The following is a 57,671-nucleotide window of genomic DNA, read 5'->3' as shown; positions in this document are numbered from 1 at the left end:
GCCGGCGGAATACGTGATCGACTGCGCCTGCCTGCAGCACGCGCCCGCGTTCGATGACGAGCACTTCATCCGCCAGCAGCGCGGCTTCGTCGGGATCGTGTGTGACGAGCACGGTGACGGCCGAAATTTCGCGCTGCAACGCACGCAGTGCCTGTTGCAGCCGGCGACGGCGTGGCGTGTCGAGCGCGGAGAACGGCTCATCGAACAACAGAAGCTGGCTGTGCCGCGAAAGCGCGCGCGCCAGCGCGACGCGCTGCCGCTGACCGAACGACAACTGGCGCGGCAAGCGCTCCATCAGCGCCGACAGCCCAAGGTGCCCGGCCCAGTAACGCGCACTCGCGGCGTCCGAATCGACGGGAAACGACAGTTGCCGCGCCAGCGTCATGTGCGGAAACAGCCCATAGTCCTGCGGCACGTAACCGACGTGGCGCTGCTCGGGCGGCAGCGCATCCAGTTGCGTTTCGCCAAGGCGCACGAATCCCGCTTGATTGCCTTCGAGCCCCGCGATCAGCTTCAACGCGAGCGATTTACCCGAACCCGAGGGGCCGATGATCGCAAGCCGCCGCGTCGAAGGCGTCCATTCGATGTCGAGATCGAACGCGCCGAGATGGCGCTTGAGCGCGAACGCAAGACGCGGATTCGGCAGAGCAGGGCGCGCGTCGTCCTGCGCGGCCTGGTCCGGCGCATCGCCGTTTTCGGCAATCTCGAACAGGCTCGAACGACCGTCGCGCCACGCCACGGAAAGCGCCGCGCACAACACGGCGATGACGAGCGTCGGCAGCAACAACGGCATCATCGCGGGCAAGCCCTGGCCGCCGAACACGACGTATGTGTACACAGGCAGCGAATACGGATGATAGGCAACCATCACCGTCGCGCCGAATTCGCCGAACGCGCGCAGCCACGCGAGCACCAGACCGGCGCGGATCGACGGCCAGGCGAGGGGCAGCATGACGCGGAAGAATCGGCTCCCCGCGCGGTGTCCGAGCGTCGCCGCGACGTCTTCGTAGACGGGATCGATCGCGGCGAACGCCGAGCGCGCCGCGACGATCAGAAAGGGCGCGGCCACGAACGTCTCGGCGAGCACGATGCCGGCGAACGAATCGGTGAGGGCGCCGTTCGTCAGCCGGCCGAGCCAGCTATACGGCCCGAGCAGAAACAGCAGCAAAATGCCGCTCGTGAGCGGCGGCAGCGCGAGCGGCAACTGCACGACAAAGCCGAGCAACGCCATACCGCGCGACGTCGAGCGCGACAGCCAGTAGCCGAGCGGCACCCCGCCGATCAGGATCACGAGCGCCGCGATGCTCGCGCTGCCCGCCGAGACGGCGACAGCCAACCATGTGCCGCGCCAGTCGACGCCTGTCCAGTCCGCGTGGCCCACCTGCGGAATGCTCGCGATGAACGGCGCGCACAGATAGACGGCGAGCAGGCAGGCGAGCCACAGCAGCGGCCGCGCGGTCTTGCGTGTCATTGCGCGGCGTCGAGCACGGCTTGCACGGACGACGGCACGGCCCGCGCGTTGCCCGTTACGACCGGCTTGACGATATCGACGCCATGCTGCTTCAGCAACGCACGTCCCGACGCGCTCAGCAGAAAGTCGACGAAGCGCGCGGCGCCCGCCTGATTCGGCGCGTCATTGAGGATAGTCAGCGTGTAGCTGGCCTTCGCCTGCAACTCGGGCGCGGGGCGCAGCGCGGGAATCTTCAGATCGGAGGTTTCCGTCGAATAGAAGAACCCTGCGTCGAGCTGACCCGATTGCAGCCGCCCAACCAGCGTCTCTTCGGGCAACACCTGCGCCGGGTTCTCCGGATCGCCGAGCGTCTTCTGGACGAGGTCCGGCTGTTGATAGAGCACAGCCGCCTTCGTCATCATCTGAACCGTGAAGGCGCCCTTCGGATCGAGCTTGGGATCGGTGCGCCCGATGCGGATACCCGGCTCCTGCAACACTGCATCCCAGCGCTTTTTCTTGAAGTCGGCGGCGAAGCGGCTTTGCGGGTTGTAGCCGATCATCAGCGGCGACTCGGCAAAATTCACGTACCACGACAGATGATCGCCGTTCTCCGCCCCCATCAGGCCGTTGTTGACCGTCGGGCTCGCGCTGATGAACACGTCGCCGCGTCGCAGCTTGCCCTTGATCTGATTGGCGATCAGGTTCGAGCCTGCCGCATAGCCCTGAAAATGCAGACCGGTTTCATTTTCGAAAGCGGGACCGACGCTGCGTTCCATCAGATTCACCAGCGAACCCGCGTACAGCACCTCGACCTTGCCTTCATCGGCGCAAGCGCCGCCCGCGAAAAGAAGACCCGTCAAAACGATTCCCGGCAACAACAGCTTGCGCATCACGATTTCCCCACTGCGTTATGAACGGTCATATATTACGACGACCGTCATCCACGCTGCAGTTGGGGACAACACGCGACAGCGCATTTGCACGGCACGTGTGCGCAAGCGGCTGTCAATCCGTTGCGCGCGCATCCGTCAACGAGGCACGGTCCCAGCCGCCGCCAAGCGCTTTCAGCAACTGCACGCTCGCGTCGATACGCCGCGCGTCGATCTGCTCGGCCGTGCGCTCGTTGGACAACGCGATGGTCTGCGCCGTGACGACATCGAGGTAATTGACCGCGCCTGCCTGAAAGCGGTTGGTCGTCAGCTTCAGCGAGAGGTCCGCCGCTGTCGTGGCGCGCTGCTGGCTGTCGGCTTCGTTCGCGAGCGTATCGAGCGACGACAGGTTGTCTTCGACCTGCTGGAATGCGACCAGCACCGTTTGGCGGTAATCGGCGACAGCGCCGTCATACTGCGCGTTCGCGCCTTTCAGCGCGGCCGTGCGCCGTCCGCCGTCGAACAGCGTGCCCGCGATCTGCGAGCCGAGCGACCAGAACAGACTCGGCGCGGTGAGCCACGGCGCGAAGAACGTGCTTTCGAGTCCCGCCGTCGCCGACAAGGTCAGATTCGGATAGAACGCCGCATGCGCTTCGCCGATCTGCGCATTCGCCGCGGCCACGCGGCGCTCGGCGGCGGCGATGTCGGGGCGGCGTTCCAGCAACTGCGAAGGCACGCCTGCCGGAATCTGCGGCAGCGCGATGGTCTCGACCCTCGGCGGCAGCGAGAACGACGAAGCGGGCTGGCCGATCAGCGTCGCGATGGCATGCTGAAGCTGCGTGCGCTGCACGTCGATATCGCTGTCCTGGGTGCGCGTGCTTTCAAGCTGCGTTTGCGCCTGCGCGACGGCCGATGCATCGATTGCGCCGTCGTTCAACTGCTGTTGCAGGATGCGCAGCGCGGCCGCGTAGGCGGTGACGGTATCGTCGAGCAGCTTCTTTTGCCGGTCGAGCGAGCGCAGATCTAAATAGTCGGTGGCGAGATCGGCGGCGACGGCAAGGCGCACCGATTGCAGATCCGCTTCGCTGGCCTGCGCGTTGTCGCGCGCATTGACGGTGGCGTCCTTCACGCGGCCGAACAGATCCGGTTCCCAGCTCGCCGCGAGTCCGACGGAAAAGTCGGGCTGCGTCTTGCCCGCCAGCGATTTGTGCTGCACGTTCTGTGACGTGCGATAGCGCTGCGCCGATGCGCCCGCCGTCACGACGGGCGCATAACCGGCGCGCTGATAGTCGACCATCGCGCGCGCCGCTTCCAGTTGCGCGACGGCTTTGCGCACGGTCTGGTTCGACACGTCGACCTGCGCTTCGAGATGGTTTAGCTCGTCGTCGCCATAGAGTGTCCACCATGGGCCGCGCGACTGCGCGTCGGCGGGTGCGGCGAGCGTCCATCCCGCCGACGCCTGCGGCACGCTCGCGAAATGATCCGGCACAGCCGTTTGCGGCGGCGAATAGTGCGGCAGCGTCGAACACGCCGTCAACGCGCTTGCGACGGCGATGACGACCGACTTGCGAACCAGCGACGCACGGAATTTGAACATGATGAGCCTCTTATCGTGCTTAACCGTGCTTCGCCGACGCCGCCGACGTCGCCGACGTCGCCGACGCCGCTGGCGCGATGCGCACCGTTTCGCCGTTGCTGATCGCGTCGCCGGGATTGTTGATCACGCGGTCGGTCGAATCGAGCCCCGTTGCAACCTCGACATACGTGCCGAAATCGCGACCGATGGTCACCGTCCTCAGTTGCACCTTGTCGTCCTTGCCGATCACGGCCACGGTCACGCCGTCGGGCCGGAACAGCAGGGCGCTGACGGGCACTTCGAGTGCGGGATGCGCCGCGACCAGCGCGAGATGAACCTGCGCATACGCGCCCGGCAGCAACGCGCCGTCGCGGTTATCGACATCGACTTCGACGCGCAGCGTGCGGCTCACGGGGTCGATCGAATCGGCGCTGCGTGCGACGCTCGCGTCGAACTGACGCCCGGGATATTGCTGCGTCGTCAGATAGACCTTCGTGCCGGGCGCGATGCTCTGCGCGTCGTTCTGCGGCACGTCGACATACACGCGCAAGCGGTCGGTCTGTTCGATATGAAACAGCTCGCCGCCGTTGGCCGCGATGCCGGGGGAGCCGCCCGCCGTCACCAGCGCGCCGACGTCGACCTTGCGCGCGGTGATCACGCCGTTGAACGGTGCCGTCACTTTTTCATACGACACCAGTTCGGAGAGCCGCGCCACGTTCGCTTGCGCCGCTTGCCATGCGGCGAGCTTCGCCGCGCTGTCGCTCGTCTTCGCGTTGGCGTCCTGTTGCGACACCGACTGCGTTTGCAGCATCGTTTGCCAGCGCTGCGCGGTGCTGTCCGCGAAGCTGTAGTTGGCCTTCGCGTTTGCCTCGTCGGCGCGCGCCTGACGCAACTGCGCGTCGAGTTCCGGCGTCTGGATATCGGCGAGTGTCTGGCCCGCCTGGACCTTCGTGCCGATATCCGCATACCAGTGCTGGATGTAGCCGCTCGTGCGCGCGTAGATCGATGCGTCGGCGTACGGCATCACATTGCCCGGCAACAGCAGTTCCTGCGATGAAGGCGCGCGCGTCGGCGTCAACGCGTCGACGCTCAGATAGCGCTGCGCATCGACCTGCTTTGTCAGCTCGCTGCTGGCATGAAGCCGCGGCACGATGCCGATTGCGAGCAGCGCGGCAGCGATGGCTGCGAGCGCGACAGGCAGCACGAAGCGGCGCTTGTGGGGCAAAGGCGCGCCGTTGGACAGCGCGAGGTCGGTGCGGGCCGATGGCTCGTGACCGGTCGGCAGATTGGGCGTGGTCATGAAAAGTCCTTACTGGGCGTGTGTGGTCACTTCGGCGGAACCGGCTGAATCGGCGGCACGCTGGGCGCGGCGCTTCGCGAGCCACGCATGCACCATGCCGAACACGACGGGCACGAACAACAGCGTCGACACCGTGCCGATCGCGAGACCGCCGATCACCGCGCGGCCGAGCGGGGCGTTCTGCTCGCCGCCGTCACCGAGTCCGAGTGCCATCGGCAGCATGCCGATCAGCATCGCGAGGGCCGTCATCAGCACGGGGCGGAAGCGGTTGAAGCCTGCATCGAGCGCGGCGGTCAGCGGCGCCATGCCGTTGGCGAGCGATTCGCGCGCGGTGTTGATGACGAGAATGCTGTTGGCCGTGGCAATGCCGATGCACAGAATCGTGCCCGTCAACGCGGGGACGCTGAGCGTGGTATGTGTGGCGAACAGCATCCACGCGATGCCCGCCAGCGACCCCGGCAAGCCGCTGATGATGATCAGCGGATCGAGCCACGACTGGAAGTTCACGACCATCAGCAGATAGACGAGCGCGATCGCGAACACGAGACCGGCGCCGAGACCCGCGAACGACTCGTTCATCGACTGCACCTGTCCGCGAATCACGATCGACGAGCCGGGCGGCAATTGCGCACGCGCGGCATCGACGAGTTTCGTCACGTCGGTTGCGACGCCGCCCAGATCGCGCCCCTGCGTCGACGCGAAAATGTCGAGCACGGGCTGCACGTTGTAGTGCGACACGACGGCCTGCTGCATGGTGCGCGACATCGTGCCGAGCGTGCCGAGCTGATTCTGCGGGTTGACGCTCACCTGGTTCGTCGTCAACGGAATGTTGGCCAGCGTTTGCAGCGAGTGAATGTCGTACTGCGGCACTTCCGCCAGCAACGGATAGCTGACGCCGTTCTTCGGATCGAGCCAGAAATTCGGCGTGGTCTGCGAACTGCCCGACAGCGCGATCAGCATGTTCTGCGCGACATCTTTCTGCGTGAGGCCCGCCTGCATCGCCTTGGTGCGATCGACATTGACGTCGATGGTCGGCTCGTCGCCGGGTTGCTGGATGCGTGCATCGACGAGACCGCGCACGCCGCGCATCTGCGCGAGCAGCTTGTCGGCGACGACGCGGTTCTGATCGAGCTTGTTGCCGACGATCTGCACGTCGATAGGCGCGGGCAGGCCGAAGTTGAGAATCTGGCTGACGATATCGGCGGGCAGGAATGCGAACGTCACGCCCGGAAACGATTGTGCGAGCACGTTGCGCAACTGCGCGACGTATTGTGCAGTCGGCTTGTGATCGGGCTTCAGCGTGATCATGATGTCGGCGTCTTCGGGACCGACCGGGTCCGACGAGTCGTACGTCAGGTTGATGCCGCTCACGGGCACGCCGATGTTGTCGAGCACGGCTGCCTGTTCGGTCTTCGGAATCACGCTGCGAATTTTTGCTTCGACTTCATCGGTGATACGTGCGGTCTGCTCGATGCGCGTTCCCGTTGGCGCGCGCAGATGCAGGCGGATTTCGCCCGTATCGACGGCGGGGAAGAAGTCGCGTCCCGCGAATGGAATCAGCGCGAGCGACCCGAAGCACAGCGCGAGATACACCGGTATGAAACGGCGGCGATTCGCGATCGCGCCTTGCAGCACGTTGTGATAGCCGTGGCGCAGTGCTTCGAAGCGCTGCTCGAAACGGGCCTGAAAGCGCGCAAAGATCGCGAACGGGCCTTTCGCTGCGTGACCGTCCTTCGAAGGCGCGCGCATCAGATACATCGCGAGCGTCGGAATCAGCGTGCGCGAGAAGAAGTACGACGCGCACATCGCGAACACGACGGCTTCCGCCAGCGGCACGAACAGATAGCGCGCGACGCCCGAAAGCAGAAACATCGGCACGAACACGATGCAGATCGACAGCGTCGAGACGAAAGTCGGCACGGCAATCTCGCCCGAGCCGTTCAGGATAGCGTCGTGCAGCGGCTCGCCGTTTTCGAGGTGATGCGTGATGTTTTCGATTGCCACGGTCGCGTCGTCGACGAGTATGCCGACGGCGAGCGCAAGGCCGCCCAGCGTCATGATGTTGATGGTCTGCCCGAGGGCGGCCAGCGCAACGAGCGAGGTGAGCACGGCGAGCGGAATCGACACTGCGATGATCAGCGTCGCGCGCCAGCTGCCGAGAAACAGCAGGATCATCGCGGCCGTCAGACATGCGGCGATCAGCGCTTCGCGCACCACGCCCGAAATCGCGGACTTCACGAACACCGACTGATCGGAAAGCGGCGTGATCTTCAGCGCGCTCGGCAAGCCGGCGGCGATCTTCGGCAACATCGCCTTCACCTGCTGGATGATCGTGAGCGTCGATGCGCTGCCCGTCTTTTCGATTTGCAGGAGCGCCGCGCGCTTGCCGTCGCTGCGCACGATGTTGGTCTGCGGCGCATAGCCGTCGATCACATGCGCGACGTCGCGCACATAGACCACGCTGCCGTTGACCGTCTTGATGGGCAGATCGTTGAGCGCGGCGACCGAGTTCGTGCTGCCGTTCATCTCGACGTTGTATTCGCGCGCGCCGATCTTCGCGGTGCCGCCGGGCAGAATCAGGTTTTGCGCGTTGACGGCGTTGACCACGTCGATGGGCGCGAGGCCCTTGGCCTGCAGCGCTTTCGGATCGAGCTGGACCATGATCTGGCGGATCTTGCCGCCGTATGGCAGCGGCACGGCCGCGCCTTGAATGGTCGCGAGCTGTGTGCGGATGAAGCTGTTGCCGAGATCGTAGAGCGTCTGTTCGGGCAGCGTGTTGCTCGACAGGCCCAGTTGCAGCACCGGCACCGTCGATGCGTTGTACGAGATGATGTTCGGCGGCAGCGTGCCTGGCGGCAGCACGCGCAGAATCGACGCGGAGTTCGACGCAGCCTCGGCGATCGCGCGGTTGATGTCGGCGCCCGGATGAAAGAACACCTTCACCACCGACACGCCGTTCAAAGATTGCGATTCGATATGTTCGATATCGTCGACATCGGTCGTGAGGGCACGCTCGTAGTTCGAGGTGATCCGGTGCGCCATGTCTTCGGCGGAAAAGCCGTTATACGACCAGACGATGCTGACGACAGGAATATTGATGTTCGGAAAGATATCCGTCGGCGTGCGCAGGATCGCGAGCGGCCCGATGATGAAGAGCAGTACGGCCAGCACGATAAATGTGTAAGGCCGCCGCAGGGCCAGTTTGACGATCCACATGACGTTTCCTTGGACGATGATCTGTCGGTACGCCCGCACGCGGATCACGCGCGGGCAATGCACAAGGTCGCAGTGTGGCGGCGGGGCACTTACTGATCAGTGACTGTGACATTACGAATCCGACATCTAACGCAGAGGATAAATGGCCGCGAAGCATCGCGATTTCGTAAATGACCGATTTGTCATCTGAGAGACAGGGTTAGGTCAGCGGCGCGTGCACACAATGGCATTAACCCTTTGCAACCCGCCTTTGCGCATTCCGCAACGGGCAAAGGGATTGGGGCCATACCCGCGAGGATGTGGCGCTGGTCGAGGACTCTCTTGCAGGTGAACCATCATGAAAGCACTGATTCAGGCCGTAGTCGTTGCGTGTGCGCTAGCTGCGCCGGCACTTTCCTTCGCTCAGGCCGACCAGGGCCAGGTCACGCGCGCCCAGGTGCGTGAAGACCTGCAACGCGTCGAACAGGCGGGCTACCGCCCGGTGGCGGACGACGCCACTTATCCCGCCGACATCCAGGCAGCCGAAGCGAAAGCCTCGGCAGGCGATCAGCCGATGGAACACACGGCCGTGGGCGGCGTCGCGCCGAGCGGCACGATGCAAATGGGCTCACCTAGAGCGGCGACAACGGACGGGAATCCGCAGCCGGTATTTTTCGGAAATTGAAGTTGAGGCAGCGGGCGCATTGCCCGCTGCCTGCCGCGACGGTCAGCGCATCGCGTAGCCGCCTGCCGGAGGCGGCTCGCGATCGTTTGCTTCAAGCAAGGTTTTCCGTCGAGAACGGCATCGCATAGACCCGTTTGCCCGTCGCCGCGAAAATGGCGTTCGCGACAGCGGGGCCGACGGGCGCGACACCCGGTTCGCCGATACCCGTCGGCGCCTGCGTCGATGCGACGATGTGAACTTCGACCTTCGGCATCGCGTCGATGCGCAGCACGCGGTAGCCGTCGAAATTATTCTGCTCGACGCGGCCGTCCTTCAACGTGATCGCGCCATACAGCGCTGCGCCCAGCCCGAAGCCGATACCGCCTTCGATCTGCGCCGCGATCACATCCGGGTTGATCGCCGTGCCGCAGTCGACCGCACACACCACACGGTCGACCTTGACCTTGCCGTCTTTATCCACGGACACCTCGGCGACCTGCGCGACCAAGGTCTTGAACGCTTCCGCGACGGCAATGCCGCGTCCCTTGCCGGGCGGCAGAGGCGCGCTGCTCCAGCCCGCTTTCTGCGCCGCGAGGTCGAGCACGGCCCGCATGCGCGGCTCGTGTTCGAGCAGATCGCGCCGGAACGTGTAAGGGTCTTTGCCCGCCGCGTGCGCCGCTTCGTCGATGAACGCTTCGACCGCGAACGCCGTGTGCGAGCTGCCGACCACCCGCCACCACAGCACGGGCACGCCCGTCTGCATCGTCGACAGTTGGACCGAGATGTTCGGAATGGCGTACGCGATGTTCGCGGCGCCTTCCACCGAGGTCCCGTCGATCCCGTTCTTGATCAGCCCGGCGAACGGCGTGCCCGCGACGATCGACTGCCCGACGATCCGATGCTGCCAGCCGACCAGCTTGCCGTCGCGCGTCAGTCCCGCTTCGAGCTTGTGGAAATACATCGGGCGGTAGAGGCCGCCGTGGATGTCGTCTTCGCGCGTCCATTGCAGCTTGACGGGCGTGCCGTTCGCGCCGAGCGCCTTCGCGATCGACACGGCTTCGACGATATAGTCCGAGCCGGGATTCGCGCGCCGGCCGAAGCTGCCGCCCGCATACAGCGTGTGGATGCTGACCTGCTGCGGCTGCAGGCCCGCGACACGCGCGGCGTTGGCCTGATCGATGGTCTGGAACTGATCGCCCGCCCAGATTTCGCAACTGTTGGCCGTCAGCTTGATGACGGCGTCGAGCGGTTCCATCGGCGCATGTGCGAGGTACGGAAACTCGTAGCTCGCGGACAGCTTGCGCGCCGCGCCCTGGATCGCCTTCGACGCATCGCCTTCGGTGCGCGCGGGCAGGCCGGGCTGTTCGGCGGCCTTTCGGTACTCGGCCATGATGTCCGCCGAACTGCGCTTTTCCGCGTGCGTCTCGTCCCATTCCACTTTCAGCGCGTCGCGGCCCTGCTTCGCGGCCCAGAAGCTCTTTGCCACGACAGCGACGCCGCGCGGCACCTGCACCACGTTCACGACGCCCGGCACGGCCTTCGCCGCCGATGCGTCGAACGAGCGCACCGTCGCGCCGAACAGCGGCGGACGCTGCATCACGGCGACGAGCATGCCGGGCAGCGTCACGTCGAGCGTGAACTGAGCGGTGCCGTCGGTTTTGGGCGGGACGTCGACACGCGGTGCCTGGCTGCCGATCAGCCTGAAGTTCTTCGGGTCCTTCAGCGCCACGTTTTCCGGCACGGGCAATGCGGCAGCCGCCGATGACAGCGAACCGTACGTCGCATGCTTGCCGCTCGCGTCGTGATAAACGACCCCGCGCTCCGTGCGCAGTTCCGATGCGGGCACTTTCCACTGCTGCGCGGCCGCCGTGACCAGCATCACGCGCGCGGTCGCGCCCGCTTCGCGCAACTGCGTCCACGAGTTGGCCATCGCCGAGCTGCCGCCCGTGCCCTGGATCGTGCCGAACGCGAGATTCGCGTAGCGCTTCGCATCGGCGGGCGCGCTTTCGACGCGCACGCGCGACCAGTCCGCGTCGAGCTCTTCCGCGACGATCGTCGCGATGCCCGTGTACGCGCCCTGGCCCATTTCGACGTGCTTCGCGATCACGGTCACGCTGTCGTCGGCGCCGACGCGCAGGAACGCGTTCGGCGCGAACGTGGCGCCAGGCGGCTGGGCGGCGATGGCGCGCCGCGACGTGCCGGCCCATTCGAAGCCGATGGTGAGCGCGAGGGCCGCCGCCGTCCCCGCGCCTTTCAGGAAGGTGCGCCGCGACGGGCGCTGAACGTCAACGATATCGGTCGTCATCGATTACGCTCCCATCGAATCGGCGGCGTCGTGAATCGCCGCGCGAATGCGCGTGTAGGTCGCACAGCGGCAGATGTTGCCGCTCATCGCCGCGTCGATATCGGCGTCGGACGGCTTGGCGTTTTGCGCGAGCAGCGCGGCGGCCGACATGATCTGCCCGGACTGACAGTAGCCGCACTGCGGCACTTGCAGCTTTACCCAGGCGGCCTGCACGGCCTTGGCCGGCTTGCCCTGCAAGCCTTCGATCGTCGTGATGTGACGGCCTTCGACAGCCGCGAGCGGCGTGATGCAGGAGCGGATCGGCTGGCCTTCGAGATGAACGGTGCACGCGCCGCATTGCGCCATGCCGCAGCCGAACTTCGTTCCATGCAGACCGGCGACCTCGCGGATGGCCCAGAGCAGCGGCATGTTGGGATCGGCGTCCAGCGTCGTGGACTTGCCGTTGAGAATCAAAGTGGTGGACATCGATGACTCCGAGTAGGTTCGGGTTCTGGTTTTACACGGTTGCCCGCGTTCGCGCTTGCGGCATGCGCAGCGATGACGAAGTAATGCGAACGTGTCGGAGTGTGGCTCAAAGCGGCCGTTTCTGCTGTTCGAAAACTCTGGAAGTCTTGCCTAATCCTGTGGGCATCGCCGGGTCGTCGAAGCGCCCGCGTCGGCCGCCCGGAGGCGGGCGGCGTATATTCGTCTCTGGCGCAAACAGTTTCCGCACGACGGCCGCGATCAGGAGACAGCGATGAACAATCGATGGTGGAAATGCCCGGCTGCAGCGCTCTGGCCTGGCGTGTTCGCGTCTGCGTTTGCGCTCGCGTTCGCGTCAGTCGCGCTCGCGCAGCAAGGCGGCGCGCCGGGCGCCCCGGCGCCCGTCGTCTACGTGTCGGACTTCGAACTCGATGCCGCCGACATCACACCCGACCAGAGCCGCCTGAGCCGCGCGCGACGCCTCGCGGGCAGCCTGTCGCCGCTGCATCTGTCGGAGCAGGACCCGCAGAAGAAAGCGCAGGAACTGGTCGCGAAGATGTCGGAATCGCTCGTCGCCGATTTGCAGCGCGACGGCATCGACGCACGCCGTCTTCCCGGCGACGCGCCGCTTCCCGCGCAGGGTTGGCTGGTGCGCGGCGTATTCGTGAGCGTGGACGAAGGCAATCGCGTGCGGCGCGCCGTCGTGGGCTTCGGCGCGGGACAGGGCAAGATCGAACTGGCGGTCGCCATCGATCCCTTGCCCAATGAATCGCCGGCGCCGCTCTATCAAACAGTCGAAGGGCAGGCGGACGGGCACGTTCCCGGCGCGATCGTCAAGCTCAATCCGTATGCAGCGGCCGCACGCTACGTGATGGCGGGCCACGACCAGCAGGCCGATATCAAACAGGTTGCCGGGCAGGTAGCGGATGCCGTGCAGGCGCGCATGAAGCCGCGCGCCGCACCCGCGCCGCAGCAATGAGGCGCGTCCCGGCGGCGCGCCTCAGCTGCTTGCCGGGCTGACTTCGACGCGCGGCCAGACGAGCGCTTCGAACTGATCGGGCGGAACCGGCGGCGAGTACAGGAAGCCTTGCGCGAAATCGCAGCCGACGGTCATCAGGAAATCGCGCTGCTCGACGGTTTCCACGCCTTCGGCAATGACCTTCAGCCCGAGCTTGTGCGCCAGCACGACCATCGCCTCGCAGAGCGCCTGATTGTCCGCGTCGAAGCCGAGGTTCTGCACGAAGGACCGGTCGATCTTCAGAAAGTCGATCTCGAAGCGCTTCAGATACGCCAGCGATGAATAACCCGTGCCGAAGTCGTCGATCGAAATGCGGATGCCTGCATTGCGGAACGTCATCAGCCTTTCGTCGATTTTCAGGTCGGCGTGCATTAGCAGCCCTTCGGTGATCTCGACGGCAACGCTCTGTCCCGGCATGCCTTCGCGATGCAGATACTCGGACCATTGCGAGCACACCAGGTTGTCCTGGCGAATCTGCACCGGCGACACGTTGACGCTGATCTGAAACGGCGAATGGAAGCGGTTGCGCCAATGCTTGGCCTGCTGCACGGCCTGCCTGAACACCCAATCGCCGATCGGCACGATGAGGCCCGTGTCTTCGGCCAATGGAATGAAGTCCAGCGGGCTGATCATGCCGCGCTCGGGATGCAGCCAGCGGACCAGCGCTTCGGCCTTGTAGATGTCGCCTGTGGTCAGATCGACGATTGGCTGGTAGTAGAGCCGGAACTGATCGCCCGGCAGTGCGGCGCGCAGATCGCTGGTCAGCCGCAGGCGTCTCTCCGCTGCGATCTGCAAATCCTGCGTGAAATAGCTGAGGCAGTTGCGGCCCGCGTTCTTGGCCGCGTACATCGCCTGATCGGCGTTCTTGAAGAGGACGTCGAGTTCGCTCGCGTCGTCCGGATACAGCGTGACGCCGATGCTCGCCGAAATGAACGCCTCGTCCGGGCCGAGCGTGAACGGTTCGGACAGTGTGTCGATGATGGTCCGCGCGATCCGCTCGATGCTGCCGACGTGATCGAGATTCGGCAGGATCACGGTGAACTCGTCGCCGCCCAGACGCGCGACGGTATCCGCTTCGCGCACGCACGACCTGATTCGACGCGCGGCTTCGATCAGCAGCGTGTCGCCCGTATCGTGTCCCAGAGAATCGTTGACTTCCTTGAACCGGTCCAGATCGATCAGCATCAAGGCCATCCGGTGCCCCGAGCGCTGCGCGATCTTCGCTTCCTGCTCCAGACGGTTCTGGAACATCTGGCGGTTCGGCAGTTGCGTCAGCGTGTCGAAGTTGGCCTGCTTCCAGATGGCGGCTTCGAACGCCATCCGGTCCGACAGGTCGCGGCCCACGGCGAGCACCGAATTGACCTTGCCCGACGGATCGATCTCCGGCGTGAGGCGAATGTGCGAGCACTGTTGCTGTCCGTCCTTGCTGACCCAGCGCAGCTCGAATTGCCCGCTTTTTCCCGTCGAAATCGCTTCGCTGATCTTTCGCTCGTAGATCAGCGCGTTCGATCCGCCGGGTATTTCCGAAGGCCGCTTGCCGAGCGCTTCGTCAAGCGTGCGTCCCGCCGACGTGCAAAAAGCGGGGTTCGCATAGGTGCGGCGCAGATCGCGGTCGTAGCGCGTGATCGTGTCTGGCGAATTCTCGATCAGCGTGCGCGACTCCAGCTCCCGGCTGACCAGCTCCGCCGTGCGTGCGACCACGGTCTGCTCCAGCGACGCGTTGATCTCGTTGATCTTCTGGATCTTCTGCCGGATCGCCCCGCGCATTCGTTCGAAGCGCTGCGCGAGCCGGCCCAGTTCGTCCTGTCCGCCGGCATCGACGTGATCTTCGGCAAGCGCCTGCTCTTCGGCGCCCGCATCGCTGCCCGTGTCGTGCATTTTCCGCACGAGATCCTTCAGCGGCGACGATATGCTGTGCGAGATGAACCAGGCGAAGAAGATCGACAGCAGAAAGCCCGAAATGCCGACCAGCACGATCTGGTTGCGCACGGATTGCGCCTCGGCCGTCAGCTTCTTCTCCGGAATCGTGCTGACGACGAACCATGTCGTGCCGGGAATGCGCGTGTAGGCCGCGAAATAGCCCGCGTGATTCTTGCCTTCGAAACTGACGAAGCCGTTCGGCTGGCCGAGCATCTCGGTGTTGTGCGCGATTCCGTCGATCAGGCCGGGTTCGGCCGTCGCGTCCGCGCTGGCGGGCATGTCGTCGGCGCGCACGATCAGCTTGTTGTTGCTGCTGTCGAGCACGTAGATTTGCGTTCCCGTGCCTAACGCGACATCGTTGAAGATCGTCGAGAAATGCTCGGGGCGAATCACCAGCACCAGATAGCCGAGACGCCGGTTGTTGCTCTTGCCGATAACGGCGCGCACCATTCCGAGGTTCAGCTGTCCGACGCCGTTGTCGTAACTGCCCCAATACGGGCGTCCGTTGCGATCGGGTGCCTGCTTGACGAAACGCATCACGCCGCGCGTCAGCTGGGCGAATGCCTGCGTGTCCATCACCCGGTGGTGCGTGTCGAGCAGATACTTCTCGTTGATGAAATCGACGGAGCCGTAGTGATCGAGCAATAGACGCGTCATGTCGAGGCGCGCCTCGTTCTGTTCCTTCGCGTTGCCGTTCGCGACCTTCATCAGCGCGGACTGAACCTGATCGGAAAGCACGAGCAGGCTGCTTTCCGTTTCGATCTGCTCCATGCGCAGCACGACGTTCCGCGAGACCTGCTTGACGACCTCTTTCGAGAATATCTCGGCCTTCTCCTTGATGGCCGCCGTCGACTCCGCATACGATATGTAGCCCGAAATGAGCACGGGCAACAGCGATAGCAGGATAAACGCGGTGATCAGCCGGTAACGTATTTCGACACGGCGCAGCAGATCCTGCGACAGGTATTCAAGCACGCGCTGCAGTGACCCGATGATCGAGCTCATTTGTAATGCATCTTCGCTTCATTCTTGACGGACGCGTCCAGCAGCTGGGCCGCCTGCCTGGGCGTGATTCTGTTCAGCAGGACATCCTGCATCAAGCGATGCAAGCGCTCGATGGAGTTGGACGGAAGCACCGAGTAGTACGGGCTTGCGGTGACGGGATAGCGGCTGACTTCGTTCGTGTACTCGACTATCGTCGGATCTCCCGCCATCGCGCCCGCGCTCTGTTTGAACGGCGAGATGTTCTGGCGCTTCGCCTGGACAATGGCGAAACCCTTTGCGGCGATGAACTCGAGAAAGCGCATGGCGGCAACCTTGTTCGGCGTTTCGCACACGGCAAAGCCTGTTTCGCTGCCGACAATCGGCACGACCCGCTTGCCGGGCGCATTCCATGGCGGAATGAAGACGCCTGTCGGGAAGGGATTGCCGTGCAGCAACAGGCCGGCTGCCCAGCTGCCGTGAATCGCCATCGCGACCTTGCCTTCCTTGAACAGGCGGATGCCGCCGTCGTAGTCCGTCGCCATGAATCCGTCCTGCACGTAGCCGCGTTCCGGCAGCAGCGCCATTTTGGCAAAGATATCGGCGACGGCAGGCGTGTTCAGATTCAGCGTGCCATCGTCGATTTTCTTCTTCCACGCGGGGTCGCGCGCCACCACGTTGTTCGCGAAGCCGGAGCTGAAGGGTCCATTGCCCAGCATGTTGGGAAAGCCGCCGTTCCACATGACAGGCGTGAAACCCGCGCGCTTGAGTTGCTCGCAAACCGCGAGGAACTCGCGAAAGTTGGTCGGCAGTGTCCTGATTCCCGCCTTCGCGAACATCTCTTCGTTGTAGTACATCAGCACCGTTGCGACACCGCCGGAAATGCCGAATGCTTTCGACTGGCGGCTCGTCCAGTCACCCTTCAACGGGGCCATCATGTTGCTCCACGCTGCCGTCTGGCTGACGTCGGCGAGGATGTGCTGGTCTGCCAGTTCAGCCGAGTACGCATTCGGGTTCACACTGACGAGATCCGGCAGATTGCCCGACGCGATTCGCGGCTTGATGTTCGCCTCGACCGAATTGCCGACCATGAACTGCACGTTCACGCCGATGTCCGGATTTTCCTTGCTGAACTCGGCGGCGATCTGGAGCATCTGTTCCGGCCAGTCAGGCGCCCAGATCAGCGCGGTAATGATCGTCTTCGCCGGCGCGGACGCGCCCGGCGAAGCAGAATCCTTCTGGTGACAACCGTACAACGACAAAAAAATCAAAGTCACCAGGCCAGATAGCAGGGAGGCAAGCGCAAGTCGTCGCACGTGAGAATCGCTTTCAGTTTCGGAGTGGATCGGCGGCACCTAGTCGCGAGCGGTCGCTTGTCGGAGGCAACGCCGTCGCAACCTGCTTCGCGAGAAAACCGGCCGCGTCGCCATGAACGCTTGCGCGTGCGCTTCGCAGCGAACGCCAGCGCGAGCGCGAGCGGCCCTTCGGATCGAAGAGCATGGCTGTTTGAGCGACGGAATGAACGAGGCGGCGAACGGCAAACGATTGCCGTGAATCAAGGGCCCGTTTTCATGACGTGACGTTGCGGTCGAAACCTGTAAAGAGACGCTTGCGGCGAGTGCGACACGCATATCGGGCCCTGACGGCGGCTAGGAAATCGGGCGAGGCGGTACCTCAATTGCATATCGGCAAGTCAGGTCATTACTTGAGCCGACCGCGCGCCGGTGCCGCATGCGCGTGCCGCGTCTAGCCTCGGGCGTGGCGGGATGAGATTTCCTGCAGGTCGAGATCGTGTTCGATCGCGTGCAGCAGATCATCGTGAATCAGACCGCTCCGATGCAGGCGCAACAGTTCAGCGCGGCCTGCGGCGATCGCGGCGAGGATGACGTCGTAGTGCGCTCTGCGCGCCTCCAGCGGAAAGCTCGGCGCGTGCTGGAACTCCTCGGTCAAACGCGCGCGATAGCTGTACTGTTCGAGCAGTCGCGGATGCAGCACGCTGCCGTCCGGCGCGTAGACGAGCGGCTTGATCGCATCCAGTTGCGCCGCCTCCAGCCGCGCCCAGGCCTGCATCTCGTTCAGATGGGCCGATGTGTGTGCATCGCTGGCGGGATTGACGAGCCGGATCAGGAGTCCGATCGTCGTGCCTTGCAGCAGCACCGTAAACAGGATGACGACGAACGCGGAGAACAGAATCAGATCGCGGCCCGGCATTGTTTCAGGCAGCGAAAGAGCGATCGCCAGCGTTACGACGCCGCGCATGCCCGCCCAGCTCACCACGGCAGCGGAGCGCCAGTCGGCAGGCGGTGCCGCGCGGCGCGACAGGCGGTGCAGTACTGCGTTGACCAATTCGAGCGCGAAGGTCCACACGCAGCGCGAAACGACGACCGTGATCACGGCTGCCATCGCGGCGGGGCCGAGCGCCGCGAGCGCATTGTCGATGCCGCCGAGCCGCTGCATCACCCCGCGCAGCGACAGTCCGATCAGCACGAACACGAGCGCCTCGAACACGAACACGACGACTTGCCAGAACGCCGTGCCGCGCGTTCGCACGGTGGCGGAAAAGACTTCGTGCTGATGCCAGCCGAGCAGCATGCCGCAGGTCACAGTCGAAATGACGCTCGATACACCGAGCAATTCGCCCGCGATGTAGCTGATCCACGCGGAGATCACCGAGGTCGTGATGACCAGATAGTCGTCGTCGAGCAGACGCAGCAGACACACGACGCCATAGCCGACCACGCAACCGACCACCACGCCGCCCACCGCCAGCCCCGCGAAGCTCAGCACGGCATGCGACGCGCTGAACGCGCCCGTCAGCGCGGCGGCGACGGCGAAGCGGAACAGCACGAGGCCGGCGGCGTCGTTGAGCAGGCTCTCGCCTTCGAGCAGCACCATCAGGCGGCGCGGCAGCGAGAGCCGTTCGAGCACCGCTTTCGCCGCGACGGCGTCGGGCGGCGAGACGACGGCGCCGAGCGCGAAGCAGGCCGCCCACGGTAGCGTTGGCACGACGATGTGCACGACGACGCCGACTATCCACGTCGTGAACGCGACCGCGCCGATTGCGAACAGCAGAATCGGCTTCAGATGCCGCTTGAAGTCGGTCCAGACGAAGAAGTACGCGCCATTCATCAGCAAGGGCGGGAGGAACACGATCAGTACGAGGTCGGGGTCGAGCACGACGGGCGGCAGGCCGGGCATGAACGCCATCGCGGCGCCGCCGACCAGCAACGCGGCTGCGGGCGGCAGCCGCAGACGCTTCGCGAGCAGTTCGAGCGCGATGATCGCAATCAGCGAGAGCAGAACCAGCTTGAATGCCGACACAGCCGACATGACTTCTCCTGTTGAGCGTTTGTGGCGGGACGTTAGAGTGGTTAAAGCGCGAACATCCGGTAGTCGAGCGGCGACATATCGAATGCGCGGCGGAACGCGCGATTGAAATCGGACGCGCTGTTGAAGCCGAGTCCATACGCGATTTCGACGACCGCCTTGTTCGGGTAACGACGCAGTTCGTCCGCTGCCTGGCTCAGCCGCCGGTTGCGAATATACGTTGCGAGCCCGCCCTCGCTCTCGAACAGACGGTAGAGCGTCGGGCGCGATAGCTGCGACGCGAGCAGCACGCTGTCGGGCGAAAGATCGGGTTCGTGCAGATTCGCTTCGATGTAGCGCCGGAGGGTGCCGAACACGGCGGCACGCGCGGCCGCGCGTGCACCGCCCGTGCGGCCCGACCGCTTGCCGAAGGCGGCCGCGATCAACATCGTGCAGGTTTTCAGTGCATCGTGGAAACCGGCAGGATCCGCCGATTGGGCGGTTTGGGACAGCGCGGCGAGATAGCCCGGAATCAGGCGCGCGAGCGGCGAGTCGTACTCGACCACATTGCCGTGAATCGACTCAGGCTCGGGTAGCACCGATTCGAGCATGCCGCGCGGCAGGAAGATCGCCAGCAAGCGGCAGTCGGTGCGTTCCATGCGCATGGGTTGGCCCATGTCCAGCGCGAGAATGCCGGGCCTGAGCTGCGTGGCAACGTGCTTCGGATACAAGCCCGTCTTCGTCTCGATCTGGCCGTCGACGAGCACATGGAATACGAACTGGCGCACGTTGTCCGTGGAGATTCGCGCGGCCGTGCGGGTTTGCAGGACCGCGTCGATGCGGCAGTCCATGAAGGCGAGATCCGCGACGCGATAACTGTCGATGCTCCCCTGAAAGCCGCTTTCCCGCTGACTCCTTGCAACGGGCACATCCAGGATATGACCGATGCGATGCCGCCACGCGAGCAATTGCTGCTGCGGCGACTCGCTGGCGGTGCTGAAGTAGTCGTGAGCCCACGGGAGCCGGGGCGGGCCGTCGGTCGGATGCTCGATCTTCAAGGCTGTGGATGAACCTGAATGAGGTGATTCCGATTGCAGGAAGACTGCCTGGACCGCACTCGATCATAGTGTCGATGCCGGACGAAATTCTACCTGAGGCCGAAGCTACATTACGATCTTGTAATGAGACAAGAGTCTCACTAAAATGAATTGACAACCAGTGCGAACGTAATCGCGAGGAGCCAATCATGACGCTGACGCCTGTGCAGATGGACGGGAAGATCGAAGAGCATTTCGGTTTCGAGAGACGCGACGACGTCGAAGGCGTGCTCGCCACGCTCGCGCCGGACGTCGAGCATGACGTGGTCGGATGGCCTGCGGGGCCGGTGCGTGGGCGCGACGAAGTGCGGCCTTTCTACGAGGCGCTATTCGCGGATCTGTCGGAGAGCCGGGTGGAGTGTTTGCGGCGTCTGCACGGAGACGGTTTCGTCGTCGATGAATCGCTGTGGCGCGGCAAGGCGCCGGGGCGGCCATTCGGACTCGAAGGGCGCGGGCGTCCGCTGGAATTCCGCATGCTGCATGTGCTCGAGTTCGCGGAAAGCGGGCAGATCGCGCGCGAGAACGTATGGGTCGATCTCGCGGCGATCATCCGGCAGTTGCCGCAATCCTGATATGGCCGACATCACGGTCAGCGGGCGCGAGAACCAGAAGCGGCGCACGCGCAAGGACTTGTTGCAGGCGGCTTCTCGGTTGATGAAGCAGGGGCGCAAGCCGGGTCTCGAAGAGATCGCCGAAGAAGCGATGGTGTCGCGCGCCACCGCATATCGCCATTTTCCGAGCATGGATGCGCTGCTGCTGGAAGCGTCGCTCGACGTCGCGACGCCGGATGCGTCGGCGCTGTTCGGCCCGCGCGCGTCGGATGATCCCGTGGCGCGGCTCACGCGCGTCGATACGGCGCTTCACGACATGATCCTCGCCAACGAAGCGCCGCTGCGCATGATGCTCGCGCATTCGCTGGAGCGCGTGGCGAAGGGCGATACCGACGGTGAAATTCCGCTGCGGCAGAATCGGCGGACTGCATTGATCGAGGCGGCGCTGGAGCCGGTCCAGGATCAGTTCAAGCCCGCCGCGTTCGAAACCTTGACGCAAGCGCTCGCACTGGTGATCGGCACCGAGGCGATGGTGGTGTTCAAAGACGTGCTGCAACTCGACGACGCGCGGGCCCGCAAAGTGAAGCGCTGGGCGATCCGCGCGCTGGTCGATGGGGCGAGGCGGAGTCGCGCAGAGGGGGAGTGACGGCTCCCCCGCCCAGCACGCTATCCGCGCAACGGCCTCAAGCCCGCCCGCACTTCCTCGGCAAACAATTGCGGCTGTTCCCATGCCGCGAAATGCCCGCCCTTGTCGAGCCGGTTGTAGTAAATGAGGTTGTGATACGCGCGCTCGGTCCAGCTACGCGGCGCCTGATAGTTCTCGCGAGGAAAGACGCTGACGGCGGCGGGAACGGACACATCGGCGGCGGCGAGGAAGTTGAAATGCGACTCCCAATAAAAGCGCGCCGCTGAGATACCCGTGTTCGTGAGCCAGTAAAGCGTGATGTCGTCGAGCACGTCGTCGAGCGTGAGCGCGCCTGACGACTCGCCATTGACGGCCCGCCCGAATACGGCAGAAGTGAGCGCCGCTGCCGGCTGCTCGTAGCCGTCGCCGTGATCGAGCAGCCAACTGGCCAAGCCGATCGGCGAGTCCGAGATGCCATAAAGCGTTTGCGGGCGCGTTCCCATCTCCAGCGCGTAGGCGCGCCGCTTTTTGGCCGCGCTGCTCAACTGGTCGTATGCATGCTTTTCATCTTCCGACAGGCCGGACGGGGGCGGGTCGCCCGCCTGAAGCGCCTTGGCGATCTCGGGCGGAATGGTCGCCGGAAAGTTGACGTGGATGCCCAGCAACCCGGGCGGCGCCTGCTTGCCCATCACGTTCGCGACGACACCGCCGAGGTCGCCGCCTTGCGCCGCGAATTTGTCGTATCCGAGACGCTTCATCAGCACGACCCACGCACGCGCCGTGCGCTCCGGCCCCCAGCCCGTCGTGGTGGGCTTGCCGGACAAGCCATAGCCCGGCAACGACGGAATGACCAGATGAAACGCATCCGACGCGCTCGCGCCATAGGCGGTCGGGTTGGTCAGCGGATCGATGATCTTGAACTGCTCGATTACCGAGCCGGGCCAGCCGTGCGTGACGATCAGCGGCATCGCGTTGTCGTGCTTCGAGCGCACGTGGATGAAATGAATATCCAGTCCGTCGATCTCGGTCATGAAGTTCGGCAGCGCATTCAGCTTGGCTTCGCACTTGCGCCAGTCGTAGCCGCTGGCCCAATGGCGCGCGAGTTCCTGCATCATCGCGAGCTGCACACCTTGCGTGTTGTCGGCAACCGTTTCGCGCTCGGGCCATCGCGTCGCCTTGATACGTCGACGCAAATCGATCAGTTGCGCGTCGGGCACGTGCACACGAAGCGGACGAATCGCCGTCTTGTCGCCGCCATTCGGCTGCGCGACTGAAGTGATGGCCTGATTCGTTTGTGCGAATGCAAGCTGGCTCAACGAACCTGCTGCAAGCGTGGCCGCGGCGGCACCGACGAAGCGTCGGCGCGACGGCGATTGAGGAGGAAAGTGGTCTGACATAAGAACTCCGACTGGCTTTGCGCCAATGATTCCAGGTAATGGCCGCGCGATTGCACGAGCCATTGGCCGCACGATGCGGACGCAGCGCGCGTGTGCTCCCAAACGATGCCTTTGCCAGCGCAAATACCTGCTGGCACATAGCGGATACTGTGCGCTACGCGGACCGAACGTGCTGCGTGTTGCACATACAACATCAACGAGCAAAAAATCAGCTGATTCGATCCGGCAATTCGCCTGCGATGTCTATCAGCGCGTTTGCGCCCGCCTCGCCGAGCAGCGACTGAGCCTTCGCTTGCGCGGCCGACCACGCGGACGCGGCGTCGTGCAACAAGGCCTTGCCTCGCTTCGTCAGCGAAAGAGGGCGGCTGCGGCCGTCGTCGCCAGGCATGCCTTCGACGACCCATCCCTGCGCGACCAACGGCTGAAGATTGCGCGTGAGTGTCGAGCGGTCGTGATGGTTCTTGCGCCCGAGGGCGGCGCGGCTCAGCGGCCCGAATTCCATGATCTGCACCAGCAGCGAGAATTGCGACGCGTTGACGCCAAACGGCCTCAATGCTTCATCGTAGATCGCGGTCAGCACTCTTGAAATCTGCCGCGTGCGGGTGAGCAGGCAGCTTTGCGCGATCTTCCGGGTGACTCTGGCCCAGGCATCGTGTCGACGCTCTTGTTGCATATGCAATACCGCGACAAGGGCAGTGTTCGCACTGCCCTTCTTCATACGGCTTAAACGAGCGTGATCGTGACGCCGATATTGCCGCGCGTCGCCTTCGAGTACGGGCAGGTCTGATGCGCACGGTCGACCACTTCCTGGGCCACATCGCGCGGCAGGCCAGGCAGGCTCACGTTCAGACGTGCCTGAATGAAATAAGCGTTGTCGGTGGTGCCGAGATCGATCTCGGCATCGACGCTGGTGTCGGCCGGCAGCGAGATCTTCAGCGCGCGCGCAGCGCCGCCCATCGCGCCAATGAAACATGCCGACCAGCCTGCGCCGAGCAGTTGCTCGGGGTTGGTGCCCGCGCCATTGCCGCCCGGCGTCGACAGTTTGATGTCGAGACGGCCATCCGAACTGCGCGCGGCACCTTCGCGGCCGCCCGTCGTGTGAACCTTGCCTGTGTACAGTACGTTGTCGATACGCGTCATGGTGCGTGCTCCGTTGAGTAGGTGAGGGGGCAAACAATCGATGACCGTATTGAAGCGTGCGGATGTATCTCGCTTGTGTCGTGGAAACGGGCGTGTGTATGCGTATGTATCCGCTGCCGCCGCGGATACATTGCGCTACAAAGGGGCGTGCCGGGCCGGCGTCGCGCCGCGTCCGGCCTTGCGCGCTTCGTCGAGCATGAATTCGATGAACTGCGACGTCGCGCGCGTATGGTGAAGATTCGGCATATACAGCATGTACATGTTCGTGCCGAAGATGCTGAGCCGCCACGGGTCGAGCGCCGTGACGACGTCGCCGCGCCCGATGTCGTCGTGTACGACGTAGTCGGGCACGAGTCCGACGCCGAGGCCGGCGAGAATCGCGTCGCGCAAAAACAGAAAGTTCTCGGAGATGAGACCGGGCTCCAGCAACACCTCATGCCGTTCGTCGCGCAGATACGCCGCGACGCGCAGTTGCCGGCCCACCACGGCGGACGTAATGATCGGCGCGGTGCGAAGCTCGTCGAGCTGCACGGGCATGCCATGCTGCGCGGCATACGCGGACGACGCGCACGCGACCCATCTCACCGGCCCCATGTCGCGCGCGACGAGATTTTGCGGCGGCTCCGACATCACGCGCACGGCAATGTCCACTTCGTCGCGTAACAGGTCTTCGACGCGGTTCTCGAACATCACGTCGAGCACGATGCCGGGATATTCGCGCCTGAAGGCGATCAGCCATGCCGACATCACCAGCTGCCCGTAGCCGCTCGGCACCGACAGGCGCACGCGGCCTTGCAGGCTCTCGCCGAGCGTCGATATCGATTCCTTCGCGGCCAGCAGCGAATTGCGGATCGCGCGGCCATGTTCGTAGAGCTTCAGCCCGATCTCGGTCGGCTCGACGCGGCGGGTCGTGCGCCGGACCAGTTGCAGACCGATCGATTTTTCGAACTGGTTGAGGTGGTAGCTGACATTGGCGCGGGTCATCTTGAGCCGCCGCGCAGCCTCGCTGAGATTGCCGGCATCGATGATCTCGACCAGCAGCGTTAGCGCATTGACGTCCACGGTGGTCCTACTGTCAAAAATTCTTTGACACTCTGTCAATTGAGCATGCGATTGTCAATTCCGGTTGTCCCCAAGACAATCGATGGCCATGTCGTTTGAACGCTGCACGAGGAGACAAACCGTATGACGCTGAGCGCCGCTGTGCCCGAATCGCCCGTTAGCCATGAGTTACGCGGCAACGTCCTGCTCGTCACCGTCGATAACCCGCCCGTCAACGCACTCGGCGTAGATGTCCGGCGCGGCCTCGTCGCGGCGATCGAAGCCGCCGAGGCGAATCCGGCCGTGCGCGCGGTGCTGATCGTCGGCGCGGGCCGCAATTTCATCGCGGGCGCCGACATCCGCGAATTCGGCAAGCCGCCGCAAATGCCGACGCTTCCCGACGTGTGCAACCGCATCGAGACATGCGGCAAGCCCGTTGCGGTCGCGATTCATGGCGCAGCGCTCGGCGGCGGGCTCGAGATCGCGCTGGCATCGCACTATCGGATCGCGGTCGCGGGCGCGAAGCTGGGCTTGCCCGAGGTGTTGCTCGGGCTGCTGCCTGGCGCGGGCGGCACGCAGCGCGTGCCGCGGCTGATCGGCGCCGAGGCGGCTTTGTCGTTGATGCTGAGCGGCAAGCATATCGGCGAGCAGGAGGCGCTGAAGATCGGGCTTGTCGATCGCGTTGGCCAGAGCGACGACGTGCTCGCCGAAGGGCTCGCGTATGTGCAGCAACTGCTCATCGAACAGGCACCCGTGCGGCGCACGCGCGATGCGCAAGCGCTATCCGACAAGGAGGCGGCTACGGCCGCCGTCGCCGCCGCGCGTGCCGAGACTGCGAAGAAATCACGCGGGCTTTTGTCGCCGCTGAAGATCGTCGATTGCGTCGAGGCCGCGTTGAATTTGCCCTTCGACGAAGGCTTGCGCTTCGAGCGCAAGCAATTCCTCGAATGCCTCGATAGCCCGCAACGCGGGGCGCTCGTGCACGCGTTCCATGCCGAACGCGAAGTGCAGAAGGCGCCCGAAACGCGCAGCGCGCAGCCGAGGCCGATCGGGTCGGCAGGTGTGGTCGGCGGCGGCACGATGGGCGCGGGCATCGCCGTCGCGCTGCTCGACGCGGGCTTGCCCGTGACGATGATCGAGCGCGATGACGAATCGCTGGCTCGCGGCCGCGCGCACGTCGACAAGGTCTACGACGGCCTGATCGCGAAAGGACGCCTCACCAGCGATGCGAAAGCGAAGAAGCTGGCGCGCTTTGTCGGCAGCACGTCATACGACGCGCTTGCCGATGTCGATATCGTGATCGAAGCCGTGTTCGAAGACATGGCCGTGAAGCAGGCGGTGTTCGCGGAACTCGACCGCGTGTGCAAGCAAGGCGCGGTGCTCGCGACCAACACCTCGTATCTCGACATCGACGCGATTGCCGCCAGCATGTCGCGGCCGCAGGATGTGATCGGGCTGCATTTCTTTTCGCCCGCGCACATCATGAAGCTGCTGGAAGTCGTCGTGCCCGCGCGCGTGAGCGCCGACGTCGTCGCAACCGCATTCGATCTGGCGAAGAAGCTGCGCAAGGTGCCCGTGCGCGCGGGCGTGTGCGATGGCTTCATCGGCAACCGGATGCTCGCGGTGTATCGCGCGGCGGCGGACCATCTGATGGAGGACGGCGCGTCGCCGTATCAGATCGACAAGGCCGTGCGCGAGTTTGGCTTTCCGATGGGACCGTATCAGGTGATCGATCTTGCTGGCGGCGACATCGGCTGGGCGACGCGCAAGCGCCGCGCGTCGACGCGCCATCCCGACGCGCGCTATGTGCAGATTCCCGATCGCCTTTGCGAGCGCGGCTGGTTCGGCCAGAAGACGGGGCGCGGCTTCTACCGCTATGACGAAGGCAAGCGTGCCGGCACGCCCGATCCGGAAGTGGAAGCGATCATCGTCGCGGAGCGCGAGCGCGCGGGTGTCGCCCCGCGCGCGTTCAGCGACGAGCAGATCGTGCGTCGCTACATGGCCGCGATGATCAACGAGGGCGCGAACGTGATTCACGAGCGCATCGCGTTGCGGCCGCTGGATGTCGATGTGACGTTGATCAACGGCTTCGGCTTTCCGGCGTATCGCGGCGGTCCGATGCACTACGCGGATACGATCGGTTTGCCCGCATTGCTCGCCGATATCCGTGAGTTCGAGAAGCAGGACCCGCTGTTCTGGAAACCTTCGCCGTTGCTGGTGGAACGGGTCGAGCGCGGGGAGGCGTTGGCGAGCCTGAATCGGTCTGCGTAAGTCGAAAGCCGAATCGGGCGACCCTTGTTAAAGATAGTCAAATCCACCCATTCAATGTTGATGCGTTCAGCGTAAAGTCAGAGAATGAAATTGCGGTGACCGTACCGCGAGTAGCGTGTTAAAGCCGCAGCAATAGCGCTGCGGCTTTTTTTTTCGTGCGCCGCGATCACATGCGTCTCGCTGCTACTGCGCGGCAGTGAGTCTCGGGCCTGGCCGCGATGGCTGCGTCAATTCCTGCTGCCCTTTACGCTGATCAGAAACCGCTTCAATGCCCTGTCGTGTGACATCTTCGAGAAAGAGCAGCCGCGCGCGGAAATATTCAGCGCGCAACTGTGCGTCCATGACCTGTTGTTCCGCGCGGAACAATTCCATGCGCAATTCATGAAGCGCGCGTTCGGCCTGTTTTTCGGGAGTCGGAGCGTGGCGTGCTGCCCAGTTTGCAATCCACATCAGCATGATGAACCCCTCGCAATTCAGCTGGCATTGCTCAAGCTGCGATTAGTTGCAGCACCTTTTCACATACCACCTTGCACGGCTGGCACATCGGCAAATCGGCGCGAGCCAGTTTGCCAAATAATGTTAGTGAAGTTTTGACCGCAAGAAGCGCATTTTTAAAGTCTTTGCTGTCAAGCGCTTTCATGACTTGACAATTGCTAAAAGTCTTCAAGCAATGAATCTCATATAGTACGGACACGGTTTTGAATCGACGCCGGTCAGAATTCAAAAGGCAGAAATCAGGGAGAATCGGCGCTTCACATTCCTTTCCGGAATAGTGAATGAGAGGCTTACAAAGCCTTGCATGCCAATTTACAAATCGAACGGGGTGAAGTACGGCAGCAGCAGGACAGCGGGAGGAGACCAACCAACACCTCCTGAGTGGGCGCGCACCACGATCTGACAATCTTTAAATGATTTTATTGCGCCCTCTTTTTATACTGTCGCTCTCAATTGTTGAAAAACGTTGATGCCGGGATGGCGATTCGCGGGCAAACGGGGTAAGTCGGCGCAGTGGATCTGAATCGTCGTTGCATATCGAGGGACCGGATGTTTTTCAGGCCAGGCACCACACGGATTCCTTTCAAGACGGGCAAGCACAGGCGCAGACGCAGCGGCTATCCGCAGCGAGTCGAACTCGATCCCGCGACCGATTCGCACGCTCGCGCGGCGACCGAGGCGTATGCGGATTCGTGTGCGTCCGAAATGCCGTGGCTGGCCGAGTGGCTGCGCGATTCCGCCGCTGGCGGCAATGCGGGGCTGACGCATTGTGCGTCGACGGTTCGCCGCGTGTTCGGCCTCGCTCAGGAATGGGCGGCGCGCGAGCCGGATTACGCGCATGCCGCGTGGGAACATGTGCGGCTTCATCTGGAGGCAGCGCTGACTGCGCATCTGCGGTCGAAAAAAAGCAGTGACGATGACGTGGTGAGCTTGAACGGCGCGCAAGCCTAGGCGCCACAGACGGGTCGCCCGTCGCATCCACGCCTGTCGCGGCGCGAGCCCTGCGCTCACGCCGTTGGCCCGATGAACGATTTCGCGTGCGGGGATCTATGAGAATTGCAGTCCTGGACGATGACGTGGCGCAAGCCGATCTGGTCTGCCAGTCGCTGGCGGTCGATGGGCACGATTGCCATGCGTTCGCCGAAGGCCGCGCGCTCGTCAAGCACCTGCGCCGTCAGACGTTCGACCTGCTGGTGCTCGACTGGAACGTGCCCGACATGTCGGGCGAAGAGGTGCTGCACTGGGTGCGTCAGAGCCTGTCCGACCGTCTGCCCGTGCTGTTCATGACGAGCCGCAGCCGCGAAACGGACATCGCGTCGATGCTGAACAAAGGCGCCGACGACTACGTCGTCAAGCCCGTCGCATCGGGCGTGCTGCTCGCGCGCGTGCGATCGCTGCTGCGCCGCGCGTATCAACTCAACCAGATGGCGACCAAAGAAAGCTTCGGGGAATTCGAGTTCGAGCTGGGATCGAAACAGGTCATCGCGCGCGGCACGCCCGTCACGCTGACGCAAAAGGAGTTCGAGCTCGCTTTGCTGCTGTTCCGGCATCTGAGCCAGCCGCTGTCGCGCGCGCATATTCTCGAAGCGATCTGGCGGCAGGACGTCGACATCCCATCGCGCACCATGGACACCCACGTTTCGATGCTGCGCGCCAAGCTCGGCCTGCGCCCCGAACACGGCTACCGGTTGACTCCCATTTACGGCTACGGCTACCGGCTGGAACGGATCGAAAAGGGGGATGCGTGACGGTGGCTGTATCGGGCAAACCGCCGCGGGCGGTGCGGCGCGTTCCTGGCATCATCGCGGTTCTGGTCGCGGCGGCGGGCTTGCTGCCCGCCAGTTCGAACGCGCAGACATCCGCTGCGCATGAAACCGCGGCGACGGCGATCTACGTGACGGGGCCCGGCGACACGCTGTACGACGTGGCCGGTCGCTATCTGCGCGAACCACGCGACTGGACCGTGCTGCGCAAGCTGAATCACGTCGCCGATCCGCTGCATCTTCAGCCCGGCGTGCAGTTGCGTTTGCCTGTTGCATTGCTGAAGCAGGAGTCGCGCCCCGCGCGGGTCGTCGCCGTCAGCGGCCCCGCCGGACATGCGTTCAGACAGAATCCGTTTACGCCCATCACGGTCGGCATGGTGCTGGTCGAAGGCGACCGCGTGCAGACGGGGCACAACGGCTTCGTCACGCTGGAACTCGACGACGGCTCGCATGTGTCCGTGCCTCAGGACAGCACGATCGAAATCGGCGCGCTGCGGCAGACCGTGCTGACGGGCGCGAAAGATCGCGTGATCGACCTGAAGCGGGGCGAGGTCGACAGCGAGGTCAACCACGCGACCAAAAAAGACGACCGCTTCCAGATCCGCTCGCCGTCGGTGGTGGCGGGCGTGCGCGGCACGCGCTTTCGCGTGAGCTACGACGGCGACGAACAGTCGACAGCCGTCGCCGTGCTCGACGGCGCGGTCGGTGTCGATGCGGCGCGCATGGCGCCGCGTGCGCCGGGCGTGCCGTTACGGGCATCGACGCAACTCATCGGCGCGCAATTCGGCAGCGTCACGCGCTCGACGGGCGGCGTCGGCGGGCCGGTGGCCTTGCTGCCCGCGCCCGCACTGTTGAACCCGGGCAAGGTGCAAGACGAACAGGACGTCGCGTTCGACCTCGCGCCCGACGCGAAGGCACGCGCGTACCGCGTGCAGATCGCGCGCGACGCGGACCTGTTCGACCTGATCCGCGACCAGCGCGTGAACATGCCGCACGCAACGTTCGGCGATTTGCCCGACGGCAACTACTTCGTGCGAATTTCGTCGATCGACGGCATGGGCCTCGAAGGTCTGCCGCATATCTATGCGTTCGAGCGTCGCCAGTTTGGACTCGATGTTTCAGCCGGGCCGCGTGGCGGCAGCCGCGACTTCGAGTTCCGCTGGCTCGCCAGCCGCACGGGTGTCGAAACGCGCTTCCGCTTCGTTCTGGCAACGACAGCCGATCTGCGCGAGCCGCTCGTCGATCGCACGGATCTCGCGACGGGGCAGATCGCCGTCTCCGATCTGCCGCCCGGCATCTACTACTGGACCGTGATCGCGGAGCAGTTCGACAACGGCCGGCTATATCAGAAGGGCAGCGCGATCCGCTCATTTACACTGGCACGGTGATGACCACCAGCGGCCCGCGCATGAGTTTCGATCCGCGCATACGTCTTGGGCGGCCAGTCGGGCGCCGCTTTCTTTTCGAATGGCTGTGCATTGGCTGCCTCGGCGTCCTGGTGATTCTGGCCGGCTCGCCCGGCAGGCTGACGGCGAGCGTCGACCATCTCGTCTACGACGGCTTCCTGCGGTTGCACGCGCAACCGGTGCTGCCCGATATCGCCGTCGTCGAAATCGACAATGCGAGCATTGCACGGCTCGGCCGCTGGCCCTGGCCGCGCGCCGTGCATGCGCAACTGCTCGACGAAATCGCGAAGGCCGGGCCGGCTGCCGTGGTCTACGACGTGCTCTTCACCGAGCCCGCGCCGGACGACGCGCAACTGGCGCGCGCGCTCGCCGCGACGCCGACGTATCTGCCGATTCTCCTGTCTCCTGAAGATACCAACGGCGAGCGCGTTGCCGTCAAGCCGGTCGAGCCGCTCGCGAGCGCGGCTGCGGGACTTGGCCATATCAATCTGGAAGTGGATGCCGACGGCATCGTGCGCAGTGTCGCGCTGTTCGAAGGCGACGCGCATCTGCGCTGGCCGCAGTTGATGGTGCCCGTCTGGCGCGCGATCAAGGGCGGCACGGTGAAGCTGGCGCACGGCGCCGCCGCCGATGTGCCCGAGCGTACCCCGATCGCCGGTAATGACGAGGCACGCGTCCTGATCCCGTTCGGCCCGCTCGCGCAGACCTATCCCAAGGTGTCGTTCGCCAGCGTGCTCGCGGGCGACGTGCCGCGCGACATGCTGCGCGGCAAGATCGTGCTGATCGGCGTGACGGCATCGGGCCTCTACGACCGGTTCTCGACGCCGGTGTCGGGCCGGCTCGGGCCGCTGCCCGGCGTCTACATTCACGCGAACGTGCTCGATACGCTCGTGACGGGCCGTGCGATCGATCCCGTCAACGGCCTGTGGGTGTTCGTCGTGTCGCTGGTGCCGCTCGGTGTGCTGCTGGCGGGCCTGCTCGTGTTGTCGCCGCTGCGTTCGCTGCTGATGACGATCGTGCTCAGCGCGACGATGCTGGGTCTCAGCGCGGCGCTGTTGTACGGCATGCGGCTATGGATGTCGCCCGTGCCCGCGATCGTCGGACTCGCTGCCGTCTATCCGATCTGGAACTGGCGGCGGCTCGAAATGACGATGTCGTATCTGCGCAAGGAACTGCAGCGTCTCGCCGACGAGCCGCATCTGTTGCCCGAAGCGCCGCAACGCAGCCGCGAGTTTCGCGGCGACGCGCTCGCGCAGCAGATGGCGCTGATGGCGCAGGCGGCGCGCCGCGTGCAGGATATGAAGCGCTTCGTGTGGAGCAGCCTCGATAGCGTGCCGGAGCCGATTCTCGTCAGTGACGTGCAGGGTGTCGTGCTGATTGCGAACCACGCGGCGAAGGCGTATTGCGAGCGGCTCGGCGCGGCAGCGCCCGAAGGCGAGCAACTGCGCCACGTGCTCGGCGAACTCGCGTTCGTGAAGGCGATCGGTTCGCGCGCGGAGGACGATGCGCTCGGACGCGCGCATTGGCCCGCGCTGCTCGATCCCGGCCGCATCGCCTTCGTGGAGATGATGGAGCGGGGCATCGAGGTCCGCGATCGCAGCCAGCGCGATCATCTGTTGCGCTACGCGAAGTGCACCGATGCGCAAGGCGCGGTGATCGGATGGATCGCGGGTCTGGTGGACGTGACGGCTGTGCACGCGGCCGAACGGCTGCGTGAAGACGCGCTGCGTCTGCTGTCGCACGACATGCGTTCGCCGCAGGCGTCGATTCTTGCGCTCGTCGAACTCGAACGCGCGCGCACGCCCGACTCCGAACGCTTGCGCGAATTGTTGAACCGTGTCGAGCGATACGCGCAGCGGGCCTTGATGCTCGCCGACGATTTCGTGCAACTCGCGCGCGCCGAATCCCAGGCTTACGCGCTCGAACCCGTGAGTCTCGTCGAACTCGTGATCGACGCGAGCGATGAAGTGTGGCCGCAGGCGCAAGCCAGGCACATTCGCCTCGAGGCCGCTTACGACGAACAGGGCGACGGCCACTGGATCAACGCGGACCGCTCGCTGATGACGCGCGCGCTCGTCAACATCCTGAACAACGCGGTGAAATATAGTCCGCCCGACACGCGAATTACCTGCACGGTCGCGCCGGAGAAGCCCGCGTCGGGCGAATGGCCGGCACGCGTGCGCTGCACGGTTCGCGACGAAGGCTACGGGATGTCGGCCGAAAACCAGGCGCATCTGTTCGAGCGGTTTCAACGCTTTCACGAAGTCGAACGGCCGGAAGCGACGGGTACGGGGCTTGGCATGGCGTTCGTGAAAGCCGTCGTGATGCGGCATGGCGGCGATGTGCATGTGGAAAGCGCGCCCGGTCGGGGCACGGCATTCACGATCACGCTGCCCGCGCTCGACGAGACGAATGCGTGAACAACTCGAACGCTCAGGGCGCACATGAATCTGTATTCGATCGAAGCGAGAAGAACGTGAAGAAGACGCTATGTTGTGCTGCCATCGTTGTTGCGGGCGTGGCGGGTCTGGCGGGATGCGCGGGCGTGACGACGGACGTTCAGGTGTCGGGAACGCCCGTCGTGCTGCAGGGCGAGCGCACCTATGCGATCGTGCAGACGCCGTCGCAGGAAACGGGCGCCGCCCGCGAGCAGTACGAAGCGCTGATTCACAGCGAGCTCGGCAATTACGGGCTCGTCGATCGATCGGCGGAGCGCGCGAGTTACATGCTCTCGCTCGCCTACGATACGCGGCCGGCCGCTGTCGGCGTGATCGAGGGCGACTGCGCGGACTCCGCCTGCAATGGCGTGGCGAAGCCAGGCTTTCCGCTTTTCGGGCGCGAGTATCAGCATTCGATGACCTTGCGCCTCTTCGACGCCGCGACGGGCAAGGAAGTCTACAAGGTCACGGCGACGAGCCGCGACCGCAATGCCGACGCGCTGCATCCCATTCCGTGGCTCGTCAAAAGCGCGTTCGCGCAGTTTCCGTTTGCCGGATACGGAAGCTGGCGCGTGAAACTGCGCAATGGCGAAGCGGCGGGTCGGCCCGAAGTGGTCACGGTGAAGCAGATCGACAAATGACGTGCCGGGGCGTTTACGGCTCGGGCTTGTTCCTGAACGCCGCCTCGCCCGCATCCGATACCTCGACCCACTTCCTGTCCGGCGGCGCGTCGTCGACATAGCTGTCGTGCCAGTTCCACCATTTGTAGGTCGGCGTCTGCGGGTAGCCTTCGGGCGAATCTTCCCAGACCTCTTGCCGGCCGAGCGGCGTGATGTCGAGATAGTTCCATGTGCCGCCCATCTGCTCGTCGCCGCGATTGTTGATGAAGTAGGTGCGGAATATCCCATTGCCGTCGCGATAGAACACGTTCGTGCCGTGCCATTCGCCAACGCCGAAGTCGGTGTCGAAACTATCCGTGATCGTGAACCACGGTATCTGCCAGCCCATGCGCGCCTTCAATCGGGCGATGTCCGCCTGAGGCGCGCGCGAGACGAAAACGAGCGTCGTGTCGCGGGCGTTCAGGTGGGCGAGATGAGCGACCTGGTCCGCGACCATCGAGCAGCCGCGGCACGCATGCTCGGGCCAGCCGAATACGCCCGGTTCGTAAAACGCGCGATACACGATCAGTTGACGCCTGCCGTCGAACAGATCGCGCAGACTGAGCGTGCCCGCTGGCCCTTCGAATGCGTAGGTTTTGTCGACGGCCATCCACGGCATGCGGCGGCGCTCGGCGGCGAGCGCGTCGCGGGCGCGGGTGTGGGCCTTTTCCTTCACGAGCAGTCGCTCGCGTGCTGTTTCCCATTGCTGGGGCGATACGACGGGTGGTGTGCGCATCGCACGTTGTCCACCGTTGCTTCCGTTTTCGTCCGATGTACCCATGGCGCTTGCGACCTCCTGATTTGAACAAGTTGCCGCGCCTCGGGGATGAGACGCGGCTTCGTTGCTTGTTCATCGTGCGTTGCTTGCAGTGAGACAGTCTGGACCTCGAAAGCGAATGCCGGGAGTAACAAGTTTGGCGATATTTCTTTTGAGTCGCGGGTGCTACGGAGGTGCGCGGGTCCCTCTCACGCGCCCTGCGAAAAGGCCTGAACGATGCGGCGTGCGCTCATGGCTCGCCAGTACGTCAGGAAGCGGCCCGCGAACATGCCTGCGACGGCGCCCGATACGGCTGCGCTGATCAACATATACGTGCCGAGCGACGCGAGACTGGTTGCCGTCGCCAGTTCGACGCCGAGCCAGAACTTGGCGGCGAAGGTGATGACGATCAGCGCCAGCGGCAGCATGGAACCGGGCAGCATCACCGTGTTCGCGACGGGATCGACGATGAAGCGCGTGCGGCTCGCGATGAACACGCCCGCCGCGACACCCGCCAGCGCGGCAACCACCCAGACGATCGCGTCGGCCCAACCCGTCAGCGGGTCTGTCACGAGATGCGCAATGCCCCAGACCGCGAACACGAGCGGCACGATGGCAAGTCTGGGAAGCGGCGCGGTGCCGCTGTTCATGGCCTTGAACCCGCGCGAGAGCAGGAATGCGAGCAGCACCCAAACCCAGATGGGCGTGCCGTGAAGAATGGCTGCGAGCGACATGATGATCTCCTTCAGACGAATGCGTCAGACGAAAAAAGAAATGTTTTCGGATCGGTGATGACGGACTGCACTAGCGAACGATCTGCATCGTAGCGGCGGGGAATTAGCGAAGAATGAGGGTGTTTGCGTTGGCCGGAATCAGGCTGAATTCGAGCTGGTTCCGGCGGCAATGCGAGTTCGGGCACGTCGATTCCGGCATCGAAAATCTCTTCGGCTGCGGGCGTGCCGATGATCGGCTTATCCCGACAGTTGTTCGAGCGACCAGAGGCGCGTGATGCGTGATTGCGTTAACGACAACCGCCGGATCCGGAGAACCGGCACCGTGAATGTCCGCTTCCTGGTGCGCTTTCGGTTCGCTAACATGCCAATTTCCTCCTACGATACGCACTGTTAGCGATCAAAGAGACATATTGGGGCCGTAGCACCGGTCGATCAAGGAAGGGACAAGGACGTGGAAAGTTTTCAAATACTCGATCACATCACGGACGGCGTCATGACGATCGACCGGGAGTGGAAGTTTCGGAACATCAACCGGACCGCTGGGCGGCTGCTGAAGCGTCGGTCCGAGGACCTGCTGGGTCGCGAGATCTGGGCCGAATACCCAGATCTGATCGGGTCGAGCTACGAAGCAGCCTATCGGCAGACGGCCGAGACGCGTAAGCCCAGCACCGCGACTGACTTCTACGCGCCGCTCGGTGCCTGGTTTGAAGTGCGGGCGTTCCCAAGCGACGACGGTATCGTCGTGCTGGTCCGCGATGTCACCGAAGCGCGCGCGATCTCCGAACGCTTGTCGCGCCAGGCGACGTATGACGAGCTGACCGGCCTCATGAACCGGCGGGAACTGCTACTGCGCCTGAACATTCTCGTCGACAAAGGCGCGGCCGCTTCCGTCGATCTGCTCTTCGTCGACCTTGACCGCTTCAAGGATATCAACGACTCGTTTGGCCACGCGGCGGGCGATGAAGTGCTGCGTGCCATCGGCGAGCGTCTTTCCGCCATGTGTGCCGAAGGCGCCAGTGTTTCGCGCATCGGTGGTGACGAATTCGTCATTTTCCTCGTCGACGCCCCCGAGGGCGAGGCCGCGCGAGTCGCGCGCGACGTCACAATACGCATGCGCGAGCCAATTCAGACGCCGTGCGTGCGGGCCTCGGTGGGCGCGAGCATCGGCGTGGCGCGCTACCCCATCTCGGCATCGAATGCAGCCGAGCTGCTGCGCAACGCGGACATCGCGATGTATCACGCGAAGCGTGCGGGCGGTTCGCATGTGTGGTCGTTTGGCAAGGAGGATGCGCAGCGCCTCTCGCATCGCCGGCGGCTCCGCGCGGATCTGGAGAGTGCGAGCGCCGGGCGCCAGTTCGAACTGCACTACCAGCCACAACTGGACCTGCATACTGGCCGCGTCTATGGAGCCGAGGCGCTTCTGCGATGGAACCATCCGCAACTGGGGCTGCTCACGCCGGCCGACTTTCTCGACGTGCTGCATGAATCGCCGGCCTACGAGGCGACGGGCGACTGGCTCATTCGCCTTGCGTTCCGCCAGGCGGCGAAATGGCAGGCGGCGAACTGCATGCCGTTCAAGGTCGCCGTCAATCTCTCGGCCACGACGATCCAGAACTGCGATCTCGCCGCACTGGTTTCGGAGGCGGCCGAGACGGCCGGAGTATGCGCTTCCGCACTCGACATCGAGGTGACGGAGACGGTCGTCATGAGCGACTTCGCGGCCGCGTCGCGCGCGCTTTCAGCTGTAAGAAGGCTCGGCGTGACCGTCTCGCTCGACGATTTCGGCACCGGCTATTCCAGCCTCGCATACCTCACACGGCTGCCTGTCGATCGCATCAAGATCGACAAGTCGTTCGTGCAGGAGCTCACTGTCAAGGAGACCTGTCGCCAGGCACGCGCGATGGTCGAAGCAATGGTGGCGCTCGCGCGCGCGCTGAGCATGAGAACAGTCGCGGAAGGCATCGAGACCGAAACGCAATTCGCCCTCGTCAAAGAACTCGGTTGCGACGCGGCGCAAGGTTATTTCATTGGCAAACCGGTAACGGCAGCGCGAATCGAACCTTACGCCGAGACACGGTTCGGGGCGGCTGGAGCTTCGTCGTTGCACGACGCAGGAAGCGGATCGCGCTAGTGGTCAACACGCAGCCCCTCGGAGTCCGCACTGCCGACTGGCCGCTTTCCAGCGATGAGTTTGATGAGCGGACAGACGCGGCCCGACCCACTCCGGTCAGATGACCTTCTCCAACCCGGTCAGTCAGCTGAATCCAGCTTTTGCGAGCCGGAGTGTCCATAAGCGGCCGTTGGCCACTTCATCCAATCGGCAACTCCAGCCGTTCGTCGGTGCACATTGACGGACCGTCAAATGTCAGTTCTGCGCACCTCAGCGGGCGTTCGCAGTCGCACGATCCCGTGACACATCTGTCGTTAGTCGTAGTCAGAGATCGTTGGTCAAAAGCTTATCAGTTCGCAGTGCTCAACTACGATTTCTACTTCACAACCTGCAAAAGACGGTCCTGACCAGGCTCGAAGGCAGGCATCAATTGTTTCAGGGTTCCGTTTGCGGCACCGAGATTTTCGCCGGCCTTTGCATTACTGGGCGCAACGAGCGCTTACTGGAGTTCCGCCAACATCTCTTAAAACCATGACAGCGTTTCACGACCGGTCCGGGCGCGGGTCACACTGCAGATTTTTGATACATCTCGGCAGAAAAGAGAAAGAATCGCGCTCTTGGCGAGCTTACGCTTGACGTCATGGGCAATCAGATCGGCGCAAAATCTGATGCCGTGGATGAAGTTACCTTTGGTTGAGATCGGAGCACCAGCGACGCTGACGGGCCGCGACGGTCGTTACAGGGCTTCGCCATGGTTCGAGCCGAAAAGACGGGTGGATTCCATTGCCGCTCGGCCTATGCAGACCCTGATCACTCAAGTGCTGCTGGTAGCACTCAGCAACAGTGGCGGCGCAGGGTGCCCCATTTACTAGTGCGCATCGGGAGTACATCATGAATGCAAAAATCGAAAAGGCTACAAGAATCCTCTCAGTTTTGTTCGCCGTGACGACAACCGTGTTCCCGGCCGGCCTCGCGATCGGGCAGCAGTCCGAGGCACCGATCGCGGGCGCGGTACCTCTCGGCGTGAGCGTCACACAAACGCAACTCGTGGCGAAGGGGTGGCGTGCATCGAAGCTAGTCCACACCGACGTGTACAACGAGAAAAACGAAAAGATAGGAAGGGTCGACGACATGATTGTCGCGCCCGATGGGTCACTTTCCGTGGCCATTATTGATGTTGGCGGATTTCTCGGCATCGCCGCGCACCGCGTCGCTATCCCGGTGCAGCGGTTCAAGCAGATCTCACCGAAAATGATACTGGATGGTGCCAGCAAGGATGCGCTGAGCAAGCTTCCTGAATTCGAATACGCCAAGGGTTAAAGTCGGCCGCCGACAATCCGATATTCAATCTCTCATCTGCAAACAAGGGGCTAGCCATACTTCTCGATCTAGAGAAGTGTAGCCCCTTCTGATTTTGTCGCCCTGGCCCTGAGCGAGCCCGACCCGACAATCCGGATTCACAAACCGAGGCGCCGCGTCATTTCAAGATTTGATTCAAACGCGAGCGCGGACGTCCTGCGGTCGTTGTTTTGCTCGCAACTTGAATAACAGGCCACAAAGGTCCGATACTCCGCAGGCCAGCCGGTATCGTCTCTAAAGCGGGTGTCGGCAGCTGATGAGCTGCTGCCGGTTGCACCCTGGACACGAGCGCTTCGAGCGTGACCCTTTCACGCCAGGATGCGTTACAGGCGGCGACATCTCACTTTACTTGCAGTCGGCTGCCAGCACGTCTCACTGCGCCAGGTATCCGCCATCGACGGCCAGGGTGTGGCCCGTGATGAATTTCGCGCTGTCAGAGCCGAGGAACACAATCGCTTGCGCGACTTCTTCCGGATTGCCCGCGCGTTTGGCCGGAATGATACCGGCGAGGACGTCGCCGCTCAGGCCGAAATCCGCGAGGCGGTCAAACATCGGTGACTGGGTCGGTCCGGGCGCAACGGCGTTCACTCGAATGCCCATGGCAGCAACCTCCAGGGCTGCGGACTTCGTCAGTCCTTCCACGGCATGCTTGCTTGCAGCGTAAATCGAACTGTTGGGGAAACCAACTTGGCCACCTATTGAAGACAGATTGACAATGGCGCCGTGACCCTGGCGCTTCATCATGATAAGTTCGTGTTTCAACCCGATCAGCACGCCGAGCACGTTGGTATCGAACACGCTGCGGTACGTCTCGATGTCGAAAGTGTCCACGGACGAGAACTTTCCTTCTATCCCTGCGTTATTCACTGCAACGTCGAGCCGGCCGAAGCGCGTGTCGATCGTCTCGAAGAGCGACTGCATCTCTGCTGCCGAACGGGTGTCGGCCTGGACGTAGAGAGCATCGGCAGCTCCCGTCTTGCGCAATTCATCCACGAGCGTGGCACCCGCGTCCTCCCTGCGACCCGAAACCGCGACGACCGCGCCAGTCGCCGCGAATGCCAATGCGGTCGCCCGTCCGATGCCCGACATACCACCTGTTACCGGCACGACTTTCGTATTCATCACAGATCCCTGTTCGAAATAAAGTTAACATTTGACCGACCCCGAGAGGCAGGGTGCCTGCACGGATCAATCAGCCAGGTTCATCGCCTGTCAGACGAGGCGCACGCCGCCATCGAGGTTGAGCGTGGCGCCGTTCATGAAGCCGTTCGTCATCAGGAACACGACGCCTGCGCCTGCTTCCTGCGACGTACCGAGCCGGTGCAAAGGCAACGTCGCCTTGAGACCCTCGACGAACGAGTCGCGTGCATCACCCAGCGCTTTATAAAGGATGGGCGTGTCGATCGGCCCAGGCGAAAGCGTGTTGACGCGAATGGGTGCGAGTTCGAGAGCGAGCCCGCGAGCCAGAGCTTCCATTGCCGCCGAGGCAGCCGCGAGCACCGCAGTGCCGTAGGCGTTCGGGCGGTCAGCCAGATTGCCGGAGATGAGCGTCACCGACCCGTCTTGGCTTAGCCGGTCGCCCAACGCGCGAATGACATGAACCGCCGCCCAGATGCGCTCGTCAAACGCGCGCCGCAGATAACTGACCTCGGCCTCTCGCACCTTTCCAGCGACGAACGAACCCGCCATCAGGACGAGATGGTCCACTGCCGCGATGTCTCGGACCGCGTGTTCCAGCTGTTCGGCGTTCGTCACGTCGGCGGCTCTCCACGCCGTGAAGCCGTTCGCCGCCGCGACTTTCTGCGCTGTCGCCGCATCGCGTCCGAGAACGGTCACACTGGCGCCGGCTAGCTTTGCCTGAATGGCCGTCTGCAAGCCAATGCCCGACGTTCCTCCTACGACCAGTACGTTCTTGCCCGCCAGCTGCATTGCATCGTTCATGTCACAACTCCCAGAAGTGGCGCCAGTCGGCGTCGTTGAAAACAGATTAATTGGGGATGCGACACTTGAAAATATGGGCGAATGTCGGTTTAATAGTTCCATCATGGAACAAATAGCCGTCGAAAGATTGACTGGACTGATCGCGTTCGCGCGAGCCGCGTCTTTGGGCAGTTACACGGCCGCGGCGCGCTCGCTGGCGGTTTCGCCGTCTGCCGTCAGCAAGAGCATTCAGCGGCTGGAGCAACACTTCGGCCTTCGTCTGTTCAGCCGGACGACCCGTTCACTGACATTGACGCCGGAAGGCCGCGACCTTCTAGAGCGAACACAACGGTTGCTTCGAGAAGCCGAGAACATCGAACAGGGCGTTGCTGCCGCCCGGGCAGAGCCTTCGGGAATGCTAAAAGTGACGGCGCCTTTGCCCGTTGGGGTTCACGTTCTGGCTCCCGCCCTGCCGACGTTTCGCAGGCGTTACCCGAAGCTCACCATCGACGTGCGGCTGAGTGACCGCTACGTCGATCTGATAGAAGAGGGCGTCGATGCTGCAATCAGGGTAGGCAATCCCGGCGACACCCGGTTGATCGCCCGTCAACTGGCGCCACACCGGATCTGCGCGTTTGCTTCACCGGCTTACCTTGCAGCACGCGGTAAGCCTCAGCATCCCAGTGACCTGTTGAATCATGATTGCGTGAACTTCCGCTATCAGGCGACGGGGCAGGAGGCGCAATGGCCGTTCCTCGTTGGCGGCAAGCTGATGGAATTCTCGCCGCAAGCCGGTTTGATCCTCGACGTCAGCGACGCTGTGGCAACGGCGCTCGTGGCGGGAGCGGGCATCGGCATTTCCGCGACTTACATCGCGGCGCCGTACGTCAGGCGTGGCGAACTGGTCCCCGTGCTTTACGAGCATGCCTACGACCGGTTCAATCTCTACGCACTGTGGCCCGAGAGTCGACGCAGCAATCCGGCCGTGAAAGCGTTCATTGCCTTTCTACAGGAAGTGTTTCCGTCACCAACACCTTGGGACACATTGATGGCGTCCAGCGCGATCGGGCGACCATCGCAGACGGAAGATGAAGACAACGGTTAGTGCGAGAATTTCGAACCCGCCGCCGATCGCGAGATCGTAGCCCTCGTGCACGAGATCGACCTGCCTGAGGTCAAAATGCCGTTCAATCCCAACGCGCGGATGGCGACGCAGGAATTCGGGCAGTGCTTGACTGATTACGCAGACAGGAGAGTCGGCGCAAATTCGGACGAGAGACATTCTTCGACGAAAGCGGCGAACTGACGGGCCTTACTGCTGGCCATACGCCCGGTCGGATAAAGCGCGGAAAGTGCGATGCTCGGCAGGTTCCAGTCATCCATGACAGCAACGACGACCCCGGACTTCAGTTCCGGGGCGAACGCCCACTCGGATGCAACCGCAAGCCCTATATCAGAGAAAACCGCGGCGCGGAGTCCCTCCGTTGCGGATATCTTGACGCGACTCTGGAGTTTGATCGACTGTTCTACAGTATCCCTTCGGAAGGTCCAGTCCTCGCCACTATTGATGTCGCGCGTATAGACTACCGCGTGATGCTTCAGCAGGTCTGCGGGCATCGATGGCACACCGCATCGTTCAAAGTAGGCAGGCGTAGCGAGCACTCGCCGTCGTGCCTCGCCAATCCGACGAGCGGTCATATTGGAGTCGGCCAGATCGCCCATCCGTAACGCCAGATCGACGCCTTCTTCAACCAGATCGATGTTTCGATCGTCAAGTACGAGTTCGACGTCCAGGTCGGGATTCCGGTTCAGAAAATTGGGCAACTTTGGAACGATGTGAAGCCTCGCGAAGCAGACCGCTGCCGACACGCGGAGTTTGCCTGTCAGACCAGCAGCCGTACCTCGCGCAGCAAGCACAGCAGCGCCCGATTCCTCAACCGCGCGCTTTGCCCGCGCATAGAAATTCTGGCCTGCCTCGGTCGGCGTCAATGAGCGCGTCGAACGCAGCAGCAATTTGACCCCGAGCCACTCCTCCAGCTGCGCCACGGCCTTCGACACAGCCGGTTGACCCACGTCGAAATGTCTTGCCGCCGCTGAAAACGAGCCTGTGTCGACGACGCGGATATAGATTTCGAATGCTGCAAGGCGGTCCATCGGGATTCTCCTGAACGACGCAAGGCTAACGGCGCACGGCCTGTGTGGGCTTCAGCCACACACTGTCTGGTGTGTTGTCGGATGTGCCGATAGCGTACCTCACCTGTCCGCCGGCGTCCGGCCGGGAAATATCAGCTTGTATCAGGTCGTGCCAAGGCGCACGGAAACAACGAAGGATAGTGCGTAAATCGTCACCTGACATGGTGGTCTGTCAAAGGCGGCGCTTCGGGACGCCAGCTTTTCGAGGTCGTGGCGCCTGACACTGACATTCACCCCTGCGATTTATCCCGCTACGGAATAGGCCCTATGCAAATACGGCCTCTTATCTATCCGCATAGAAATAACTACAGTCCGAAACACCGAAGCAGCGTTCACATCTCACCCTTCATCACATCGCTTGGGGAAACGCCATGGCTCACTTGTTCACTCCAAAGCAAGTCGGCGCTTTTGTGCTTTCACATCGAATCGTGCTTGCGCCCATGACGCGGCTGCGCACCATTTTGCCGGACGAAATCCCGAGCCCGATGATGGCCGACTTTTACGGGCAGCGCGCGTCCGAAGGTGGTCTCGTGCTGATTGAAGGTGTGAGCATTTCGAAGGTGGCACGCTCGTATCTCGGTGCGGCGAGTTTCTTTCATGATGGCCAGATCGAAGGCTGGAAAGCGATCGCCGACGCGGTGCACGCGAAGGGCGGATATGCCTTCATGCAATTGATTCACGGCGGACGTCAGAGTCATGTCGAGATGACGGGCGGCGTCGATCCTGTGGCGCCTTCCGTTGTTCCGTTCGAGGGCGTGGCGCTCACGAAGGATGGCTTCGTGCCCGTGTCGCCTCATCGCGCGCTCGGCCTGGAAGAGATACCCGGCATCATCGAGGAATTTCGCGTGGCTGCGCAGCGGGCCAAAGACGCGGGATTCGATGGTGTTGAGCTTCACGGCGCGAACGGTTACCTGGTTGATCAGTTCATCCAGGACGGGACCAACACGCGCACGGATGCCTATGGCGGTCCGATCGAAAACCGTGTGCGCTTTCTGCGCGAAGCAGTCGAAGCGCTGATCTCGGTCTTCGGTGCGGATCGTGTTGGCGTACGCATTTCGCCCTCGGGCGAATGGGGTGGCATTTCCGACAGCGATCCCGAAGCGACGTTCAGTCACGTCGCACAGGTGCTGGACTCTTACAGGATCGCCTATATGCACGTGATTGAACCACGCATCAAAGGCGACGATACGCTGCATGAAGGTCACCCTCCCGTTGCGGTGAAGTACCTGCGCCGATATTTCTCAGGTCCGATCATTGCTGCAGGCGGCTTCGACGGCGACAGCGCTGAGGCTGTCGTTGCTTCGGGCGATGCCGACCTCGTTGCGTTTGGTCGGTACTTCAGTTCGAACCCCGATCTGCCTTATCGGCTCAAACACAAGCTTCCGCTGACTCCGTATGTGCGGGCAGCCTTCTGGGGTGGCACCGAACGGCACTACTCGGACTTCCCGGCCTACGACGCCACTCCGAAAGAATAGCCCGCACACCACTTTTTTCTTTACTCAAGAGATAGCCATGCCTCGCATTATTCAGTTTTCCTCCGCAGGTGGTCCCGACGTTCTTGAATTCGTCGATGTCCCCGTACGCGAACCACTCGCCAACGAAGTTCGCATCAAGGTGAAGGCCATCGGCATCAACCGCGCGGAGGCGATGTGGCGGCGTGATGACTACATCGAACCCGTTACGTTTCCAGCAGGACTAGGGTACGAAGCGGCCGGTATCGTCGATGCTGTCGGACCGGGCGTCGAGGGCATCGCACCTGGTGACGAGGTCAACGTCATTCCATCGTTTTCGTTTAACCAGTACGGAACATACGGGGAAGTCGTCATTGTTCCCGAGCACGCCGTTGTCGCACATCCGAAGTCGCTGTCATACACGGAAGCCGCGTCCGTCTGGATGATGTTCATCACGGCATATAGCGCGCTGATCGAAGACGCCAGGGTGACGACGGGCGATTTCGTCGTGGTGCCTGCTGCTTCGAGCAGCGTGGGTCTGGCCGCGATCCAGATCGCCAACTATGCGGGCGCGACGCCCATCGCATTGACGCGTACGGCTGAAAAACGTCAGGCTTTGCTGGATGCCGGCGCAGCTCACGTTATCGTCACGAACGAAACGGACTTTGTTGCGGAAATCATGCGCATCACCGATGGTAACGGTGCTCGCGTCGTCTTCGATCCAGTAGGTGGCCCGAACTTCGCTAAACTGATCTCGGTGCTTGCGTTCCAGGGCATTGCGTTTATTTATGGCGCGCTTGCGCAAGGTCCGACGGAGATACCCGTTCTGCCGATGATTGCCAAACTGCAAACCATCCGGGCGCACAACCTGTGGGTAACCACCGGCAACCCAGCGCGGCAAAAAGCTGCCGTCGAGTTTATCCTCAAAGGAATCGAGCAGGGCAAGCTCAAACCGGTCATCGATCGCGAGTTCAAATTCGACGACATGGTCGAGGTACATCGCTATCTCGAACAGAATGGCCAGTTCGGCAAGATCGTGGTGAGCGTCTGATACGCCTCACTGCCACGCGCCACTGAATTGGTGCTTGCCGTACTTCATGACGGCGGCGAAGCGGAGAGATGCCTTTGGGTAGCCTCGCATCGCTTCGCTTGCCCGCAGAGCGCGCGCAGCGTTCGTTCCCGCCAGGCGGTGACCTGTCGGCGATGTCGTACACATCCCCCCTTGTAAGCCCGTCAACCCGATCCGTATCGCTGACAAAAGCAATGCGCCTGCCGGTGCGTTTGCATTAGCGCCACGTGCGCCATCCGCACATCCTGTCGTGTCACTTCCCTCCGATCTGGAATGAAGCCTATCCGCGCCTGCGTCTAGTTCGAGCGGGTACGCGCAGATACATTCGACTCGAAACCGGGTGCACGACATTTCGTCTGGCGCTCGCGCATTTATCGAGGATTCCGATCATGTCTACCCAACTTCCTGTCTGTGAGATTGACGCGGGTGTGCGGACTACGCCCGCTGACTCGTTACCTGTTGCCGGTCTGCTCGCACTGGCGATGACCGGCTTTATCGCCATTCTTACCGAGACACTGCCAGCGGGACTGCTGCCTGAAATCAGTCGTGGGCTCAACGTGCCGGAGTCATGGGCCGGTCAGATGGTCACCCTCTATGCGCTGGGCTCCGTCGCGGCCGCGATACCGGTGACGGCAGCGACGCGCGCATGGTCGAGACGAACCGTATTGTTATTCGCCATCGCACTGTTCTTCGTGTTCAACACGGTCACGGCATTGTCGTCGTGGTATTGGCTCACGCTTGCGGCGCGATTCATGGCGGGTGTGGCAGCGGGCGTGACGTGGGGTCTCGTACCGGGCTACGCGCGCCGCATGGTTGCCGCGCATCTGCAGGGCCGCGCGATGGCCATTGCGCTCGTCGGCACGCCCATCGCCCTTGCGCTCGGCGTGCCCGCCGGGACATGGCTGGGAGAGTTGCTCGGCTGGCGTACAGCATTTGGTGTGATGTCGGCATTGACGATCGTGCTGGTGTTCTGGGTCATGTGGAAGGCGCCCAAGCTTGCCGGACAACGTGACGGAGCGGGGCGGAGTGTCGTCGACGTGTTCCGGACACCGGGCGTTCGGCCCGTGCTGTTCGTCATCCTCGCGTGGATGTTGGCCCACAACATCCTTTACACCTATATCGCGCCGTTCCTCGTGCGGGCTCATATGACCGAGAGCGTCGATGCCGTGCTGCTGGTTTTCGGCCTGGCTGCAATCGCAGGGATCTGGGTCACGGGCGCTCTGATCGACCGATGGCTTCGCGCACTCGTGCTCGCAAGTCTCGCGGTGTTCGCGCTTGCGTCGGCCGCGCTCGCACTGGACGGAACATTGCCGTGGGTGGTGTTCTTCGCAGTCGCGGCGTGGGGCTCGACCTTTGGCGGCGCAGCGACGCTTCTCCAGACGGCATCGGCCGATGCGGCGGGCGAAGGCGCCGACACGGCGCAATCGATGATCGTGACCGTCTGGAATGGCGCCATCGCAGGCGGCGGTCTGATTGGCGGCATCCTGCTCGACACCAGCGGCGTGGGCGCCATGGCGTGGGTGTTACTGGCGCTCGTGATGATCGGGCTCGTCGTTGCCTGGCACTCGTCTGGGCATGCGTTCCGGCCTGGCCATCGTGCGTCGGCCTGAATCCCTTACGTTCATTTTTCTCATCGTGTTGGTGTCGCGGATGCCTTCACGTCTGGAGTCGATCATGCCTCTCGCCCTGCTTGCACTGACAATCGGTGCATTCGCCATCGGAACAACCGAATTCGTTATCGTCGGGCTGATACCGACGCTCTCCGCTGATCTGTCGGTATCGTTGCCGTCGGCAGGCTTGCTGGTCACTTTCTACGCACTGGGTGTGGCAGTCGGCGCGCCGGTGCTCACCGCGTTGACAGGCCGGGTGCCGCGCAAAACGTTGTTGATCTCGCTGATGGCGTTATTCACGTTCGCGAATCTGCTCGCGTGGCAGTCACCGGGCTACGCAACGCTTATCGTCGCGCGCGTGCTAAGCGGCTTTGCACACGGGGTCTTTTTCTCCGTCGGCTCGATCATCGCCACGAGCGTCGTACCTAAAGAGAAGGCGGGCAGCGCAATCGCGACGATGTTCAGCGGTCTTACCGTCGCCTTCGTGACGGGGGTTCCGCTTGGCACGCTCATAGGTCAACACTTTGGATGGCGGGCAACCTTTCTTGTGGTCGCGGCCTTTGGCCTCGTCGCCATGATGGGCACGCTGTTGTTTGTACCGCGCGATATCGCGCATGTGCCGCCCGCGTCAATCCGCCGGCAAGCTGAGTTATTTCTGAAGCCGCGCCTGTTGCTGGTGTTTGCAATGACGGCGGTTGGTTACGGCGGGTCCTTGATTGCGTTCACCTATCTCGCGCCGATTCTCGAGCAGATTTCCGGTTTCAGTCCACCTGTCGTCGGCATGGTTCTGCTGGTCTACGGCGTGTCGGTGGCCTTTGGAAACATGGCGGGTGGAAGGCTGGCCGATTCGCTCGGACCCGTTACCGCGCTCAAGCTGATCTTTGCCCTGCTGGCGGGCGTGCTGCTGCTCCTCGACGTCACGGCGACCAGTAAAACGCTTGTCCTGATCGTCGTGCTCGGTTGGGGCGCCGTCGCCTTTGGCAACGTGCCGGCCTTGCAGATCTATGTCGTGAGACAGGCGGAGCGTTTCGCACCGCACTCGGTCCATATCGCCTCCGGGATGAATATCGCTGCGTTCAATCTGGGTGTGGCGGGTGGAGCGTGGACGGGCGGCGCCATCGTCAGCCACATGGGGCTCATGAGCACACCCTGGATCGCATCTGTCGTTGTACTCGGCGCACTCATGCTGACCTGGCACAGCGGCCGAATCGATCGTCGGGATGCGCGTGTCGTCACCGCAGACAACGAAAGGCGACATTGATGACGAGCTCGGCGCTGCGGGCTGACTTATCCCGATACGGAATAGACCTCATCCTGATAGAGGCCTATTTCAGGCGCCTCGGATTCTCTACATTGGATCCCAACGCATCGCGTGACGCACCGCTCCCTGAGGTGCTCAACCCCAACTCTCAAAGGAAACATCATGACCAGGCTCTTCACTTCCAGAAAGGTCGGCGCATATGACCTCAATCATCGCGTCGTACTTGCTCCGATGACCCGACTGCGCACCATCCAGCCGGACGATATTCCGAGCCCGATGATGGCGGACTTCTACGGTCAGCGTGCATCGGAAGGCGGCCTCGTCATCATCGAAGCGGCGAGTGTCTCCCGGCAGGCCCGTTCGTATCTTGGCGCAGCAAGCATCTTCCACGATGGTCAGGACGCGGGCTGGAAGGCGATCGCCGACGCAGTGCACGCGAAGGGCGGTCGCGCGTTCCTGCAGCTGATTCACGGCGGCCGCCAGAGCCACGTCGAAGTCAACGACGGCGGCGACCCGGTCGCGCCTTCAGTCGTACCGTTCGAGGGCGTTGCGCTGACCACCGACGGCTTCGTTCCTGTGTCGCCGCACCGTGCGCTGGAGACCGACGAGATTGCAGGCATCGTTGAAGACTTTCGTCAGGCTGCCGAGCGTGCAAAGAAGGCGGGCTTTGACGGCGTCGAGTTGCACGGCGCCAACGGTTATCTTGTCGATCAGTTCATTCAGGACGGTACGAACCGGCGCACGGATGAATATGGCGGTCCGATCGAAAACCGCGTGCGGTTTCTGCGCGAAGCACTTGAAGCGTTGATTTCCGTGTTCGGCGCGGATCGCGTCGGCGTGCGCATTTCGCCATCGGGCGAATGGGGCGGTGTGTCGGATAGCAACCCCGAAGCGACGTTCAGCCATGTCGCAAAGGTGCTGGATGCGTACGGAATTGCCTACCTCCACGTGATCGAACCGCGCATCAAAGGCGACGACACGTTGCACCACGGCCATCCTGTCGTTGCGGCTGCGTATCTGCGCCCACACTTCTCAGGCCCCATCATCGCAGCAGGCGGGTTTGACCGCGAAAGCGCAATCGAGATCGTCAATTCGGGCGTGGCGGATCTGGTCGCGTTCGGACGCCACTTCTCGTCGAATCCTGACCTTCCCTATCGCCTTGCACACGATCTGCCGCTCACGCCGTATGTGCGTGCCGCGTTCTGGGGTGGAAGCGAGGAGAACTACTCGGACTTTCCGACATACGAAGCCCAGCAAGCGGCGAACGGCGCTGTGCAAGACGAGGAAAGTGCAGAGGCAGTTTAACCGCGTGCACCTGCGCGGGCGGGATCGAGTCCGACAGAAAAAAGCCGGCCGCACGCATCACGGTTGTGATGTGTCCGGTCGGTTTCCAGGAGATAGATCGATCATGAGAAAAGGGCTGGTGATATCGGACATGGATACGGATGCGTCGGCCGAGATCGCGATGGCCCGTGCGTCGGCCACCATAACCAATGCGTTGCGCGCGGGTGCTCGGGCGCCGATGTTTGCATTGCACGACAAGCTTGGCAACAAGGTCATGCTGGAGCAGCTTCTGCGCTCGGGTCCCGTTGTGCTCAACTTTCTGCGCGGTTCGTGGTGCTCGTTCGGTGAAGAGAATCTCGCGCGATTCTCCGCGATACACGGCCGTATTGTGTCAGCGGGAGCGAAGGCCGTTGCGCTTGCTCCGCCGGATGCGTCGCTGAATCAATCTGCCCATTTACCCGTTCCCGAACTCGTCGATACGGATCTCCGCGTCGCACGCGCGTTTGGCTTGACCTTCGATCTGCCCGAGGAGCTACGCGGTCGGTACATCGATCTCGGGTACGTACCTCCTAAAAAAAGACGGTCAGGATTGTTTCTTGTTCCCGTGCCCGCGACATATCTTCTCGACGAGGACGGCATTGTCGCTTTTGCACATGTCGATTTCGACTATCGAAATGGATTTGACGGCGAGTCGTTATTGAAGGCGCTGGATGCGCTTCGAGCACGACGTGAAGTGCGCGATCGCAATCGAGGGCGTCTTGCGGTACTGAAGGTCTTGAAGAAATCCTCGTGATTTTTTTACTGTATTTGCGAGTCTGAGCGGGAAACGGGCCGATGTATCAGCCAACTCAAATATGAGCAGCGCATCGACAGGTATGGAAGCGGGACGGCCATCCGTTGCGATCGTCAGGCCATCGTTCGAATCTGAGGCGGCTTCCAGGAACCGTCGAGGATCGACTGCTTTTCCCAGTAGGCCCGTATGTATAGCGAGAATGCTCCAGCTGGCGCAGGTAGCCAGTTTGACTCGCGATCTGATCCGGGCGATTTCGCTCCAGCGTAGAGCGTCATCGAACCATCCGCGTTACGCTTGAGACTCGTGTTCTTGGTGCCAAGGGAATAGCGCTTCAGGTCGTTCGCATGGAAGAGATGTTTGTCGTTGTAGAGCGTCAGCGACCAGAAACCGTTGACGGGCGGCTCTTCCCCTTTGGCGAAAGTAATTTCATAGGTGTTCGCGCCGTTGAGCGCCTGACCAGACGCGTCGAAATCCGTGTAGAAATACTGCGTCTCATTCGGCCTGTTATCGAACATGTTCGATTTGGCCGTCCCCGTGCGGTCGAAATAATCGAACCCCGTCTGTGCGTTGTTGGTCGAGCGATTCCAGTTGTTGCCGGCTGGCACTCCGTTGCGCCGCCATTCGAAGAACGGAGCGATAGCTTGCTGCTCCGTGTCGACGGCCGTCGAGACCAGTATCTTTTTGATTTCAGGATCGCGGTTTGCCACTTCCATCAACGATCTGAACTGCGCATAGAGCGCTTCCTCGCCCGGCAGTGGCGCAACCGTATCGAGCACCTGAGGAAACTGATCAAAGAACTTCTCGGGGATCACCCACTTCGTTTCACCGCCGCCCTCGTCACTGCCTTTGTCTTCCGTTGGCGGCTGGATGATGGGCGCGTTCATCCAGTCGATCGTCTTCATGCGGCCATTAAACTGTTTGAGCGGATAAAAGACGATCTGATTCAGTACCGTCTGGATGGCCTTCTTATCCTGTGGTGTGTCGTTCTGGAAGACGCGCGGAATTGCATTGGCGAGCGCAGTGGGACAGCGGATCACGTCGGTGATGCCCACAGGCTTGATACCCTTCCAGTTCGGCCCGGCGAGCAGATAGAATCCGCGCCGCGTTTTGTAAGGCTTGCCGAGATGACCAAACTGATTGGTTCGCGCGTCGTACAGTGCATAGACCCAGAACCGGTCGCCAAAGTCGGGCACCTGGGCGACGACGGGCTCTTCGTCGAGCGAGAAAAAACCCAGACCATACACCACGTCCTGGTTAGGGCATGTCACGAAGGTCTCAGCTGGATCGATGTAGTCGTGAAGCATGCCAACCTGCCCGCGCGGAGCCGCTGGCAGCACGCCGGCCAGCAGGCCCGGATACGGCGCCTTGGTGATACGCGCGTTGCGATTCAACATGTTGACCATCGGCCAGCCCCAAACATATGCCATACGCGCGATGACCTGCGCGTATTCCGGATGCATCAGGATTCCAGCTGGTGGGAGCGTCTCTTTCACCGATGTGCTGGTTGCAGGATTCGCGCGCTTCGACCCGTTGTCTTTCGCGGCAGCGGCGTCGGCAGATCGCGGCACAGCCGCTAACGCTGCGTAAGCGAGCGGCAATGCTGCGCTCATCGTAGTGACGAGCCTTCGCGTGGAATTCACATCATCTTGATCAGCCATGTTTGCCTCGTTGCGCGGGTTCTTAGTTATAGATTCAGGCGTATCAACTTTTCTTTTCGAGGTCTCCAGGTTTCCAGGTCTGATCGAAAAAGGCCTTCTCCGGTGAGTAGAGTCTGAAGATCACGAAGTAGCCTTTGCTGGGGACCGTTCGAAGCCAGTTCTTCTCTTTGCCAGCGGGTGCGGTGGGGCCGAAGTAAAGATCGAGGGAGCCATCGGCGTTCTGCACCGGCTGATCCATCTTGTTCAGCGACGGGTGCGGCTGTCCGCTATCCAGGCCAGATGCTGTGGTCGCGTCATATACCGTAGCCGACCAGAAGTTTTTCGCGGGGATGTCAGGCGGCAGATGCAGCGTGTACGACTGTCCTCCATCCAGAAAATTGCCGTCTTTGTCGCGGAACGTCACGGGGTACTTTGCGCCTGCGTCGATGAGATTCTTCACCATGCCCGGGCTCGCCGAATAGGCGCTTGTAAAGTACCCGGAGCGTTGTTCGAGGTTGGTAAAGGTGTGGCTCGACTGGAACGCCGTGTCCTCGCCCGCAAATACGTTGACCCACTGGCGATCAGGATAGTACTTGCCACCCGGCTCCTGCGGCAGCATCTCGGTGATCACAACCTTGCTCATCTTGAATCCGGCCTGCGCGGCGCTGTCCAGTAGCGCGTGCATCTCGGGCGTCGGCGCAAACGGCTTGCCTTTCTCGATGCCGATCGTATGCAGGAAGCCGCGCATATCGAGATCGGACGGATCGACGTATTCGCTATCGATGAAGCGCGACATCATTTCGAAGTAGCGGATATCGCGTGGGAAAAGCAGGTCGGCAGGTCGCTGGTTCGCGTCCGGAAACCGCATCGGCTTCGCGCTCGCCTTCTTGCCTAGCGGATAAATCCGCGTCGCGGCGATCTGGGCGTTCGGCCTCGTCAGATCCTTTGGGTTGGTGAAGAACGTGCGCCAGAAAAGGAACACGTTATAGGTGCGCGAGCGATAAACGAAGGCACCCTTGGGCATGCTGTCTTTCGGCGGCTCGCCCTTGTAGTCGGGTGGCAGGAGAACGTACGTGCCGCCCTTGCCTTTGTCGGGACCGGCAAGACCGACGTCGCCTATCCAGGTACGGCCATCGATGGTGGGGCCGATCAGCGGACGCTGGAAAAAGTCATCAAACATGCCTTGCACGCCTTGCGGCGCCTCGACGACGAGCGGACCGTCCTTGTGCAGATCGAGATAGCCCATCGCGTAGACAACGTCGGAATTGGGCGTCGTGACAAGTGTGGATGCCGTTATCCGCTCTTTCCAGACGGGCAGCACGTTGTATCCGTCACCGAAGACCTTTTCAGAGCCTTCCTTCATCGCCCAGATATTAATGGCAGGCAGTGCCCACAGGTACGCCTGCGTCGCGCGCTGGAAGATCAGTTCATCGCGCAGACTGCGAGCGGTATCGGCGGTTGGAAAATCCTTGTCAAACTGGGCATTGACGAGCGCGTCGTAACGCGAAGTCTGAGCCTGCGATGCAATCGATACGACCATTGCTATTGCCGCGACCGCGAGTCGGGTGATCATCCCGTGCGTGAGCTGCATGACAGTTTCCCTGAGTGTTATTCATGGTCGAAACGCGACATGGCCTGATTGCGCGGTAACTCAGCAGACAGGCGCAGCACTGCAAGGATAGGCACGGTTACGCGGCGACCGCAAATCAAGTGTCGCGGCATTTCGGCATATGGGACAGAGAAAGGCCTACGTCTACGATTCAGTCAACAATCACACTTACTATTTCGGAGAAAATGCGAGGAGGCGCACGCCTGCCGCACTGATCCTTGGACAAAAGCAGCCGTTCGAAAGACAAGCCTGCGGGGCAGGCGAGCGTCGCTTCCTGGCCGCGTCGAGGCAATGTCACCAGCGATTTGCTCGCCGAAGACCGGCCATTTAGCGTGGGCGGACGAAACATTAGATATCCGAATTGGATGCGGCCTCGACCGACCGGTTGTAGCCGATCGGATGAGGTCTACTTTGCGGATGTCCGCCGAGGAGCGCCAGGCCGTACCGGTCGTTCCTCAGGCTTGGCGGGATTCCGGGCTTTTCTGGTTTTGTGTGGGACCGAGCTTCCGATAGCATCCTTCGGGCAGCTCTGGTGATCGCCGAGACGCTCAACGAGTTGTGCCTCGCATTCGGAAAAAGAGTACCCGCGCCGCTGCGAGATCATGAAGGTGAGAGGACGCATGTGCCATGCGCGCCGTTGGAGTTCGACAAGCGTTCCCTTCGCGAGGTCTTCATCGACCATATGGCGCGGCATGTGGCCCCAGCACAAGCCTCCCCTGAGCAGATCGTGCTTCGCGCCGAGGTCGTTCACCCACCACTGGCGTCCACTGGCGACGCCCTGTTGGGTCTTTTCCGCATCGGGCTGATTGTCCGTTACGACAAGCTGGATGTGCCGGCCGAATTCCTCCCGCGGGATCGGCCCCGCGATTGAACCCAGCGGATGCGATGGTGCACAGACGGTCACCATTTGCACTTCAGATAGATGCTGCCTTTCTATGGTGCCGGGGCTCAACTCCGGCACGTCCGTGATCGTCACCGCCAATGCGCACGTGCCTTCGAGAACCAAACGCTCGCCGCCCTGCATGGTCGTCATGCGCAGATTGATTGCAACCGTTGGAAAGTCCGCCTGCAAGGTGCGCAGACATTTGATCAGGTGCGCACGTGGGAAATAGGTATCCACGGCAACCGAGATCTGAGGCACGCCGGCTTCAGCAATCGCAACCGCACGCATCTTCATCTCCTCCGTGCGTGAGATTACCCCACGCGCATCAGGCAGCAGGCTGCGGCCCGCAGCCGTCAGCGTCGCTTTGCGAGTGTTGCGCTCGAACAGCACCACATCAAAGGCGCTCTCGAGTGCGCCGATCGCATGGCTGATCGCCGACTGCGCACGCCTTAGCTGACGCGCGGCTCCGGAAAAGCTTCCCTCATCACACACGGCGACGAACGCCCGCAGTTGATTGATGGTGACGTTGTCCAACATATTTATCTAAAAAGTAGATGGTATTTATAGATATTCGGTCAATTGGCTTCATGAAGCAAGAGTCCCAGAATCGGGTTTGTCGCTTTTGTTTCGAAGGATGCATGACACATGAACAGACTGAATGGAAAGACCGCGGTGATAACGGGTGGCGCTTCGGGCATCGGCCGCGCCGCAGCAAAGCGCTTCATCGAGGAGGGCGCCTTCGTCTTCATCTTCGGCCGCCGGCAGGACGCGCTCGACGCCGCTTTGACCGATCTCGGGCCCAATGCCCGCGCGGTGAAGGGCTCCGTCTCCAATCTGGCCGACCTGGACCGGCTATACACGGCGGTGAAGGCCGAGCGCGGAACCCTCGAGATCGTCTTTGCCAATGCCGGGACGGGAAGCCCGCTTCCACTCGGCCAGATCACCGGCCAGCACATTGACGACATCTTCGAGACCAATGTGAAGGGGACGATCCTGACGGTCCAGAAGGCGCTGCCGCTGATGGGCTCGGGCAGTTCGATCATCCTGATGGGATCGAGCGCAGGCACCACGGGAGCCCCAGGATTCACGGCCTACAGCGCGAGCAAGGCGGCGGTGCGCAACCTCGCCCGGACCTGGGCCGAGGAACTGAAGAGTACGGGCATCCGGGTGAATGTGCTGTCGCCCGGCGCGACGGCGACCGAACTTGCGAAGGAGGCGCTCGGCGAAGAGGGCCAGAAGGCCTACGGCGCGATGACGCCGCTCCAACGTATGGCCGATCCCGCGGAGATCGGGGCGGTGGCCGCCTTCCTTGCGTCGTCGGACAGCAGCTTCATGACCGCCAGCGAAGTCGCCGTCGACGGTGGCTTGGCACAACTTTGAGGAGAACAATCAAATGACACGAACACTAAAGGGCAAAACAGCGCTCGTTACCGGCGCATCACGCGGCATTGGCCGCGCCATCGCTGAACGTCTTGCAAAGGATGGTGCGACAGTCGCGCTAACCTACAACGCCAGCAAATCCGGCGCGGACGAGGCGATCGCGGCTATCGAGAGCGCGGGAGGCTCCGCGTTCGCGGTCCATGCGGATCTCGTTGATCCGGCGGCCATCCCGACTTTGTTCGAGAGACTCGACGACGAGTTCACCAGGCGCAACGGACGTAAAGCCCTCGACATTCTGGTCAACAACGCTGGCAATTCCGGCTGGCTTGGCTTCAAGGACGCAACGCCGGAGAGTTGGGACACTCTGATGGCGGTCTACGCCCGCGCGCCCTTCTTCATCGTTCAGGCCGCTCTCGATCGTCTCGCCGATGGTGGACGCATCATCAACATTTCTTCCGCTGCCGCCACGAAGCCCGTGACGGCTGCGCCCGTCTACTCGATGGCGAAAGCGGCCATCAACACGCTGACCCATACGCTCGCTATCGAGCTGGGGCCGCGTGGCATCACCGCGAACGCCGTCGCGCCTGGCTTCACGCGGACGGATGCGAACGCCGATTTTCGCCAGAACCCCGAACTCGTCAAGGCAGCCGAGGCCCAGATCGCGCTCGGCCGCTTTGGCGAGCCTTCGGAAATCGCCGCCGTCGTGGCGTTCCTGGCCTCCGATGACGGCCATTGGGTGACCGGCCAAACGATTGAAGCCAGCGGCGGTTACAAGCTCTGACTGCACCCGGAAACGAAGGAGAACCTGATGAAATACGCGATCATTGGCTTCGGCAAGATCGGCCACGCACTTGCCAAGGCGTTCGCCCGCAACGGCATCGAAGTGGTCGTTGCAACCACGCGCGCCCCGGAAAACTTTGCAGCCGACGCGGCCGCGATCGGACCCACGATTGTTCCCAACACCCTCGCGGAAGCCGTCAAGGCGGACATCATCTTCTTGGCAGTCCGTTTTGAGTCGCACCCGGAGGTCGCAAAAGCACTGCCCGACTGGAAGGGGAAGACCGTCGTCGACGCGATGAACACGCAGGCCCCGCTCGAGGAGTTGGGCGGTGTCCCGTCCTCCGCTTACGTCGCGAGGGTGTTTGCCGGAGCGAGGGTGGTGAAAGGCTTCAACCATCTGGTCGCTGCCGTCCTCGGCCAGAACCCGGCCGTACACGGTGGCAGAAGGGCCGTGTTCCTCGCGAGCGACGATGACGGCGCTGCAGCGGAGATGGGTACGCTTGCGGAACAGCTCGGATTCGCGCCTATCCAGCTCGGCGGGCTTTCTGAGGGCGGACTGCTTGTGCATGCGCGCGGGAAAAGCTGGGGTCACCTGATCTTCAAGGACTTGATCGCGTTCGACCGATGAACAACCGAGCCGTTTCCGGATATTTTCGCTGAATGGAATGGCTGATTACCCAAAACGACCGACATCCGAACGTCCGAACGGCAACGCGCCGGAATGCCTCCTCATGGCCGATCACGGAAATCCGCAGGGCGCCGATGATTGCGCGTCGCTGAGCCGACTCCCGACCTCCAAAGCTTCCGAAGAGTTGACCGGCGCGGCGTTCGACAAGTAGGGCGGTACAGCAACCGGCGTGGATGAAGATTCGCGTTCTTCGGGTTACATCTGCCCGGCATAAAAATTGCGAC

General features: G+C 62.7%; 47 protein-coding genes (1 of these 47 only partly in view). 22 read left to right on the top strand and 25 right to left on the bottom strand.

Annotated elements, in window-relative coordinates:
* From KFO72_RS03940 to KFO72_RS03920, 5 genes are all read right to left on the bottom strand, one after another.
* Positions 1-1,471 carry the 5' portion of an ATP-binding cassette domain-containing protein gene (locus tag KFO72_RS03940; RefSeq protein ID WP_176052910.1) on the bottom strand. Its footprint begins 413 nt before the window's first position, so only the first 1,471 of its 1,884 coding nucleotides appear in the window; its start codon is at positions 1,469-1,471; the stop codon falls past the left edge of the window.
* Entirely contained in the window at positions 1,468-2,340 is an 873-nt protein-coding gene (locus KFO72_RS03935) for an extracellular solute-binding protein (RefSeq protein WP_225031440.1), read from the bottom strand. Before KFO72_RS03935 ends, KFO72_RS03940 begins: the two co-directional genes overlap by 4 nt.
* Positions 2,341-2,455: 115 nt before the next feature.
* Complete coding sequence (locus tag KFO72_RS03930) at positions 2,456-3,916, bottom strand: efflux transporter outer membrane subunit (protein ID WP_060609545.1); 1,461 nt, start codon at positions 3,914-3,916, stop codon at positions 2,456-2,458.
* 19 nt (positions 3,917-3,935) lie between these two features.
* A complete protein-coding gene (locus KFO72_RS03925; protein WP_225031439.1) occupies positions 3,936-5,195 on the bottom strand; it encodes an efflux RND transporter periplasmic adaptor subunit in 1,260 nt (419 codons plus the stop codon).
* 9 nt (positions 5,196-5,204) lie between these two features.
* Entirely contained in the window at positions 5,205-8,411 is a 3,207-nt protein-coding gene (locus tag KFO72_RS03920; RefSeq protein WP_225031438.1) for an efflux RND transporter permease subunit, read from the bottom strand.
* Between the two features lie 337 nt (positions 8,412-8,748).
* Between KFO72_RS03920 and KFO72_RS03915 the strand changes: the two genes are divergently transcribed.
* A complete protein-coding gene (locus tag KFO72_RS03915; RefSeq protein WP_062918770.1) occupies positions 8,749-9,075 on the top strand; it encodes a DUF4148 domain-containing protein in 327 nt (108 codons plus the stop codon).
* Positions 9,076-9,166: 91 nt separating this feature from the next.
* On the opposite strand, the gene KFO72_RS03910 is transcribed toward KFO72_RS03915, so the two are convergent.
* Positions 9,167-11,359, bottom strand: a complete 2,193-nt coding sequence (locus KFO72_RS03910; protein WP_225031437.1) for a xanthine dehydrogenase family protein molybdopterin-binding subunit — start codon at positions 11,357-11,359, stop codon at positions 9,167-9,169.
* A 3-nt stretch (positions 11,360-11,362) separates the two neighbouring features.
* A complete protein-coding gene (locus tag KFO72_RS03905; protein WP_054931347.1) occupies positions 11,363-11,824 on the bottom strand; it encodes a (2Fe-2S)-binding protein in 462 nt (153 codons plus the stop codon).
* A gap of 271 nt (positions 11,825-12,095) precedes the next feature.
* On the opposite strand from KFO72_RS03905, the gene KFO72_RS03900 reads away from it, so the two are divergent.
* Positions 12,096-12,800, top strand: a complete 705-nt coding sequence (locus KFO72_RS03900) for a DUF4410 domain-containing protein (protein WP_225031436.1) — start codon at positions 12,096-12,098, stop codon at positions 12,798-12,800.
* A 21-nt stretch (positions 12,801-12,821) separates the two neighbouring features.
* Here KFO72_RS03900 and KFO72_RS03895 read toward each other — a convergent pair whose 3' ends face one another.
* The 4 genes from KFO72_RS03895 to KFO72_RS03880 form a co-directional block, all read right to left on the bottom strand.
* Positions 12,822-15,764 (bottom strand): EAL domain-containing protein, encoded by a 2,943-nt coding sequence (locus tag KFO72_RS03895; RefSeq protein WP_107201196.1) that lies wholly within the window; start codon positions 15,762-15,764, stop codon positions 12,822-12,824.
* The gene (locus KFO72_RS03890) at positions 15,761-17,017 is read right to left on the bottom strand and encodes an ABC transporter substrate-binding protein (RefSeq protein WP_082670527.1); all 1,257 of its coding nucleotides are present in this window, start codon (positions 17,015-17,017) and stop codon (positions 15,761-15,763) included. The genes KFO72_RS03895 and KFO72_RS03890 overlap by 4 nt, the downstream gene beginning before the upstream one ends.
* Positions 17,018-17,486: 469 nt before the next feature.
* The gene (locus KFO72_RS03885) at positions 17,487-19,070 is read right to left on the bottom strand and encodes a Na+/H+ antiporter (protein ID WP_062918765.1); all 1,584 of its coding nucleotides are present in this window, start codon (positions 19,068-19,070) and stop codon (positions 17,487-17,489) included.
* A 41-nt stretch (positions 19,071-19,111) separates the two neighbouring features.
* Complete coding sequence (locus KFO72_RS03880) at positions 19,112-20,104, bottom strand: helix-turn-helix domain-containing protein (protein WP_225031435.1); 993 nt, start codon at positions 20,102-20,104, stop codon at positions 19,112-19,114.
* 188 nt (positions 20,105-20,292) lie between these two features.
* Here KFO72_RS03880 and KFO72_RS03875 point away from each other — a divergent pair, with 188 nt between their 5' ends.
* Both KFO72_RS03875 and KFO72_RS03870 read left to right on the top strand, forming a co-directional pair.
* Complete coding sequence (locus KFO72_RS03875; RefSeq protein WP_054931342.1) at positions 20,293-20,715, top strand: ester cyclase; 423 nt, start codon at positions 20,293-20,295, stop codon at positions 20,713-20,715.
* Between the two features lies 1 nt (position 20,716).
* Entirely contained in the window at positions 20,717-21,340 is a 624-nt protein-coding gene (locus KFO72_RS03870; protein WP_176052902.1) for a TetR/AcrR family transcriptional regulator, read from the top strand.
* 20 nt (positions 21,341-21,360) lie between these two features.
* Here KFO72_RS03870 and KFO72_RS03865 read toward each other — a convergent pair whose 3' ends face one another.
* From KFO72_RS03865 to KFO72_RS03850, 4 genes are all read right to left on the bottom strand, one after another.
* Positions 21,361-22,716: an epoxide hydrolase family protein gene (locus KFO72_RS03865; RefSeq protein WP_225031434.1), complete on the bottom strand. Its 1,356-nt coding sequence runs from the start codon at positions 22,714-22,716 to the stop codon at positions 21,361-21,363.
* 208 nt (positions 22,717-22,924) lie between these two features.
* A complete protein-coding gene (locus KFO72_RS03860) occupies positions 22,925-23,296 on the bottom strand; it encodes a MarR family winged helix-turn-helix transcriptional regulator (protein ID WP_225031433.1) in 372 nt (123 codons plus the stop codon).
* 143 nt (positions 23,297-23,439) lie between these two features.
* A complete protein-coding gene (locus KFO72_RS03855) occupies positions 23,440-23,856 on the bottom strand; it encodes an organic hydroperoxide resistance protein (RefSeq protein WP_035992321.1) in 417 nt (138 codons plus the stop codon).
* Between the two features lie 135 nt (positions 23,857-23,991).
* Entirely contained in the window at positions 23,992-24,918 is a 927-nt protein-coding gene (locus KFO72_RS03850; protein ID WP_060609515.1) for a LysR family transcriptional regulator, read from the bottom strand.
* 123 nt (positions 24,919-25,041) lie between these two features.
* On the opposite strand from KFO72_RS03850, the gene KFO72_RS03845 reads away from it, so the two are divergent.
* Positions 25,042-27,168: a 3-hydroxyacyl-CoA dehydrogenase NAD-binding domain-containing protein gene (locus KFO72_RS03845; protein ID WP_225031432.1), complete on the top strand. Its 2,127-nt coding sequence runs from the start codon at positions 25,042-25,044 to the stop codon at positions 27,166-27,168.
* A gap of 183 nt (positions 27,169-27,351) precedes the next feature.
* Here KFO72_RS03845 and KFO72_RS03840 read toward each other — a convergent pair whose 3' ends face one another.
* Positions 27,352-27,624 (bottom strand): hypothetical protein, encoded by a 273-nt coding sequence (locus KFO72_RS03840; RefSeq protein ID WP_035995975.1) that lies wholly within the window; start codon positions 27,622-27,624, stop codon positions 27,352-27,354.
* Between the two features lie 31 nt (positions 27,625-27,655).
* Complete coding sequence (locus KFO72_RS03835) at positions 27,656-27,808, bottom strand: hypothetical protein (RefSeq protein ID WP_225031431.1); 153 nt, start codon at positions 27,806-27,808, stop codon at positions 27,656-27,658.
* Between the two features lie 404 nt (positions 27,809-28,212).
* Between KFO72_RS03835 and KFO72_RS03830 the strand changes: the two genes are divergently transcribed.
* The 5 genes from KFO72_RS03830 to KFO72_RS03810 all read left to right on the top strand — a co-directional run bounded on the left by KFO72_RS03830 (position 28,213) and on the right by KFO72_RS03810 (position 33,911).
* Entirely contained in the window at positions 28,213-28,614 is a 402-nt protein-coding gene (locus KFO72_RS03830) for a hypothetical protein (protein ID WP_062918760.1), read from the top strand.
* 98 nt (positions 28,615-28,712) lie between these two features.
* Complete coding sequence (locus KFO72_RS03825) at positions 28,713-29,411, top strand: response regulator transcription factor (protein WP_042305717.1); 699 nt, start codon at positions 28,713-28,715, stop codon at positions 29,409-29,411.
* A complete protein-coding gene (locus KFO72_RS03820) occupies positions 29,408-30,814 on the top strand; it encodes a FecR domain-containing protein (protein ID WP_225031430.1) in 1,407 nt (468 codons plus the stop codon). The genes KFO72_RS03825 and KFO72_RS03820 overlap by 4 nt, the downstream gene beginning before the upstream one ends.
* A complete protein-coding gene (locus KFO72_RS03815) occupies positions 30,814-33,252 on the top strand; it encodes a CHASE2 and HATPase_c domain-containing protein (RefSeq protein WP_225031429.1) in 2,439 nt (812 codons plus the stop codon). Before KFO72_RS03820 ends, KFO72_RS03815 begins: the two co-directional genes overlap by 1 nt.
* Positions 33,249-33,911: a DUF4136 domain-containing protein gene (locus KFO72_RS03810; RefSeq protein ID WP_225031428.1), complete on the top strand. Its 663-nt coding sequence runs from the start codon at positions 33,249-33,251 to the stop codon at positions 33,909-33,911. The genes KFO72_RS03815 and KFO72_RS03810 overlap by 4 nt, the downstream gene beginning before the upstream one ends.
* A 13-nt stretch (positions 33,912-33,924) precedes the next feature.
* Here the strand turns inward: KFO72_RS03810 and KFO72_RS03805 are convergent, their stop codons facing one another.
* Complete coding sequence (locus KFO72_RS03805; protein WP_412101754.1) at positions 33,925-34,710, bottom strand: DUF899 domain-containing protein; 786 nt, start codon at positions 34,708-34,710, stop codon at positions 33,925-33,927.
* A 185-nt stretch (positions 34,711-34,895) separates the two neighbouring features.
* Positions 34,896-35,420, bottom strand: a complete 525-nt coding sequence (locus KFO72_RS03800) for a DUF6622 family protein (protein ID WP_054931331.1) — start codon at positions 35,418-35,420, stop codon at positions 34,896-34,898.
* Between the two features lie 451 nt (positions 35,421-35,871).
* On the opposite strand from KFO72_RS03800, the gene KFO72_RS42220 reads away from it, so the two are divergent.
* Both KFO72_RS42220 and KFO72_RS03790 read left to right on the top strand, forming a co-directional pair.
* Positions 35,872-37,551 (top strand): putative bifunctional diguanylate cyclase/phosphodiesterase, encoded by a 1,680-nt coding sequence (locus KFO72_RS42220; RefSeq protein ID WP_054931329.1) that lies wholly within the window; start codon positions 35,872-35,874, stop codon positions 37,549-37,551.
* A gap of 870 nt (positions 37,552-38,421) precedes the next feature.
* Positions 38,422-38,850, top strand: a complete 429-nt coding sequence (locus tag KFO72_RS03790) for a PRC-barrel domain-containing protein (protein WP_082433837.1) — start codon at positions 38,422-38,424, stop codon at positions 38,848-38,850.
* A gap of 411 nt (positions 38,851-39,261) precedes the next feature.
* Here KFO72_RS03790 and KFO72_RS03785 read toward each other — a convergent pair whose 3' ends face one another.
* Positions 39,262-40,011, bottom strand: a complete 750-nt coding sequence (locus tag KFO72_RS03785; protein ID WP_225031426.1) for an SDR family NAD(P)-dependent oxidoreductase — start codon at positions 40,009-40,011, stop codon at positions 39,262-39,264.
* Positions 40,012-40,101: 90 nt separating this feature from the next.
* Positions 40,102-40,830, bottom strand: a complete 729-nt coding sequence (locus tag KFO72_RS03780; RefSeq protein ID WP_054931327.1) for an SDR family oxidoreductase — start codon at positions 40,828-40,830, stop codon at positions 40,102-40,104.
* Here KFO72_RS03780 and KFO72_RS03775 point away from each other — a divergent pair.
* Positions 40,829-41,914 (top strand): LysR family transcriptional regulator, encoded by a 1,086-nt coding sequence (locus tag KFO72_RS03775; RefSeq protein ID WP_224101353.1) that lies wholly within the window; start codon positions 40,829-40,831, stop codon positions 41,912-41,914. The genes KFO72_RS03780 and KFO72_RS03775 overlap by 2 nt on opposite strands.
* 134 nt (positions 41,915-42,048) lie before the next feature.
* On the opposite strand, the gene KFO72_RS03770 is transcribed toward KFO72_RS03775, so the two are convergent.
* Positions 42,049-42,963 carry a LysR family transcriptional regulator gene (locus KFO72_RS03770; RefSeq protein ID WP_054931326.1) on the bottom strand — a complete coding sequence of 305 codons (915 nt, stop codon included), beginning with the start codon at positions 42,961-42,963 and terminating at the stop codon, positions 42,049-42,051.
* 410 nt (positions 42,964-43,373) lie between these two features.
* On the opposite strand from KFO72_RS03770, the gene KFO72_RS03765 reads away from it, so the two are divergent.
* The 6 genes from KFO72_RS03765 (at position 43,374) to KFO72_RS03740 (ending at position 50,470) form a co-directional block, all read left to right on the top strand.
* Entirely contained in the window at positions 43,374-44,477 is a 1,104-nt protein-coding gene (locus KFO72_RS03765) for an alkene reductase (RefSeq protein WP_225031425.1), read from the top strand.
* Positions 44,478-44,514: 37 nt separating this feature from the next.
* Positions 44,515-45,504, top strand: a complete 990-nt coding sequence (locus KFO72_RS03760) for a zinc-dependent alcohol dehydrogenase family protein (RefSeq protein WP_225031447.1) — start codon at positions 44,515-44,517, stop codon at positions 45,502-45,504.
* 407 nt (positions 45,505-45,911) lie between these two features.
* The gene (locus tag KFO72_RS03755) at positions 45,912-47,132 is read left to right on the top strand and encodes an MFS transporter (RefSeq protein WP_225031424.1); all 1,221 of its coding nucleotides are present in this window, start codon (positions 45,912-45,914) and stop codon (positions 47,130-47,132) included.
* A gap of 64 nt (positions 47,133-47,196) precedes the next feature.
* Complete coding sequence (locus KFO72_RS03750; protein ID WP_054931382.1) at positions 47,197-48,393, top strand: MFS transporter; 1,197 nt, start codon at positions 47,197-47,199, stop codon at positions 48,391-48,393.
* A 162-nt stretch (positions 48,394-48,555) separates the two neighbouring features.
* Positions 48,556-49,698, top strand: coding sequence for an alkene reductase (locus KFO72_RS03745; protein WP_224101358.1), 1,143 nt, complete (start codon positions 48,556-48,558; stop codon positions 49,696-49,698).
* Positions 49,699-49,801: 103 nt separating this feature from the next.
* A complete protein-coding gene (locus KFO72_RS03740) occupies positions 49,802-50,470 on the top strand; it encodes a peroxiredoxin-like family protein (protein WP_225031423.1) in 669 nt (222 codons plus the stop codon).
* 113 nt (positions 50,471-50,583) lie between these two features.
* Here KFO72_RS03740 and KFO72_RS03735 read toward each other — a convergent pair whose 3' ends face one another.
* The 3 genes from KFO72_RS03735 to KFO72_RS03725 form a co-directional block, all read right to left on the bottom strand.
* Positions 50,584-52,128 carry a DUF1254 domain-containing protein gene (locus KFO72_RS03735; protein WP_225031422.1) on the bottom strand — a complete coding sequence of 515 codons (1,545 nt, stop codon included), beginning with the start codon at positions 52,126-52,128 and terminating at the stop codon, positions 50,584-50,586.
* Positions 52,129-52,171: 43 nt separating this feature from the next.
* Entirely contained in the window at positions 52,172-53,698 is a 1,527-nt protein-coding gene (locus tag KFO72_RS03730) for a DUF1254 domain-containing protein (protein ID WP_225031421.1), read from the bottom strand.
* Between the two features lie 424 nt (positions 53,699-54,122).
* Positions 54,123-55,136, bottom strand: a complete 1,014-nt coding sequence (locus tag KFO72_RS03725) for a LysR family transcriptional regulator (RefSeq protein WP_062918749.1) — start codon at positions 55,134-55,136, stop codon at positions 54,123-54,125.
* A gap of 108 nt (positions 55,137-55,244) precedes the next feature.
* On the opposite strand from KFO72_RS03725, the gene KFO72_RS03720 reads away from it, so the two are divergent.
* From KFO72_RS03720 to KFO72_RS03710, 3 genes are read left to right on the top strand one after another with little or no spacing between them, the layout of a single operon-like run.
* Positions 55,245-55,979, top strand: coding sequence for an SDR family NAD(P)-dependent oxidoreductase (locus tag KFO72_RS03720; protein ID WP_225031420.1), 735 nt, complete (start codon positions 55,245-55,247; stop codon positions 55,977-55,979).
* A 13-nt stretch (positions 55,980-55,992) separates the two neighbouring features.
* The gene (locus KFO72_RS03715) at positions 55,993-56,760 is read left to right on the top strand and encodes an SDR family NAD(P)-dependent oxidoreductase (RefSeq protein WP_225031446.1); all 768 of its coding nucleotides are present in this window, start codon (positions 55,993-55,995) and stop codon (positions 56,758-56,760) included.
* A 27-nt stretch (positions 56,761-56,787) separates the two neighbouring features.
* Positions 56,788-57,387, top strand: coding sequence for an NADPH-dependent F420 reductase (locus KFO72_RS03710; RefSeq protein WP_318248423.1), 600 nt, complete (start codon positions 56,788-56,790; stop codon positions 57,385-57,387).
* The last annotated feature ends 284 nt before the right edge of the window (positions 57,388-57,671 follow it).

The sequence above is a fragment of the Paraburkholderia sp. XV genome (assembly GCF_020177535.1).
Lineage (GTDB): Bacteria > Pseudomonadota > Gammaproteobacteria > Burkholderiales > Burkholderiaceae > Paraburkholderia > Paraburkholderia caribensis.
This window is presented reverse-complemented; position numbering and strand designations above follow the sequence as displayed.

Coding starts and splice junctions, on each gene's coding strand:
- KFO72_RS03765 (WP_225031425.1), top strand. CDS start 43,374: ATGGCTCACTTGTTCACTCCAAAGCAAGTCGGCGCTTTTGTGCTTTCA.
- KFO72_RS03815 (WP_225031429.1), top strand. CDS start 30,814: ATGACCACCAGCGGCCCGCGCATGAGTTTCGATCCGCGCATACGTCTT.
- KFO72_RS03710 (WP_318248423.1), top strand. CDS start 56,788: ATGAAATACGCGATCATTGGCTTCGGCAAGATCGGCCACGCACTTGCC.
- KFO72_RS03725 (WP_062918749.1), bottom strand. CDS start 55,136: ATGTTGGACAACGTCACCATCAATCAACTGCGGGCGTTCGTCGCCGTG.
- KFO72_RS03740 (WP_225031423.1), top strand. CDS start 49,802: ATGAGAAAAGGGCTGGTGATATCGGACATGGATACGGATGCGTCGGCC.
- KFO72_RS03730 (WP_225031421.1), bottom strand. CDS start 53,698: ATGCAGCTCACGCACGGGATGATCACCCGACTCGCGGTCGCGGCAATA.
- KFO72_RS03845 (WP_225031432.1), top strand. CDS start 25,042: ATGACGCTGAGCGCCGCTGTGCCCGAATCGCCCGTTAGCCATGAGTTA.
- KFO72_RS03775 (WP_224101353.1), top strand. CDS start 40,829: ATGTCACAACTCCCAGAAGTGGCGCCAGTCGGCGTCGTTGAAAACAGA.
- KFO72_RS03800 (WP_054931331.1), bottom strand. CDS start 35,420: ATGTCGCTCGCAGCCATTCTTCACGGCACGCCCATCTGGGTTTGGGTG.
- KFO72_RS03840 (WP_035995975.1), bottom strand. CDS start 27,624: ATGCTGATGTGGATTGCAAACTGGGCAGCACGCCACGCTCCGACTCCC.
- KFO72_RS03805 (WP_412101754.1), bottom strand. CDS start 34,710: ATGGGTACATCGGACGAAAACGGAAGCAACGGTGGACAACGTGCGATG.
- KFO72_RS03745 (WP_224101358.1), top strand. CDS start 48,556: ATGACCAGGCTCTTCACTTCCAGAAAGGTCGGCGCATATGACCTCAAT.
- KFO72_RS03855 (WP_035992321.1), bottom strand. CDS start 23,856: ATGACGCGTATCGACAACGTACTGTACACAGGCAAGGTTCACACGACG.
- KFO72_RS03910 (WP_225031437.1), bottom strand. CDS start 11,359: ATGACGACCGATATCGTTGACGTTCAGCGCCCGTCGCGGCGCACCTTC.
- KFO72_RS03920 (WP_225031438.1), bottom strand. CDS start 8,411: ATGTGGATCGTCAAACTGGCCCTGCGGCGGCCTTACACATTTATCGTG.
- KFO72_RS03915 (WP_062918770.1), top strand. CDS start 8,749: ATGAAAGCACTGATTCAGGCCGTAGTCGTTGCGTGTGCGCTAGCTGCG.
- KFO72_RS03830 (WP_062918760.1), top strand. CDS start 28,213: ATGTTTTTCAGGCCAGGCACCACACGGATTCCTTTCAAGACGGGCAAG.
- KFO72_RS03865 (WP_225031434.1), bottom strand. CDS start 22,716: ATGTCAGACCACTTTCCTCCTCAATCGCCGTCGCGCCGACGCTTCGTC.
- KFO72_RS03835 (WP_225031431.1), bottom strand. CDS start 27,808: ATGAAAGCGCTTGACAGCAAAGACTTTAAAAATGCGCTTCTTGCGGTC.
- KFO72_RS03870 (WP_176052902.1), top strand. CDS start 20,717: ATGGCCGACATCACGGTCAGCGGGCGCGAGAACCAGAAGCGGCGCACG.
- KFO72_RS03735 (WP_225031422.1), bottom strand. CDS start 52,128: ATGGCTGATCAAGATGATGTGAATTCCACGCGAAGGCTCGTCACTACG.
- KFO72_RS03780 (WP_054931327.1), bottom strand. CDS start 40,830: ATGAACGATGCAATGCAGCTGGCGGGCAAGAACGTACTGGTCGTAGGA.
- KFO72_RS03750 (WP_054931382.1), top strand. CDS start 47,197: ATGCCTCTCGCCCTGCTTGCACTGACAATCGGTGCATTCGCCATCGGA.
- KFO72_RS03905 (WP_054931347.1), bottom strand. CDS start 11,824: ATGTCCACCACTTTGATTCTCAACGGCAAGTCCACGACGCTGGACGCC.
- KFO72_RS03895 (WP_107201196.1), bottom strand. CDS start 15,764: ATGAGCTCGATCATCGGGTCACTGCAGCGCGTGCTTGAATACCTGTCG.
- KFO72_RS03760 (WP_225031447.1), top strand. CDS start 44,515: ATGCCTCGCATTATTCAGTTTTCCTCCGCAGGTGGTCCCGACGTTCTT.
- KFO72_RS03790 (WP_082433837.1), top strand. CDS start 38,422: ATGAATGCAAAAATCGAAAAGGCTACAAGAATCCTCTCAGTTTTGTTC.
- KFO72_RS03825 (WP_042305717.1), top strand. CDS start 28,713: ATGAGAATTGCAGTCCTGGACGATGACGTGGCGCAAGCCGATCTGGTC.
- KFO72_RS03770 (WP_054931326.1), bottom strand. CDS start 42,963: ATGGACCGCCTTGCAGCATTCGAAATCTATATCCGCGTCGTCGACACA.
- KFO72_RS03875 (WP_054931342.1), top strand. CDS start 20,293: ATGACGCTGACGCCTGTGCAGATGGACGGGAAGATCGAAGAGCATTTC.
- KFO72_RS03900 (WP_225031436.1), top strand. CDS start 12,096: ATGAACAATCGATGGTGGAAATGCCCGGCTGCAGCGCTCTGGCCTGGC.
- KFO72_RS03785 (WP_225031426.1), bottom strand. CDS start 40,011: ATGAATACGAAAGTCGTGCCGGTAACAGGTGGTATGTCGGGCATCGGA.
- KFO72_RS03755 (WP_225031424.1), top strand. CDS start 45,912: ATGTCTACCCAACTTCCTGTCTGTGAGATTGACGCGGGTGTGCGGACT.
- KFO72_RS03720 (WP_225031420.1), top strand. CDS start 55,245: ATGAACAGACTGAATGGAAAGACCGCGGTGATAACGGGTGGCGCTTCG.
- KFO72_RS03885 (WP_062918765.1), bottom strand. CDS start 19,070: ATGTCGGCTGTGTCGGCATTCAAGCTGGTTCTGCTCTCGCTGATTGCG.
- KFO72_RS03925 (WP_225031439.1), bottom strand. CDS start 5,195: ATGACCACGCCCAATCTGCCGACCGGTCACGAGCCATCGGCCCGCACC.
- KFO72_RS03935 (WP_225031440.1), bottom strand. CDS start 2,340: ATGCGCAAGCTGTTGTTGCCGGGAATCGTTTTGACGGGTCTTCTTTTC.
- KFO72_RS03715 (WP_225031446.1), top strand. CDS start 55,993: ATGACACGAACACTAAAGGGCAAAACAGCGCTCGTTACCGGCGCATCA.
- KFO72_RS03930 (WP_060609545.1), bottom strand. CDS start 3,916: ATGTTCAAATTCCGTGCGTCGCTGGTTCGCAAGTCGGTCGTCATCGCC.